At 74.4% G+C, this 56,874-nt stretch carries 51 protein-coding genes and 1 riboswitch (1 of these 52 only partly in view); of the genes, 33 read left to right on the forward strand and 18 right to left on the reverse strand.

Annotation, left to right across the window (positions count from 1 at the left end):
* Positions 1–60 precede the first annotated feature (60 nt).
* The 5 genes from IEZ07_RS24750 (at position 61) to IEZ07_RS24770 (ending at position 7,807) form a co-directional block, all read left to right on the forward strand.
* Positions 61–978: an oxamate carbamoyltransferase subunit AllH family protein gene (locus IEZ07_RS24750; RefSeq protein WP_191896947.1), complete on the forward strand. Its 918-nt coding sequence runs from the start codon at positions 61–63 to the stop codon at positions 976–978.
* Positions 968–2,497, forward strand: a complete 1,530-nt coding sequence (locus tag IEZ07_RS24755) for an AllF/FdrA family protein (protein ID WP_301549347.1) — start codon at positions 968–970, stop codon at positions 2,495–2,497. The genes IEZ07_RS24750 and IEZ07_RS24755 overlap by 11 nt, the downstream gene beginning before the upstream one ends.
* Complete coding sequence (locus tag IEZ07_RS24760) at positions 2,494–3,888, forward strand: YlbE family protein (RefSeq protein WP_191896948.1); 1,395 nt, start codon at positions 2,494–2,496, stop codon at positions 3,886–3,888. The genes IEZ07_RS24755 and IEZ07_RS24760 overlap by 4 nt, the downstream gene beginning before the upstream one ends.
* A gap of 292 nt (positions 3,889–4,180) precedes the next feature.
* Entirely contained in the window at positions 4,181–6,295 is a 2,115-nt protein-coding gene (locus IEZ07_RS35935; RefSeq protein ID WP_204054535.1) for a serine/threonine-protein kinase, read from the forward strand.
* 90 nt (positions 6,296–6,385) lie between these two features.
* Positions 6,386–7,807, forward strand: a complete 1,422-nt coding sequence (locus IEZ07_RS24770) for an MFS transporter (protein ID WP_239320399.1) — start codon at positions 6,386–6,388, stop codon at positions 7,805–7,807.
* 87 nt (positions 7,808–7,894) lie between these two features.
* Here IEZ07_RS24770 and IEZ07_RS24775 read toward each other — a convergent pair whose 3' ends face one another.
* Genes IEZ07_RS24775 through IEZ07_RS35940 form a run of 3 tightly spaced genes read right to left on the reverse strand, consistent with a single transcriptional unit; the run spans position 7,895 to position 12,878 of the window.
* Entirely contained in the window at positions 7,895–9,634 is a 1,740-nt protein-coding gene (locus IEZ07_RS24775) for a bifunctional 3'-5' exonuclease/DNA polymerase (RefSeq protein WP_239320401.1), read from the reverse strand.
* A 35-nt stretch (positions 9,635–9,669) separates the two neighbouring features.
* The gene (locus IEZ07_RS24780) at positions 9,670–11,181 is read right to left on the reverse strand and encodes a metallophosphoesterase family protein (RefSeq protein WP_191896949.1); all 1,512 of its coding nucleotides are present in this window, start codon (positions 11,179–11,181) and stop codon (positions 9,670–9,672) included.
* 56 nt (positions 11,182–11,237) lie between these two features.
* The gene (locus IEZ07_RS35940; RefSeq protein ID WP_239320403.1) at positions 11,238–12,878 is read right to left on the reverse strand and encodes a serine/threonine-protein kinase; all 1,641 of its coding nucleotides are present in this window, start codon (positions 12,876–12,878) and stop codon (positions 11,238–11,240) included.
* A gap of 157 nt (positions 12,879–13,035) precedes the next feature.
* On the opposite strand from IEZ07_RS35940, the gene IEZ07_RS24790 reads away from it, so the two are divergent.
* The 3 genes from IEZ07_RS24790 to IEZ07_RS24800 are packed head-to-tail and all read left to right on the forward strand — an operon-like array spanning position 13,036 to position 15,128.
* Positions 13,036–13,443 carry an acyl-CoA thioesterase gene (locus IEZ07_RS24790; protein ID WP_084008136.1) on the forward strand — a complete coding sequence of 136 codons (408 nt, stop codon included), beginning with the start codon at positions 13,036–13,038 and terminating at the stop codon, positions 13,441–13,443.
* Complete coding sequence (locus tag IEZ07_RS24795) at positions 13,444–14,571, forward strand: zinc-binding dehydrogenase (RefSeq protein WP_191896950.1); 1,128 nt, start codon at positions 13,444–13,446, stop codon at positions 14,569–14,571.
* On the forward strand, positions 14,568–15,128 hold the full coding sequence (locus tag IEZ07_RS24800) for an MSMEG_6728 family protein (protein ID WP_239320405.1): 561 nt from the start codon (positions 14,568–14,570) through the stop codon (positions 15,126–15,128). The genes IEZ07_RS24795 and IEZ07_RS24800 overlap by 4 nt, the downstream gene beginning before the upstream one ends.
* Before the next feature lie 125 nt (positions 15,129–15,253).
* Here the strand turns inward: IEZ07_RS24800 and IEZ07_RS24805 are convergent, their stop codons facing one another.
* Positions 15,254–16,822, reverse strand: a complete 1,569-nt coding sequence (locus IEZ07_RS24805) for an FAD-binding oxidoreductase (RefSeq protein ID WP_191897020.1) — start codon at positions 16,820–16,822, stop codon at positions 15,254–15,256.
* 46 nt (positions 16,823–16,868) lie between these two features.
* Between IEZ07_RS24805 and IEZ07_RS24810 the strand changes: the two genes are divergently transcribed.
* From IEZ07_RS24810 to IEZ07_RS24825, 4 genes are all read left to right on the forward strand, one after another.
* Positions 16,869–17,555 carry a TetR/AcrR family transcriptional regulator gene (locus IEZ07_RS24810; protein WP_191896951.1) on the forward strand — a complete coding sequence of 229 codons (687 nt, stop codon included), beginning with the start codon at positions 16,869–16,871 and terminating at the stop codon, positions 17,553–17,555.
* On the forward strand, positions 17,552–19,072 hold the full coding sequence (locus IEZ07_RS24815; protein WP_191896952.1) for a glycerol-3-phosphate dehydrogenase/oxidase: 1,521 nt from the start codon (positions 17,552–17,554) through the stop codon (positions 19,070–19,072). Before IEZ07_RS24810 ends, IEZ07_RS24815 begins: the two co-directional genes overlap by 4 nt.
* A 97-nt stretch (positions 19,073–19,169) precedes the next feature.
* Positions 19,170–20,087 carry a sucrase ferredoxin gene (locus IEZ07_RS24820; RefSeq protein ID WP_191896953.1) on the forward strand — a complete coding sequence of 306 codons (918 nt, stop codon included), beginning with the start codon at positions 19,170–19,172 and terminating at the stop codon, positions 20,085–20,087.
* Positions 20,088–20,189: 102 nt separating this feature from the next.
* Positions 20,190–20,504 carry a WhiB family transcriptional regulator gene (locus tag IEZ07_RS24825; RefSeq protein WP_012893126.1) on the forward strand — a complete coding sequence of 105 codons (315 nt, stop codon included), beginning with the start codon at positions 20,190–20,192 and terminating at the stop codon, positions 20,502–20,504.
* Positions 20,505–20,617: 113 nt separating this feature from the next.
* Here the strand turns inward: IEZ07_RS24825 and rsgA are convergent, their stop codons facing one another.
* The 3 genes from rsgA to IEZ07_RS24840 form a co-directional block, all read right to left on the reverse strand.
* Positions 20,618–21,736: a ribosome small subunit-dependent GTPase A gene (gene rsgA / locus IEZ07_RS24830; protein WP_191896954.1), complete on the reverse strand. Its 1,119-nt coding sequence runs from the start codon at positions 21,734–21,736 to the stop codon at positions 20,618–20,620.
* A 233-nt stretch (positions 21,737–21,969) separates the two neighbouring features.
* The gene (gene glyA, locus IEZ07_RS24835; RefSeq protein WP_191896955.1) at positions 21,970–23,229 is read right to left on the reverse strand and encodes a serine hydroxymethyltransferase; all 1,260 of its coding nucleotides are present in this window, start codon (positions 23,227–23,229) and stop codon (positions 21,970–21,972) included.
* A gap of 32 nt (positions 23,230–23,261) precedes the next feature.
* Positions 23,262–23,343, reverse strand: a riboswitch (ZMP/ZTP riboswitch).
* A complete protein-coding gene (locus tag IEZ07_RS24840; protein WP_239320408.1) occupies positions 23,336–24,334 on the reverse strand; it encodes a YihY/virulence factor BrkB family protein in 999 nt (332 codons plus the stop codon). It overlaps the preceding riboswitch by 8 nt.
* 178 nt (positions 24,335–24,512) lie before the next feature.
* Between IEZ07_RS24840 and IEZ07_RS35945 the strand changes: the two genes are divergently transcribed.
* From IEZ07_RS35945 to IEZ07_RS24860, 6 genes are all read left to right on the forward strand, one after another.
* Complete coding sequence (locus IEZ07_RS35945; RefSeq protein WP_268245601.1) at positions 24,513–24,638, forward strand: hypothetical protein; 126 nt, start codon at positions 24,513–24,515, stop codon at positions 24,636–24,638.
* A gap of 106 nt (positions 24,639–24,744) precedes the next feature.
* Entirely contained in the window at positions 24,745–24,834 is a 90-nt protein-coding gene (locus tag IEZ07_RS36370) for a putative leader peptide (protein ID WP_373868880.1), read from the forward strand.
* 165 nt (positions 24,835–24,999) lie between these two features.
* On the forward strand, positions 25,000–26,682 hold the full coding sequence (locus IEZ07_RS24845) for a nitrite/sulfite reductase (RefSeq protein WP_191896957.1): 1,683 nt from the start codon (positions 25,000–25,002) through the stop codon (positions 26,680–26,682).
* Entirely contained in the window at positions 26,679–26,822 is a 144-nt protein-coding gene (locus IEZ07_RS24850) for an Insertion element protein (RefSeq protein WP_068895933.1), read from the forward strand. The genes IEZ07_RS24845 and IEZ07_RS24850 overlap by 4 nt, the downstream gene beginning before the upstream one ends.
* Positions 26,819–27,547, forward strand: a complete 729-nt coding sequence (locus tag IEZ07_RS24855; RefSeq protein WP_068895935.1) for a phosphoadenylyl-sulfate reductase — start codon at positions 26,819–26,821, stop codon at positions 27,545–27,547. The genes IEZ07_RS24850 and IEZ07_RS24855 overlap by 4 nt, the downstream gene beginning before the upstream one ends.
* The gene (locus tag IEZ07_RS24860) at positions 27,544–28,302 is read left to right on the forward strand and encodes a sirohydrochlorin chelatase (protein WP_239320410.1); all 759 of its coding nucleotides are present in this window, start codon (positions 27,544–27,546) and stop codon (positions 28,300–28,302) included. The genes IEZ07_RS24855 and IEZ07_RS24860 overlap by 4 nt, the downstream gene beginning before the upstream one ends.
* A gap of 17 nt (positions 28,303–28,319) precedes the next feature.
* Here IEZ07_RS24860 and IEZ07_RS24865 read toward each other — a convergent pair whose 3' ends face one another.
* The 3 genes from IEZ07_RS24865 to IEZ07_RS24875 form a co-directional block, all read right to left on the reverse strand.
* Positions 28,320–29,153, reverse strand: a complete 834-nt coding sequence (locus tag IEZ07_RS24865; protein WP_191896958.1) for a hypothetical protein — start codon at positions 29,151–29,153, stop codon at positions 28,320–28,322.
* Complete coding sequence (locus IEZ07_RS24870) at positions 29,150–29,650, reverse strand: SigE family RNA polymerase sigma factor (protein ID WP_191896959.1); 501 nt, start codon at positions 29,648–29,650, stop codon at positions 29,150–29,152. Before IEZ07_RS24870 ends, IEZ07_RS24865 begins: the two co-directional genes overlap by 4 nt.
* Before the next feature lie 86 nt (positions 29,651–29,736).
* A complete protein-coding gene (locus tag IEZ07_RS24875; RefSeq protein ID WP_275413853.1) occupies positions 29,737–30,615 on the reverse strand; it encodes a DUF1707 SHOCT-like domain-containing protein in 879 nt (292 codons plus the stop codon).
* A gap of 269 nt (positions 30,616–30,884) precedes the next feature.
* Here IEZ07_RS24875 and IEZ07_RS24880 point away from each other — a divergent pair, with 269 nt between their 5' ends.
* From IEZ07_RS24880 to glgX, 4 genes are all read left to right on the forward strand, one after another.
* Positions 30,885–32,327 carry an ankyrin repeat domain-containing protein gene (locus tag IEZ07_RS24880; RefSeq protein WP_191896960.1) on the forward strand — a complete coding sequence of 481 codons (1,443 nt, stop codon included), beginning with the start codon at positions 30,885–30,887 and terminating at the stop codon, positions 32,325–32,327.
* 261 nt (positions 32,328–32,588) lie between these two features.
* Positions 32,589–34,226, forward strand: a complete 1,638-nt coding sequence (locus tag IEZ07_RS24885; RefSeq protein ID WP_239320412.1) for an isovaleryl-CoA dehydrogenase — start codon at positions 32,589–32,591, stop codon at positions 34,224–34,226.
* 48 nt (positions 34,227–34,274) lie between these two features.
* A complete protein-coding gene (locus tag IEZ07_RS24890) occupies positions 34,275–34,703 on the forward strand; it encodes an OsmC family protein (protein WP_068895948.1) in 429 nt (142 codons plus the stop codon).
* 159 nt (positions 34,704–34,862) lie between these two features.
* On the forward strand, positions 34,863–36,992 hold the full coding sequence (glgX, locus tag IEZ07_RS24895) for a glycogen debranching protein GlgX (protein WP_191896962.1): 2,130 nt from the start codon (positions 34,863–34,865) through the stop codon (positions 36,990–36,992).
* A gap of 135 nt (positions 36,993–37,127) precedes the next feature.
* On the opposite strand, the gene IEZ07_RS24900 is transcribed toward glgX, so the two are convergent.
* A complete protein-coding gene (locus IEZ07_RS24900) occupies positions 37,128–37,532 on the reverse strand; it encodes a hypothetical protein (protein WP_191896963.1) in 405 nt (134 codons plus the stop codon).
* Positions 37,533–37,635: 103 nt separating this feature from the next.
* Between IEZ07_RS24900 and IEZ07_RS24905 the strand changes: the two genes are divergently transcribed.
* The 3 genes from IEZ07_RS24905 (at position 37,636) to IEZ07_RS24915 (ending at position 41,175) form a co-directional block, all read left to right on the forward strand.
* Positions 37,636–38,364 (forward strand): pyrimidine reductase family protein, encoded by a 729-nt coding sequence (locus IEZ07_RS24905; protein WP_191896964.1) that lies wholly within the window; start codon positions 37,636–37,638, stop codon positions 38,362–38,364.
* Between the two features lie 41 nt (positions 38,365–38,405).
* Positions 38,406–38,762, forward strand: a complete 357-nt coding sequence (locus tag IEZ07_RS24910; protein WP_191896965.1) for a hypothetical protein — start codon at positions 38,406–38,408, stop codon at positions 38,760–38,762.
* A gap of 127 nt (positions 38,763–38,889) precedes the next feature.
* A complete protein-coding gene (locus tag IEZ07_RS24915; RefSeq protein WP_191896966.1) occupies positions 38,890–41,175 on the forward strand; it encodes an acyl-CoA dehydrogenase family protein in 2,286 nt (761 codons plus the stop codon).
* A gap of 32 nt (positions 41,176–41,207) precedes the next feature.
* Here IEZ07_RS24915 and IEZ07_RS24920 read toward each other — a convergent pair whose 3' ends face one another.
* Both IEZ07_RS24920 and IEZ07_RS24925 read right to left on the reverse strand, forming a co-directional pair.
* Complete coding sequence (locus tag IEZ07_RS24920) at positions 41,208–41,918, reverse strand: class F sortase (protein ID WP_239320414.1); 711 nt, start codon at positions 41,916–41,918, stop codon at positions 41,208–41,210.
* Positions 41,919–41,921: 3 nt separating this feature from the next.
* Positions 41,922–42,761, reverse strand: coding sequence for a hypothetical protein (locus IEZ07_RS24925; RefSeq protein ID WP_191896967.1), 840 nt, complete (start codon positions 42,759–42,761; stop codon positions 41,922–41,924).
* A 496-nt stretch (positions 42,762–43,257) separates the two neighbouring features.
* Between IEZ07_RS24925 and msrB the strand changes: the two genes are divergently transcribed.
* Positions 43,258–43,659, forward strand: a complete 402-nt coding sequence (gene msrB / locus IEZ07_RS24930) for a peptide-methionine (R)-S-oxide reductase MsrB (protein ID WP_191896968.1) — start codon at positions 43,258–43,260, stop codon at positions 43,657–43,659.
* A 384-nt stretch (positions 43,660–44,043) separates the two neighbouring features.
* Here the strand turns inward: msrB and IEZ07_RS24935 are convergent, their stop codons facing one another.
* The 3 genes from IEZ07_RS24935 to hemG form a co-directional block, all read right to left on the reverse strand.
* Positions 44,044–44,829, reverse strand: coding sequence for a hypothetical protein (locus IEZ07_RS24935; RefSeq protein ID WP_191896969.1), 786 nt, complete (start codon positions 44,827–44,829; stop codon positions 44,044–44,046).
* 221 nt (positions 44,830–45,050) lie between these two features.
* Complete coding sequence (hemQ, locus tag IEZ07_RS24940) at positions 45,051–45,758, reverse strand: hydrogen peroxide-dependent heme synthase (RefSeq protein ID WP_068895965.1); 708 nt, start codon at positions 45,756–45,758, stop codon at positions 45,051–45,053.
* Between the two features lie 135 nt (positions 45,759–45,893).
* Positions 45,894–47,318, reverse strand: a complete 1,425-nt coding sequence (gene hemG, locus IEZ07_RS24945) for a protoporphyrinogen oxidase (RefSeq protein ID WP_191896970.1) — start codon at positions 47,316–47,318, stop codon at positions 45,894–45,896.
* A 255-nt stretch (positions 47,319–47,573) separates the two neighbouring features.
* Between hemG and IEZ07_RS24950 the strand changes: the two genes are divergently transcribed.
* Positions 47,574–48,572 (forward strand): DUF4349 domain-containing protein, encoded by a 999-nt coding sequence (locus IEZ07_RS24950; RefSeq protein ID WP_191896971.1) that lies wholly within the window; start codon positions 47,574–47,576, stop codon positions 48,570–48,572.
* Here IEZ07_RS24950 and hemE read toward each other — a convergent pair.
* Positions 48,538–49,575 carry a uroporphyrinogen decarboxylase gene (gene hemE, locus IEZ07_RS24955; protein ID WP_191896972.1) on the reverse strand — a complete coding sequence of 346 codons (1,038 nt, stop codon included), beginning with the start codon at positions 49,573–49,575 and terminating at the stop codon, positions 48,538–48,540. The two genes, IEZ07_RS24950 and hemE, sit on opposite strands and share 35 nt — an antisense overlap.
* A 730-nt stretch (positions 49,576–50,305) precedes the next feature.
* On the opposite strand from hemE, the gene IEZ07_RS24960 reads away from it, so the two are divergent.
* From IEZ07_RS24960 to IEZ07_RS24980, 5 genes are all read left to right on the forward strand, one after another.
* Positions 50,306–50,902, forward strand: coding sequence for a DUF3000 domain-containing protein (locus IEZ07_RS24960; RefSeq protein WP_191896973.1), 597 nt, complete (start codon positions 50,306–50,308; stop codon positions 50,900–50,902).
* Positions 50,899–52,125, forward strand: a complete 1,227-nt coding sequence (locus IEZ07_RS24965) for a ribonuclease D (RefSeq protein WP_191896974.1) — start codon at positions 50,899–50,901, stop codon at positions 52,123–52,125. Before IEZ07_RS24960 ends, IEZ07_RS24965 begins: the two co-directional genes overlap by 4 nt.
* Positions 52,126–52,424: 299 nt before the next feature.
* Complete coding sequence (locus tag IEZ07_RS24970) at positions 52,425–53,567, forward strand: Gfo/Idh/MocA family protein (RefSeq protein WP_191896975.1); 1,143 nt, start codon at positions 52,425–52,427, stop codon at positions 53,565–53,567.
* Positions 53,564–54,697, forward strand: a complete 1,134-nt coding sequence (locus IEZ07_RS24975) for a dihydrodipicolinate synthase family protein (RefSeq protein ID WP_191896976.1) — start codon at positions 53,564–53,566, stop codon at positions 54,695–54,697. Before IEZ07_RS24970 ends, IEZ07_RS24975 begins: the two co-directional genes overlap by 4 nt.
* A gap of 44 nt (positions 54,698–54,741) precedes the next feature.
* Positions 54,742–55,590: a sugar phosphate isomerase/epimerase family protein gene (locus tag IEZ07_RS24980; protein WP_239320416.1), complete on the forward strand. Its 849-nt coding sequence runs from the start codon at positions 54,742–54,744 to the stop codon at positions 55,588–55,590.
* An 18-nt stretch (positions 55,591–55,608) separates the two neighbouring features.
* Here IEZ07_RS24980 and IEZ07_RS24985 read toward each other — a convergent pair whose 3' ends face one another.
* Positions 55,609–56,619 carry a LacI family DNA-binding transcriptional regulator gene (locus IEZ07_RS24985; protein WP_068895983.1) on the reverse strand — a complete coding sequence of 337 codons (1,011 nt, stop codon included), beginning with the start codon at positions 56,617–56,619 and terminating at the stop codon, positions 55,609–55,611.
* Between the two features lie 189 nt (positions 56,620–56,808).
* Here IEZ07_RS24985 and IEZ07_RS24990 point away from each other — a divergent pair, with 189 nt between their 5' ends.
* A protein-coding gene (locus IEZ07_RS24990; protein WP_068895985.1) for a thiolase family protein crosses the window boundary here: on the forward strand, positions 56,809–56,874 show its beginning. The gene runs 1,134 nt beyond the window's last position; 66 of the gene's 1,200 nt are visible here — the first part of the coding sequence; its start codon is at positions 56,809–56,811; its stop codon lies off the right edge, out of view.

Here is a 56,874-nt window from a genome sequence, read left to right on the forward strand (position 1 = left end):
TTCTCCGTACGGGGTGATCTGGCTCCGCTCTAGCGTCGGGCTCGTGGATGGGGAGGCCCGATGACCGTTGGAACGCGCCCGGGGGCGCGGCGGATCCCGGCGCGGACGTACGCGACCGGCGCGGCCAGCACGGCGCTGCGGCCGCTGCTGGAGTCGCCCCGCCGCCCGGCGCGGGTGCTGGCGGCGTTTCCCGCCGGGGTCTACCTGGAGGTGCGCGCGGAGCTCGAACCGCACGTGATCGCGGTGGTCAACGGGGACGCCGTCCGGCTGCCCAACGCGATGGTCGTCGCCGATCCCGTGCCGCGCGTCGCGGTGGGCGGCGAGGCCTGGGTGGGGGACGGCTCGATCGAGCTCGGGCGGCTCGGCCTGCGGGTCCGCCGCTGGTGGGACCCGGCTCCGCCGCTCGGCCCGGCCGACCCGGTACGGCTGGCGCGCGCGCTGCCCCTGCTGGCCGAGCTGTGCGACGCCTCCCCCCGGCGCCCGGGGCTGGAGGGCAGCGGAGCCGCGGAGCTGCTGGCCGACGGTTGCGCGGAGGCCTCGCTGCTGCGCAGCCTCACCGCCGCCGAGCAGCTCATCGGGCTGGGTCCCGGCCTCACCCCGAGCGGCGACGACATGCTCGCCGGGCTGCTGGTGGCGCTGCGCCACCTGGGAGCGGCCGCCGGGGTGGAGCGGGCGGTCTGGCTGGCCGACTGGCTGGCCGCCGCGGTCACTTTCGACGCCCGCGGCAGGACCACGCCCATCTCGGCGACGCTGCTGCACTGCGCGGCGCGGGGCGAGGCCAGCGGCGAGGTGCTGGCCGTCCTGCGCGCGTTGACCGGGCGCCAGCCTCTGCAGCCCACGCTGGGCCGGCTGCTCTGGCTCGGCCACACCTCCGGCGCCGACCTGGCCTGGGGACTGCGCATCGGGCTCGCCGCCGTCCTCTGCCTCGCGGACCGCGCGGGCCGGTCGATCTCGAAGGTGGGAGCGGGTGGGAGCTGAACGGCCGGGCACCGATCTGGTGCGGGTGCGTACCGGGATCTATCACGATTCGGTGAGCCTGATGCGGGTCAGCCGGGCCGCGGCCGCCCTGCCCGGGGTGGAGGTCGCGGTGGTGGCCATGGCCACCGGGCTCAACCTCGACATCGCCGCCGAGCTGGGCTTCGAACTCCCCGCCGCCGGGCCCACCGACCTGCTGGTGGCGCTGCGGGCCGCCGACGGGGACGCGGCCGAGCGGGCCGCCGCCGAGGTCGACGGGCTCCTGGCGGCACTCGCCGCCCGGGCCGGGGGCGCGACCGGGGGCGAGGAGCCGCCGCGCACCGTGCGCGCCGCCGTCCGGGCCGCGAGCGGGGCCGCGACGCTGGCGCTGGTCTCCGTCCCGGGGCCGTACGCGTTCGCCGAGGCGATGGACGCGGTGGAGGCCGGGCTGTCGGTGATGGTCTTCAGCGACAACGTCCCGGTGGAGCAGGAGGTGCTGCTCAAGCGGCGGGCCGCCGAGCGCGGCGTGCTGGTCATGGGGCCGGACTGCGGCACCGCCGTGGTCGGCGGGACCGGCCTCGGGTTCGCCAACGTGCTCCGGCCCGGGCCGGTCGGGATCGTGGCCGCCTCGGGGACCGGCGCGCAGCAGGTGGCGTGCCTGCTGGACCTGGCGGGCGTGGGGGTGAGCCACGTACTCGGCGTCGGCGGGCGCGACCTGTCGGCGCGGGTGGGCGGCCTGTCCACACTCCGCGCCCTGGAGTCGCTCGACGCCGACCCCGCGACCGAGCTGATCGTGCTGGTCTCCAAGCCCCCGGACGCGGAGGTGGCGGAGGCCGTCCGGCAGGCGGCCGGCGGGCTCGCCACCCCGGTGGTGACCGCTTTCCCCGGCCGGGCGTCCAGTCACGGGCCGGACGACCTGACCTCGGCCGCCGAGGACGTGCTGCGCGCGCTGGGGGTGAAGGTCCCCGAGTGGCCGTCCTGGCCCGCCGCCGGGCCGCACGCGCCCGCCGCGGGCGACGCCGCGCGCTCCGGGCCGGTCCCGGACGGCGGGGCGAACGGGGCCTCAGCCGGCGCGGTCTCGGACGGCGGCATGGCGGACGGCGCCGCGGCGACCGGGCGGGCGCGGGTGCTGCACGGGATCTACTCGGGCGGCACGCTCTGCACGGAGGCGGCCCTGGTCGCCGGGACCGGCGGCTTCACCGACTACGGCGACGACGCCTACACCCGGGGCCGCGCCCACCCGATGATCGATCCGGCGCTCCGCCTGGAGGCCCTGGCCGCGGTGCCCCCCGGCGACGCGGTCCTGCTCGACGTGGTGCTCGGCCACGGCGCCGACCCCGATCCCGCCGGGCGGCTCGCGCCCGCCGTCGCCGCCGCCGTCGCGCGCGGCGTGTCCGTGACCGTCGCGCTGGTCGGCTCCGGGGGCGACCCGCAGGGACTGGCCGCCCAGGCCGGGGCGCTGTGCGCGGCGGGAGCGGACGTGTTCGCCTCCAACGCCCTCGCCGCCCGGCACGCGGCCCGCCTGACCGGAGGTGCCCGATGAGCCTGCCGATGCTCTCCGGCGAGCCGCACGTGATCACGGCCGGGGCCGCGGTGCTCGGCGAGGCGCTGGACGCGCAGGCCGTACCGCGCACGGCCGTGGACTGGCGGCCGCCGCTGTCCGGCACCGAGGACGACCTGGCGCGGGTGCTGGCCGACCCGCGCAGGGCCGCCGCCAACGCCCGGGCGGTGGACAGGCTGACGTCCGCACGGCCCCTGCTGGCCGGGGTGCGGCCGGCCGGCGAGGTGCTGGACCTGCCGCCGGGCACGTTCCTGCACGCCGGTCCGCCGATCGGGTGGGAGCGCGCCTCGGGGCCGATGCGCGGCGCGCTGATCGGGGCGGTGCTGCTGGAGGGGCTGGCCGGCGACGCCGGGGAGGCGGAGGAACTGCTGGCCGCCGGGCGGGTACGGCTGGAGCCCTGCCACCACCACCGCGCGGTGGGTCCGATGGCCGGGGTGGTGAGCCCGTCCATGTGGATGTTCGAGGTGCGCGACGCCGAGCACGGCGGCACCGCCTACTGCTCGCTCAACGAGGGGCTCGGCAGAGTGCTGCGCTACGGCGCCTACGGTTCCGAGGTGATCGGGCGGCTGCGCTGGATGGGCGAGGTGCTCGGCCCGGCGCTGGCCGCGGCCCTGGAGCTGACCGGGCCGCTGGACCTGCGGTCGCTGATCGCGCAGGCCCTGCAGATGGGCGACGAACTGCACAACCGCAACCGGGCCGCGACCTCGCTGCTGGTCCGCGAGCTGGCGCCCGCGCTGGTGGAGGCCGCCGGCGGCCGCGCGGCCGAGGTGCTGCGCTTCGCGGGCGGCAACGACCACTTCTTCCTCAACGCGGGCATGGCCGCCTGCAAGGTGAGCGCCGACGCGGCCAGGGACGTGCCCGGCTCGACGCTGGTCGTCGCGATGGCCCGCAACGGCACCGACTTCGGCGTGCAGGTCTCCGGGCTCGGCGACCGCTGGTTCACCGGCCCGGCGGGCGTGCCGGACGGGCTCTACCTCGGCGCGTACGGCCCGGCGGACGCCAACCCCGACATCGGCGACTCCACGATCACCGAGACGGCCGGGCTGGGCGGCTTCGCGATGGCGGCGGCCCCGGCGATCGTCAGGTTCGTCGGCGGCGACGTGGCGGAGGCGGCGGCGGCCACCCGGTCGATGTACGAGATCACCCTCGCCGAGCACCCTGCCTACCAGATCCCCGGCCTGGGGTTCCGGGGCACGCCGGTCGGCGTGGACGTGACGCTGGTGGCGAGGACCGGCCTGCTGCCGACGGTCAACACCGGCATCGCGGGCCGGGTGGCGGGCACCGGCCAGGTCGGCGCGGGCCTGGTGAGCCCTCCCGCCTCGGCCTTCACCGCGGCGCTGACGGCCCTGGCGCGGGAGGCGCCGATCCGATAAGCCGCCGTTCCCGTTGGCCCGCCGGTTCCCCGGCGAGGGTCCAGCCGCGTCCGTCCGCCATCGCGCCCCCGCCATTCCGGAGCGGGTCCGGGATCGGTGCCGCCCCGGTTCACCGCGGATTCACCGCCGGTCCAAAGCCGGTCCAAAGCCGGTCGACGGGCCGGTCACACCGCGGACCGATCTTGCTCGACAAATGCCGCGAAGTCCTTTCTTCACCCCCAACTTCCATTACCGAATACAATCCGGATATCGTGTCCAACCTCACAAATGGGCTTGGACCTGGGGGCGGGGTATGTCGGCGGACCGTCTGATCGGCAAGGTACCCCCTGGACCGGAGGTCGCGAACATCACCGGAACCGCACCGACCGGCCAGGCGGGACAGGACAGACTGATCGGCAGGCGCTACCGTCTGCTGTCGCCGGTGGGCCGCGGCGGCATGGGCATGGTCTGGCACGCCCACGACGTGCTGCTCGACCGGGACGTAGCGGTCAAGGAGCTGATCCTCCCCTACGGGCTGGACCACGCGGGCAAGCAGGTGGCGCACCGGCGCATGATGCGCGAGGCCCGCTCGGCGGCCCGGCTCAGCCATCCGGGGATCGTGACCGTCCACGACGTCGTCGAGGAGGACGGGCGCCCCTGGATCGTGATGGAGCTCGTCCGCGCCTGGTCCCTGGAGCAGGCCGTGCGGGAGAGCGGGCCGCTGCCGGTGGCCCAGGCCGCCGAGATCGGCATCCGGGTGCTCGACGCGCTGCGCCACGCCCACGCCTCGGGGATCCTGCACCGCGACGTCAAGCCCGGCAACGTGCTGCTCACCTCCGACCGCGTGATCCTCACCGACTTCGGCATCGCCGCCCTGGAGGGCGATGTCACCATCACCCAGACCGGCCTGCTGATGGGTTCGCCGGCCTACATCCCGCCGGAGCGCCTCTCCGGCCAGCCGATCACGCAGGCCGGCGACCTGTGGGCCTTCGGCGCCACGCTGTACGCCGCGGTCGAGGGCCGCCCCCCGTACGAGGGGCCCGATGCGGTGGCCGTGCTCGGCGCGATCCTCACCCAGGACCCCGTGCGGCCGCAGCGGGCCGGGGCGTTGGCCGGCGTCATCGAGGGCCTGCTCCGCAAGAACCCCGCCGACCGCATGTCCGCCGCCCAGGTCTCGGACCTGCTGGAGCAGGTCCTGCGCAGCCACGGCTCCAACACCCCCGACCGGGGCCCCAGCGGCCAGGTGCCCGCCGCGATGCCGGTGCCGGGCAACTCCATGCCGATGCACCTCATGCCGCCGCTGGACCCGCCCTCGGGGCCGATGCCCTCGCGGATCATCGAGACCCCCTCGGGGCCGGTGCGCGTGCCGTACGACCCGCAGCAGGACGCCCCGGGCGGCGGGCCGGGGCGCGACCCGCTCTCCGGCCCGTCCGGGGCGTACTCCACCGGGCCGACGGGCGACCCCGGGCAGCCCGCCCCGCTGAACGTCACCATCGCGCCGTTCACCTCGCTGGACAGCATGTCCGGCGGGACCCGGCGCGGCTACGACGCGCTGCGCAGCACCTCCGCCGAGCTGAGCCGGCCGCCGGGGACCTCCCCCGGGGACGCCTTCTTCGACACCTCCTTCGACGCGCTGTCCAGCTTCTCCGGCGAGGTCCCGGTCCCCGGCGCCCCGGCCGGGGACCGGTCCGCCCGCGGGCGGACCGAGGCGGCCGTCCGGGAACGGCCGGGCCGGCCGGAGACCGCCGACCGGCGCGAGCGGGCCGAGGGGCGCAGGACCTCGCGCCGCAGGGCGTCCTCCGAGGGCGGCTGGATGCGCGACGGGCGGCCCACCCCGCGACTGCTGGCCGTGGGCGGGGCCGGCGTGCTCGCCGTGGTGGCGGCCGGGCTGTTCGTACTGACGTCCGGTGACGGCTCCGGCCCCGTGCGGGAGCGCACCTCGTCCGCCTCGGTCTCCGCCCCCGCCGACGGCGGGCAGAGCCGCAGGACCGGTGAGGTCCCCGAGGGGTTCAAGCGGCTGAGCGCGGGCGGGATCGCCGGCGCCGTACCGGAGAACTGGACGGTGAAGGAGCGCGACGACGGCGCCGTCGTCTTCTCCGGGCCGAAGAGCGGCGCACAGAGCATCGTCGTCACCCAGGTGCCCGTGGCCGACCCGGTGGCCGCGCTCGGCAAGCTCGACAGGTCCGGGCTGGACGAGTACATCGAGGTCGGCGTGACCCCGGTCTCCTACGACGGCTGGAAGGCCGCCGACTGGGAGTACACCTACGTCCTGCCGGACGGCATCGTGCCGATGCACGGGCGGACCCGGTACGTCGTGGTCGGCGCCGACAGCGCCTACCAGATCGCGATCGTCGTCAAGGACATCGACTGGGAGAAGAGCGCCGGGATGATGGACGCCTTCTTCGCCACCTTCGACCCGGGGGCCTGAGGCCGGGCCCCCGGAGCCCGCGGTCCCGGGACGCACGGGGCGCGGAATATCCGCTGGGGGGATCGTCACGAGTGATGACAGACTTCACTCGTGACGACAACCCCCTTGAGTCCTGACATCTCCCCTCCGGGCCCGGATCGGGTCGCCGCCGTCCAGCGGCGGACGCTGGGCGTCCTGACCGCGGCGCAGATCACCAGCGGCATGGGCGTCGCCGTGAGCTTCACCCTCAGCTCGGTGCTGGTCGCCAGGCTCTCCGGCTCCGAGGCGCTCGGCGGGCTGGCGGGCACCGCGGGCGTGCTCGGCGCCGCGCTGCTCGCCCTGCCGACCGCCAAGGCCTCGGGCCGGGGCGGACGGCGGACGGGACTGACCCTGGCCTACGGCTGCGCGGCGCTCGGCTGCCTGATCTCCGTCATCGCCGTCACCGCCGGGTCGTGGCCCCTGCTCCTGGCCGGGCTGGTGCTGTTCGGCGGCGGCAGCGCGGGCAACCTGGCCTCGCGCTACTCGGCCACGGACCTGTCGCCCGCCGGGCACTCCGCCCGGCACCTGTCCTGGGTGGTCTGGGCGGCCACCGTGGGCTCGGTCGCCGGCCCCAACCTCGCCGAACCGGCCGACCAGATCGGCCAGCGGCTCGGCCTGGCCCCGGGCGCCGGCCCGTTCGTGCTCGCCCTGCTGGGCTTCCTGCTCGCCCTGGGCATCCTGACCGCGGGCCTCCGCCCGGACCCGCTGGTCCTGGCGCGCTCGCTCGCCGCGTCCGCGCGGAGCACCGGAACCGCCCCGGGCGCCACGGCCTCCGCCAGCACCGGCCCGGTCCCCCCGTCCGCCGCGGCCACGCCGGCCGGCCCCGCCCACGGCGGCCCCACCGCACCCGTCACCTCGCCCGCCGCCGCGCCCTCCTCGCCCGCCGTGGAGACGGTGGCGGCGGTGAAGCCCGCGGGGACCCTGCGCACCGCCTGGCGGACGCTGCTCGACTCCCCGGTGGCACTGCGGGCGATGGCCGCGATCGCGGTCAGCCACACCGCCATGGTCTCGATCATGTCCATGACCCCGGTCCACCTCGACCACCACGGGGCCTCCGTCTCGGTCATCGGCCTGGTGATCAGCCTGCACATCGCGGGCATGTACCTGCTCTCCCCCGTGGTCGGCTGGCTCGCCGACCGGATCGGCCGGGTCCGGGTGCTCGTGCTCGGCATGGCCCTGCTGCTCGCCGCGTCCGTCCTGGCCGGTACGGCGGGCGAGCACGACGTCCCCCGGGTGACCGCCGGGCTGGTCCTGCTCGGAGTCGGCTGGTCCTGCGGCCTGGTCTCCGGCTCGGCGATGCTCACCGACGCCGTCCCGCTGGCCCGGCGCCCCGCCGTGCAGGGACTGTCCGACCTGGTGATGAACGTCTGCGGCGCGGCCGGCACGGTCGTCGCCGGAGTGATCGTGCAGGCTCTGTCCTACGGCGTGCTCGGCACGGCCGTGGCGGCCCTGGTCACCGCCACCGGCGCCTGGCTGGCCCTCGCCCGCCGCTGAACCGCCGCCCCGCGCCGCCGCATCCGGCTCCCGCGCCCCGGTCCTCGCCCGCCGCACCCGGCTCCCGCCTCCGCCCGCCGGATCCCGTCACTTGGCGTCGGCGTAGCAGCGCACGGCGACGGCCTCCATCGGGAAGCGCACGGGGGTCGGGCCGAACAGCAGGCGGGTCGCCTCCTCCGCGGCCCGGCCGACCGCCTCGGCCACCTCGCCGGCCAGCTCCTGCGGGCAGTGCACCATCACCTCGTCGTGCTGGAAGAAGACCAGCCGGGCCGGGTCGGGCAGCAGCCCGCGCAGCACGGCCATCAGGGCCAGCGCCCACTCGGCGGCCGTCGCCTGGACCACGAAGTTGCGGGTGAACCGGCCCCGGTCGCGGGCCGCCCGGCTCCCCTCCGGCCCGGAGACCAGTTCGCGCCAGCGGGCCGAGGGCGGCGGGCAGGTGCGGCCCAGCCAGGAGCGGACCAGCCGGCCCTCCTCCCCCGCGCGGGCGGCGTCCTCCACGAACCGGTAGGCCTCGGGGAAGCGCTGGCGCATCACGGCCAGCAGCTTGGGGGCGTCCCCGCTGGTCCCGCCGTACATCGCCGAGAGCATGGCGATCTTGGCGTGGTCGCGCTCGCCGCCGAACGCCCGGGCGAGCGCGTGGTACAGGTCCGCCTGCCCCGCCGCCCTGGCCAGGCCCCGGTCCCCGGCCATCGCGGCCAGCACCCTGGGCTCCAGCTGGGCGGCGTCGGCGACGACCAGCGTCCAGCCCTCGTCGGCCACCACGACCCTGCGCATGGCCTTGTGGATCTGCAGTGCGCCGCCTCCGCTGGTCGCCCACCGACCGGTCACCACGCCGCCCACGACGTACTCCGGGCGGAAGCGGTCGTCGCGGACCCACTGGTCGGCCCAGGCCCAGCCGTGGAAGCTGTGGAACCTGGCCAACTCCCGGTAGGCCAGCAGGGGCGCGACGCCGGGATGGTCGATCTTTTTGAGCTCGTGCGCCCTGGCCGAGGAGACCGGCGTGCCGGCGGCCTTGAACGCCTTGACGATCTGCTGGACGGAGTCGGGGTTGAACGACGTGCCGAACACGGCCGTCACCTCGTCGGCCAGGGCCTGGAGCCTGGGCGGGCGCATACCGTGCACCGGGCGCGGGCCGAGCATCTCGGCCAGCAGCGCGTCGTGCAGGTCCCGCCGCCAGGGCATGCCGTCGTGGGCCATCTCCGCGGCGATCAGCGCTCCCGCCGACTCGGCCGCGACCAGCAGCCGGAACCGGCGCGGGTCGGCCGTCGCCTCGATCCGCCGGAGCTGGTCGGCGTGGACCTCGGCGACCAGCCCGGCGTCCGGCGGGGGCGGCCGCTCCTCCTCGAACAGGACGGCCTGCCGCGCCCCGGGCCCGTGGTGGCCCGCGTGGTCCTGCTCGTGGTCGTCGGGCACCGGCAGGCCGTGCAGCCGGGCGTGCGCCGCCCGGACCGACCGGGGCTCGCCGTACCGGCCCTCGTGCGCCAGGAGCAGGCCCTCGGTCAGCACGAGGTCGTGGCAGCGCGCGAGCCGCACCCCGCGCTCCAGCAGCGCCGGGTAGACCTCCCGCGTGTCGGCCCAGACCCAGCGCCCGGCCCCGCCGCCCGCTCCGCCGCGCCCCGCGCCGCGACCGCCCGGCCCCGCGCCGTCCTCGCTCCGTCCCGCGCCGCGCCCGTCTCCCCCGGCGGCCGGGTCCCCGGCGGGCCCGTTCCCCGCCCGCGTCTCCAGCTCCCGCACGGCCGCCGCCAGGTCCGCGACGGCCTCGGTCTCCTCCCCCGCCCGGCGGAGCAGGCCGGACCCGTCGGCCCCCGGCACGACCACGACGTTCATGCCCCCAGCGTGTCACGCGCCACCGACGGTTTCGATCAGGCGAGCGGGATGAGGACCTCGTCTTCGAGCGGGGGTTCGATCTCCTGGGGCAGGCAGCCGGTGGCGGCGAAGCAGCGGATCCGCAGGGCCTGCGGAGTCACCGAGACGTGCAGGAAGCTCTTGAAGAACGGCGGGGTGTCCCAGTCGGACAGTTCCGACAGGTAGCGGTGGAAGACCTTGCCCACGGGCAGCCGGAGCGGCAGCGGCCAGGAGCCGAGCAGCCGCGCCGCCCACCGCATCCGCCGGGTGATCCGCACCCCGCCGATCGGCCGCGGCGGGGTGTTGCCGATCCGCTGGGACATCAGGCACACGGCCTCGTCCGGCGTGAGGTAGAGCCAGCGCATGCGCAGCCGCTCGCTGTAGAGCTTGCTGTAGAACGAGAGCGAGTCGCCGCGCAGCGGGTAGCACTTGTAGTCGTCCTCGTGCACGCCGCCGACCGTGACCCTGGGGATGGTGTGGGTGGCGTGCGTGAACGCCCCCGAGCCGCCCGCCACGACGTACTGGATCGTCCGGTCGCCGACCTCGACCGGGAAGCGCTGGTAGTTGTGCACGTCCCCGCCGATGGCGGCGACGTAGTTGTGCCGGGGGTCGGTCACGATGTCGTCGATCGTGCCGCCGCCCTCCAGCTTCGACGGCTTGTACTCGTTGCGGACGTAGATGGGCTTGCCGGTGACCAGCACCTTGGGGCGCGGGTCCAGCGAGACCTGCCGGAGCCAGTCGGCCTGCTCCCGGTCGATCGTGCCGGTGATCCCGGTGTCCACCCCCACGATGAGCAGGCCCGGGGCCTCCAGCACCCAGTACGGCCCCGGCTGCACGGCCCGCTGCTCGGGGGCGGAGCGGCGCTCGCGGGCGCGGGCCAGCCGCTCCTCGTCGATCGGCTCCGGCCTGCGCCAGAGCAGCCCGCGCAGCCCGGAGGGCGAGAGCCGGAACCCCTCCCGCCGCGCCTCCAGCGCCGGGGCGTCGCAGAAGACGCGCATGAAGCCGCCGAGCCCGTCGTACCAGTCGTGGTTGCCGGGGATCGCGTAGATCGGCGCCCGGTAGTCCTGGTAGGGGCGGAAGAACTTGTCGTCGTACTCGTCGCCGGCGCCGGTGGGGTAGACCACGTCGCTGGCGATGACCGCGAAGTCGGTGCTCTCGCCGATCCGGAGCATGCCGGGCACCACGGCGTACTGCGAGGCGTCGCCCTCGCCGGTGTCGCCGAGGAGCAGGAAGGAGAACTCCTCCCCCACCTCCAGCGGGATCCGGAGGGAGAGGTCGGCGCCCCGCGCCCGCTGCGCCGCCGTCCAGCGCGTCCGGACCTGCCCCGACGGGTCGCCGAACAGCGCGGCGAGGATCTCGTTGCGCGAGCGCCAGAGCGTGCGCGGGTTCAGCCAGGAGAACGACTCCGCGCCCGGCGGTCGCAGCCTGGCGAACTCTCCGATCTCCACGCAGTCCCAGCCCGCCCCTTCCTCCGAGATCCGCGAGGAGACCTCGCGCCCGCGCTCCGCCGCCCGCTTCACGTCGACCATGGTCATATTCTGGCCGCGATCTTGCGCGCGTGCGCCCGTTCGGGGAAGCGCGCCGGTCAGGACAGGCGGCCGATGCTGAAGTCGTCGAAGTACACGCGGGGTTGGGGGTCGCCGCCGGTCTTCCTGACGTGGATCCCGAACAGGGGCTTGCCGTTCGCCTTCGCCACGTCCGTGTCGACCACGCCGTCCACCAGGTGGTCGTCCACCCAGAACGCCACCCGGATCCGGCCGTCGCTCCGCTCGCACTCCAGCCGCAGCACCGACCCGTTCTTCTTGAACCCGGGGATCGGGACGTCGGCGGTCAGGTCCCAGGCGCTCTCGAAGGTGCTCCTGCGGATGCGCGCCCGCCCGCCGGGGCTGACCTCGGCGAAGTAGGAGAAGTAGGTCTCGTCGGGCGCGTACTGGCAGAAGACCCCGCTCCACGCGCCGTAGGGGTACCCGTCGGCGAGGTCGGCCTTGACGCTGACCAGCACGCGCTCCGGAGCCTCGGCGTTGACCGGCGCTTTGTTCTCCCGGTAGTCCTTCGAGGGGTCCGTGGCCATGGTGAAGCGCCCGTCCCCGGTGTAGCCGTGCAGGGTGTCGACGCGGGTGCCGTCGCCGTTGTACCAGCCGGACTTGTCGTCGCCGAAGTCGTCCCGGTACAGCACGTCGGTGCTCTCCGGCGGCCCCTGCGCGAGCATCCGGACGCCGAGCACCCCGGCCGCCCCCAGCAGCAGCGCCCCGGCCACCGCCCCGCCCACCAGGTACGGCCGGCGCGGGAGCCGGGTCCGCTTCGCGGGTTCCTGCCCGGCGACCGCCCGGGCGGTCGGCCCGGCCAGGCCGGACAGGTCGAGCCGGACCGTGCCCGCCACCCGGGCGGTGTCCCGGGCCTCCTCCCGCCCGACCAGTCCGGACAGCAGTTCCCGGGCCGTCGGCCGGGCCGCGGGGTCCTTGTCCAGGGCCGCCCCGACCAGGCCGCGCAGTCCCTCGTCGAGGGCGCTCAGGTCCGGTGTGTCGTGGACCACCCGGTAGAGCGCCTCCGGCACGGTCCTGGAGGCGAACGGCGAGGAGCCGGTCGCGGCGGCGGCCACCACGCAGCCCCAGGCGAAGACGTCGGCGGGCGGGCCCGCCTTGCTCTCGGAGACCAGCTCCGGCGCCATGTACTCCGGGGTGCCGAGGAGCGTGCCGGTGACGGTCTGCCCCCTGCCCGCGTCCAGGGCGCGGGCGATGCCGAAGTCGATCACCCGCGGGCCGAGCGGGGAGAGCAGCACGTTGGCGGGCTTGAGGTCGCGGTGCACCACGCCCGCGTCGTGGATCGCGCTGAGGGCGGTCGCCACCCCGACTGCCAGCGCCTCCAGGTTGGACCCGGTCAGCGGGCCCTGGTCGCGCAGCAGGCGGGCGAGGTCGGGCCCCGCGACGTACTCGGTGACCACCCAGAGCGGCTCGCCCTCCAGCCGGGCGTCCAGCACCGGGGCGGTGCAGAACCGGCTGACCCTGCGCGCGGCGGCCACCTCGCTCCGGAACCGCGCCGCGAACTCCGGGTTCGCGGCCAGGTGCCGGTTGATCACCTTGATCGCCACCGGTCCCGACGGGCCCTCGGCGAGGTAGACCGTGCCCATGCCGCCCCTGCCGAGTCGGCCGGCGATGCGGTAGGGGCCGAGCTCGACCGGGTCGGAGGGCTCCAGGGTCAGCGCGGGGGGAAGTCCGTAGGCCGTCACATCGGACGATCTTAGGTTGGATGGATCATCCAATGGGCGAGAAGAGATGACATGACGCACTCGCTCCGGTAACGCACCGGCCTCCCGGAACGGCGAGGGGCTCCCCATCCCGCCCCCGCGCCCTCCCGCCGATCCACTCTGGAATATAGTTCTGTCCGTGTACGCGTACTGGGAGACGGTCCCCACCCGGTGGAAGGACAACGACGTCTACGGCCACATGAACAACACGGTCCACTACTCGCTGATGGACACGGTGATCAACACCTGGCTGATCAGGACCGCAGGTCTCGACATCCACGAGGGGGACGCCATCGGCCTGTGCGTGGAGTCGCACTGCGTCTACAAGGCGCCGGTCTCCTTCCCCGAACCCGTCCGGGTCGGCCTCAGGATCGGGAGGCTGGGCCGCTCCAGCGTCCGCTACGAGCTCGGCCTGTTCCGCGAGGACGGCGAGACGGTCGTGGCCGAGGGGCACTTCGTCCACGTGTTCGTGGACCGGGAGACCCGGCGGCCCGGCGAGATCCCGGCGCCGCTGCGCGCCGCCATGGAGAAACTGGTGATCACCTAGATGAGCACGTCCACCCGCGCCGCCGTCCTCGTCGAGTCGGGCCGCCCGGCCCCGTACGCCTCGTCGCGGCCCCTGGAGATCATGCCGCTGACGCTGGAGGCGCCCGGCCCCGGGGAGCTGCTCGTCCGGGTCCGCGCGGCGGGCCTGTGCCACTCCGACCTGTCGGTGATCGACGGCTCCCGACTCCGGCCGCTCCCGATGGCCCTCGGCCACGAGGCCGCGGGCGAGGTCGTGGAGGCCGGCCAGGGCGCCGAGTTCGCCCCCGGCGACCACGTGGTGCTGTCCTTCGTGCCCGCCTGCGGGCACTGCCCGCGCTGCGTGGCGGGCCGTCCCGCGCTGTGCGAGCCGGGCGCCGCGGCCAACGGGAGCGGCACCCTGCTCGGCGGCGGCCTGCGCTTCGCCGCCGCCGACGGCGCCCGCCCCCGGCACCACCTCGGCGTCTCGGCCTTCTCGGAGTACACCGTGGTCTCGGCCCGCTCCGCGGTGAAGATCGACCCCGAGCTGCCCTTCGAGATCGCGGCCCTGTTCGGCTGCGCCGTGCTGACCGGGGCGGGAGCCGCGTTCTACAGCGCCGGCGTCTCCCCCGGCGACGGCGTCGCGGTGTTCGGCCTGGGCGGTGTGGGACTGGCCGCGCTGCTGGCCGCCAAGGCCGCCGGAGCCGCCACCCTGGTGGCGGTGGACGTGGTCGGCGCGAAGCTGGAGCTGGCGCGCAGGCTCGGCGCGACGCACACCGTCGCGGGCGGCCCGGACGCCGTCGAGGCGATCCGGGAGATCACCGGCGGCGGGGCGGAGAAGGTCGTCGACACCACCGGGGTCGTCCCGGTCCTGGAGCAGGCCTACCGGGCCACCGCGCGGGGCGGCACGACGGTCACCGTCGGCCTGCCCGACCCCTCCCGCGAGCTCACCCTGCCCGCGCTCAGCCTGGTCGCCGAGGAGCGCACGCTGCGCGGCAGCTACCTCGGCTCGTGCGTCCCGCGCCGGGACGTGCCGCGCTTCGTCGGCATGTACCGCGCCGGGGTGCTCCCGGTGGACGCCCTGCTGTCGCACCGGCTTACGCTGGATGAGGTGAACGAGGGCTTCGACCGCCTGCACACCGGCGAGGCGGTCCGCCAGGTGATCGTGATGTGACGGGGACCCCGGAAGGCGGGGCCTCCACGCCGGAGGCGATCGACGACAGGAGGGCGATGCAGACCTTCCTCCCCTACCCGGACTTCGACGCCACCGCGCGCGTCCTCGACCCGCTCCGCCTGGGCAAGCAGCGGGTCGAGACGCTGCAGATCCTGCGCGCGCTGACCGTCCACGGGTACGGCTGGCGCAACCACCCCGCGGTGAAGATGTGGACCGGCTACGAGGAGGCCCTGGTCCGGTACGGCCTGCAGATCTGCGGCCACTGGTGCGCCACGGGCCGGGCCGACACCTGCTCGGCCACCATGGCCGGAGAGCTGGCCGAGCGCTGCGGCGTCGCCTCCCCCCGCTCCCAGCCGGAGCTGGCGGCCGCCGGCGAACTGCCGCCCTGGCTGGGGGACCCGGCCTTCCACCGCAGCCACCGCTCGTCGCTGCTGCGCAAGGCCCCCGAGCTGTACCGCCCCGCCTTCGGCGACGAGCCGGACGACCTGCCGTACGTCTGGCCCGCCTCCGACCGGCCCCCGTCGTGCCCGCCGGATCCGGCGGGCCCGCCCGGCTGACGGGCCGGTCCCCATCGGACCCCTACCTGGGCGGGCCCGGCGGGAGCCCTCCGCAGGACCCGGCCCGGTCCCGCGACAGGCCGGGCCGGAGGACCGGCACAACGGGCCGGGCCGGGCCGGCGCGGTCAGGGGATCAGCACCCCGGGGTTGAGCACGCCGGCGGGGTCGAGCCGCTCCTTGATCCCGCGCAGGACCTCCACGCCCAGCTCGCCGATCTCGGCGGCGTAGGCCTCACGGTGGTCGCGGCCGACGCCGTGGTGGTGCGAGATCGTGCCGCCCGCCGCGACGATCGCCTCGTTGGCCGCCCGCTTGGCCGCCGCCCACTGGGCGAGCGGGTCGCCGCTCTGCGCGGTGACGACGGTGAAGTACAGCGAGGCACCGGTGGCGTACACGTGGGAGATGTGGCACATCACCAGCGGCGAGCCGAGCGCGCCGTGCAGCGCCAGCCGTACGGCGTCGTAGAGGCGGGGCAGGCCGGACCAGAAGACGGCCGTCTCCAGCGTCTCCACGGTGGCCCCGGCGGCGAGCAGCGAGTCCCGCAGGTAGGGGGCCGAGTAGCGGCCGTGCTCCCAGGCGTCGCCGGGCCCGGGTCCCAGGCAGGTCCCGCCGAGACCGGTCAGCGCCTCGGCGGCCCGGTCGCGGCGCTCAGCCGCCTCGGCCGCCTCCCCCTCGTAGCCGGCGATCACCAGACAGCCCCCCTCGGCCGCCGCACCGCCGATCTCGCCCGGCTTGGCCAGGCCGACCATCGTCTCGGTCTCGTCGGACAGGCGCAGCACGGTGGGGACGGGACCGTCCTGGGCCAGGCGCCGCAGCGCGGCCGCGCCCTCCGCGAAGGTGGGGAACCGCCAGCCCTCGTAGATCCGGGCGGCCGGGACCGGCCGCACCCGCAGCCGGAGCGAGGTGATCACCCCGAAGGCGCCCTCCGAGCCGAGCACCACCTGGCGCAGGTCCGGGCCCGCCGCGGACTTGGGCGCGCGGCCCAGTTCCAGGGTGCCGCGCGGGGTGGCCGCGGTCAGGCCGACGACCATGTCGTCGAAGCGGCCGTACCCGGCGGAGGCCTGGCCGCTGGAGCGGGCCGCGGCGAAACCGCCCAGCGTGGCGTACTCGAACGACTGCGGGAAGTGGCCCAGCGTGAGGCCGCGGGCGGCGAGCAGCTCCTCCGCCTGCGGCGCGCGCAGGCCGGGCTCCAGCTCCGCGACCATCGACTCGGTGTCCACCGCGACCAGCCGGTTCAGCCGGGCCAGGTCGAGGGCGACCACCCCGGCGAAGCCCTCGCGGACCGGGGTCAGGCCGCCGACGACGGAGGTGCCCCCGCCGAACGGGACCACCGCGACCCGGTGCGCGGCGCAGATGCGCAGCAGCTCCAGCACCTCGGCGTGCGAGCCGGGCAGCACCACCGCGTCGGGCGCGTCGGAGCCGTCCCCGGCGCGCAGGCGCAGCAGGTCGGGCGTGGACCTGCCCCGGGTGCGCCGGATCCTCGCCTCGTCGTCGCAGCGCACGTGGCCGGGGCCGACGACGCCGCGCAGCTCGTCGAGGACCTGCCCGGGCAGGGCCGGGGCGGGCAGCCGCACCTCGTCCAGGCGGACCGCGGTGGTCTCGGGCGGGCGCACGCCCAGCAGGTCCGCCAGCAGCCCGCGGATCGGCTCGGGCAGGTCGGCGGCCCGGGCGGGGTCGCCCCAGCCGGACCAGAGCATCGGTTCGGCGGCGGTCTTCGGAATCTCCACCCCTACACTGTGACATATGACGTCCAACCGTCACAACGAGACCGGCCCGGCGAAGGGCTCCACCGACGCGCTCCTCGACGCGGCACGCGAGGTCGTGCTCGCCGTCGGGGTGCGGCGCACCACGCTCACCGACGTGGCGCGCCGGGCGGGGCTGTCCCGGATGACCGTCTACCGCCACTGGCCCGACGTGCGGAGCCTGGTCGCCGACCTGATGACCCGGGAGTGGGTCGAGGTCGCGGGCCGCTTCGCCGATGACGACCCGGTCACCGCCGCCGTCGGGTCCGTCCGGGCGCTGCGCGGCCACCCGCTCTGGCGCAAGATCGTCGAAGTGGACCCCGAGCTGCTCCTGCCGTACCTGCTGGACCGCCGGGGCTCCAGCCACGACGCCATGCTCGTCCTGATCGAGTCGGCGATCGCCCGGGGCCGGGCGGCCGGCACCGTACGGCCCGGCGACGCGCGCGCCCAGGCCAGGGCCGTGCTGCTGACCGCGCAGTCGTTCCTGCTGTCCGGCGCCACCATGCTGGACCCGGCCGCCCCGGACGGGCCCGCCCCCGCCGCCCCGAACGAGCCGGACCCCGCCGCACCGGGGGCACCGGGCCCGGCCGCACCGGACGGACCCGGCCCCGCCGCGCCGGACCCGGTCACCGAAGACGTGCTGGACGCCGAACTCACCGCCCTCCTGGAGAGGTACCTGTCGCCGTGAACTCCTCCCTCAACGCCGCCCGCCGCGCCCGCGAGCTCGCCGAGCTGGCCGGCGGCCGGACCGTCGACGTGCTGGTGGTCGGGCTGGGCGCCACCGGCGCGGGCGCGGCCCTCGACGCCGCCTCGCGCGGCCTGTCGGTGGCCGCGGTCGATGCCTTCGACCTGGCCTTCGGCACCTCCCGGTGGAGCTCCAAGATGATCCACGGCGGCCTGCGCTACCTCGCCAGGGGGCAGCTCGGGGTGGCCCGCGAGAGCGCGGTGGAGCGCGGCGTCCTGCTCGCCCGCACCGCTCCGCACCTGGTGCGGGCCCAGCCGTACCTGCTCCCGCTGACCCCGGAGGTCTCCCGGCGCCGGGCGGCGGCGGTGATGGCCGGCTACCGGCTCGGCGACGGGCTGCGCGCCGCCGCCCGCACACCGCGGAGCCTGCTGCCCGGCCCGTCCCGGATCTCCGCCGGGCGGGCGCGCGAGCTGGCCGCCCCGCTGCGGCCCGGCGGCCTGCGCGGGGCGCTGCTGTCCTGGGACGGGCGGCTGGTCGACGACGCCCGGCTGGTGGTGGCGCTGGCCAGGACGGCCGCGGCGCACGGCGCGGCCGTCCTGACCCGGTGCCGGGCGCTGGAACTGGACGGCGCGGGAGCGCGGGTCCGCGACGAGCTCACCGGGGAGACCTTCGCGATCCGGGCGCGAGCGGTGATCAACGCCACCGGAGTCTGGGCCGCGGGGCTCGACCCGCGGATCCGGCTGCGCCCGTCGCGCGGCACCCATCTGGTGCTCCGCGCCGAGACCCTGCCGGGGCTGCGGGCCGGCCTGCACGTGCCGATCCCGGGGACGGGCAACCGCTTCGCGCTGGTCCTGCCCCAGGCCGACGGGCGGATCCACGTCGGGCTGACCGACGAGCCGGTGGAGGGGCCGGTCCCGGACGTGCCGGAGGCCCCCGAGGAGGACGTCGCGTTCCTGCTGGACGTGCTCAACTCCGTGCTGGGGACCCCGGTCCGGCGCGAGGACGTGGCCGGGGCCTTCGCCGGGCTGCGCCCGCTGCTGGCCGCCGGGGGGCACACCGCCGACCTGTCCCGGCGGCACGCGCTGCTCACCTCCGCGGACGGGGCGGTCACGGTCGTGGGCGGCAAGCTCACCACCTACCGGCGGATGGCCGAGGACGCGGTCGACCTGGCGGTGCGCTCGCGCGGCCTGGACGCGGGGCCGAGCCGTACGGCGCGGCTGCCCCTGGTCGGGGCCGTCCCTGCGGGGACCCGGCCCGCCGACCGGCTGGCCGGGCGGTACGGCGGCGAGGCCGGGGCCGTGCGCGCCCTCATGGAGCGCGACCCGGCGCTGGCCGAACCGCTGCCCACCGGGGTCACCGGGGCCGAGCTCGTCTGGGCGGTCCGGCACGAGGGGGCGCTGGACGCGGCCGACCTGCTGGACCGGCGGACCCGGATCGGCCTGGTGCCGCAGGACCGGGAGGCGGCCCTGCCCGCCGCGCGGGCGGCGCTCGCCTATCCGGAGGGGCCGGACCGGGGCTGAGCTTTTTCAAACCCGCCGCCATACCCGCGAAACCGTTAGGTTAGTCTTACCTAAGCCTGGATAGGGGGACCGAGAGGGCTCGGGGAAGGGGGCACGGATGACGGCGAAGGGATGTCCGCACTCCGCGTTCAGCCATACCGCGGAGATGCCGGTCCATGCCAGCGCGACGGTCGGCGCCCGCTTCTGGCTGCTCATCGAGCACCCCGGCCCCTGGGCGTCCCACCTGGAGGACTGCGACCTGCCCGAGGACGTGCGCACCCTCGTCAAGCGGGCGGCGCACCTCGGCATCCGCCCCCAGCTGATCCGCCGGCCGGGCCGCCGGACGGCGTCCCCGGGTCCCGGCGTCCACGTCATGGTGGGTGACGCGCGCGGCCCCGAGCCGTGGCTCGCCGAGGCCGTCATCGCAGACCCGGACGATCTTGACCTTGACGCGCTGGTGGCCGGAGTGCTCCCCAAGTCCTGCATACTGGTGAGTGAGCCGGTTTTTCTGGTCTGCACGCACGCGAAGCGCAACGTGTGCTGCGCCCGCATTGGACTTCCCCTAGCTCGTTCGCTGGCCGAGGTTTGGCCGGACAGAACATGGGAAACATCACATGTTGGCGGCGATCGCTACGCCGCCAATCTCGTGTGCTTGCCACACGGCCTCTACTACGGCAGCATGTCTCAGGCTGCTGCGATCGCAGCAGCGGACGCGTACCGGTCCGGCGAGGTTGTTCTCGACCGTTTCCGGGGGCGCGCGGGCATTCCTGAGCCACTGCAAGCTGCCGAGCATTTCGTCCGTGCCCACACGGGAGAGCTCTCGGTCGGCGGAGTGGCCGTGGAGTCCTCCAGGTCGGACGGCGAAGCCACCGAGGCCATCGTGCGCGGTAGCGACGCTCGTTTTCGGGTAGTGGTTGAACCCATGACGCTCACGGCGCCATGTGGTACGGCTTGCGCCGACACGATCACCACCTATCGGCTGGTCACGCTGGACAGGCTCACGTCTGTGCGGTACGCCACGCCCGTGCCGGCCTGATCGGGGAACATCGCGGCTGATCCACGCGTTGGCACCAAGGATGTCAAAAGCGTCCAATGCGGCAGTAACCCGAAATTCTTCTCACTAGAAGGTGGTTTTCTCATGTCTCAGGTACGTCGGCAGACCGCCCGTCCTCGGCCCAGCTGGGGCTGGCAGGATGACGCCGCGTGCCGGGGCGAGGACCTCGTGCTCTTCTTCGGTCCCGATGGTGAGCGTCAGCCCGAGCGTGACATCCGCGAGCGCAAGGCCAAGGCCATCTGCGCCCAGTGCCCCGTTCGCGCCGAGTGCCTGGACTACGCGCTGTCCCGTCCGGAGAAGTACGGCACCTGGGGCGGTCTGAACGAGGACGAGCGCGCCTCCGAGCGCCGTCGTCGCATGCGCCGCGCCGCCAGCGCCGGCATCAGCGCCGTCGCCTGAACACCTCCACCCGGCTTCCCCCCGTACGTGTGATCTCGCTGATCCCCTGAAACCGCAGCGAGATCACACGTCGTCGCATCCGGGCCCGTCCCCTCGGGCCCGGATCCCTTGCGTCAGGGCCGGTTACGTCCCGGCTTCCGCATCTCCTTGTGGATGACCTTCCACTTGCTCTGCAGCTCCTTGCGGAGCCGCGCGTCGGTCCGCGATGCCATCCAGGCGGCCTCCCGCTGCAGCTTCCGCCAGCTGGCCAGCCGCCGCTCGGGGAGCGTGCCGTCCTCGATCGCGGCGACGACCGCGCAGCCCGGCTCGCTGTCGTGGCCGCAGTCGGCGAACCTGCACTCCTCGGCGAGCTCCTCGATGTCGGCGAAGACCGCCTCCACGCCCTCGCCCATCTCGTACAGGCCGATGCGGCGGATGCCGGGCGTGTCGATGACGAGCCCGCCGCCGGGCAGCGGGATGAGCTCGCGGTGCACGGTGGTGTGCCGGCCCCGGCCGTCGCCCGCGCGGACCTGCTGGGTCTCCATCACCGCCTCCCCGGCCAGGGCGTTGACCAGCGTGGACTTGCCCGCGCCCGAAGCGCCCAGCACCACCGCGGTGCGGGAGCCCTCCAGGTAACCGCGGACGAGGTCCACGCCCTCGCCGGTGACGGAGCAGACGGCGTGCACGTCCACGCCGGGCGCGGCCGAGGCAACCTCGTCCATCAGGAAGGCGAGGCCGTCGCCGATCAGGTCGGCCTTGGTGACCAGGACCACCGGGTGCCCCCCGCTCTCCCAGGCCAGGGCGAGCAGCCGCTCGATCCGGCCCAGGTCGGCGGTGTCGGTGGCGTGCAGGGCGGGCTCGGCGACGAAGACGACGTCGACGTTGGCGGCCAGCACCTGGCCCCGGGAGTCACCGGACAGGCCGCCCTGCGAGGTCCGGCCCACCCCTCCCCGGACGAAGGCGGTACGGCGCGGCAGCAGCGCCTCCAGCTCGAAGCGCCCCTCGGGGAGCCGGCGGAGCGCGGCCCAGTCCCCCACGCAGGGCAGGTCGACCGGGTCGGTGGCGGCGGCCCGCCGTACGCGGGCGCTGTAGTGGGCGGTCAGCTGGCCTTCGGCGCAGAGCACCTCGGCGGCGCCGCGGTCGACGCGGGCCACCCGGGCGGGCAGCGTCCCGGCGGGGAGCCCGGCGGCGAGGGAGTCGTTCCAGCCGAGCGCGGAGAGATCGTAGAAGTCAGGAAGAACTGACGAGGACAACGTGGGTACACCCTTTGTGGAAGACCGGGTGCCCCGCGCTGTGAAGTCGGCTAGGCGGACACCCGGAGGTTGACGGACGGCGGGGTCGTCAGAAAGGCCCGCATAGTCCTCACCTCCCTCTCGTGTCGTCGCCACCCGGCGTCACCGGGCGGCACATGGCCGGGTCCACTATAACGCGGACCCGGCCGGTGTCCGCAAACGCTTTTCCGCCCGCGCGCCGCGCGGGCGTCAGGTCACAGGCCGGGGGCCGGGAAGCGCGAGGTCAGCTCGCGCACCTCGCCCTGCACGCGGGCGACGACGTGCTCGGCCTCGTCCTCGCCCTTGGCCAGGGCGGTGACGACCTGGTCGATCCAGACGCCGATCTGCCGCATCTCGTCCGTGCCCATGCCCCGGCTGGTCACGCCGGCGGTGCCCAGCCGGATGCCCGACGGGTCGAACGGCTTGCGCGTGTCGAACGGCACCGAGTTGTAGTTGGTCTCCAGCCCGGCCCGGTCCAGGGCCTGGGCGGCGGGCTTGCCGCCGACGCCCTTGGGGGTCAGGTCCATCAGGATGAGGTGGTTGTCGGTGCCGCCGGAGACCAGGTCGAAGCCGCGGGAGTTCAGCTCCTCGGCCAGCGCCCGGGCGTTGGCGACGACCTGGTGGGCGTAGGCCCTGAACTCCTCGGTGGCGGCCTCCCCGAGCGCCACCGCGATGGCGGCGGTGGTGTGGTTGTGCGGGCCGCCCTGCAGGCCGGGGAAGACGGCCTTGTTCAGCGCCGTGGCGTGCTCGTCGGAGGTGGCCATCAGCATGGCGCCGCGCGGGCCGCGCAGCGTCTTGTGCGTGGTGGTGGAGATGACGTCGGCGTGGCCGACCGGCGACGGGTGGGCGCCGCCCGCGACCAGGCCGGCGATGTGCGCGATGTCGGCGGCGAGGACGGCGCCGACCTCGCGGGCGATCTCGGCGAAGGCCGGGAAGTCGATCGTGCGCGGGATCGCGGTGCCGCCGCAGAAGATCAGCTTGGGGCGCTCACGGAGGGCGATCTCGCGGACCTCGTCCAGGTCCACGCGGCCGGTGTCCTTGCGCACGCCGTACCGGACCGGGTTGAACCACTTGCCGGTGGCCGAGACCGACCAGCCGTGGGTGAGGTGGCCGCCGAAGGGCAGGCCCATGCCCATCACGGTGTCGCCGGGCTGCAGGAAGGCCATGTAGATCGCGAGGTTGGCGGGCGAGCCGGAGTAGGGCTGGACGTTGGCGTGGTTCACGCCGAACAGCGACTTGGCCCGCTCGATCGCCAGGATCTCGATCTGGTCGATGACCTGCTGGCCCTCGTAGTAGCGCTTGCCCGGGTAGCCCTCGGAGTACTTGTTCGTGAGCACGGTGCCCGTGGCCTCGAGCACGGCCTTGGAGACGTAGTTCTCCGACGCGATCAGCTTGACCGTGTCGGTCTGGCGGCGCTCCTCCGCCTTGATCAGATCGGCGATCTGCGGATCGACGCTGGAAAGAGAACCACTCATGGCGCCTTCACTCCCTGCCTACGTTGACGACACGCGGAGACCCAGGCGCGCGGCCTCCGCCGTTTCCGCTCCCCGGTGGTTGTTCCACCAAATGCGCCAGTCGCGCTTAGACGATATCGGACCGTCCCCCGCGGCTGACCCGTCCCGTGCCGTCGGCGGGCCAGAGCCGGTCCACCTCGGCGTTGAGCGTGGCGCCGATGAGCACGGCCAGGGCCGTGATGTACAGCCACAGGAGCACCGCGATCGGGGAGGCCAGCGAGCCGTAGATGGACACCGGCGTGAACCAGTCGGCCAGCACCGCGCGCAGCACCGCGGCGCAGGCGATCCAGATGATGAGCGCCAGCACGGCACCGGGCATCTCCCGCCACCAGCGCGTGCGGACCGGCACGCTGACGTGGTAGAGCAGGGTGAGGAAGAAGACGGATCCGACGACCACCACCGGCCAGTAGAGCACGTCCACCAGCCCTCCGTAGTCGGGCGGCAGCGCGCCGCGCAGCGCCTCGGGCCCGAGCACCAGGACCGGCATGACCAGCAGGCCGCTCAGCAGGCCCGCGAGATAGAGCCCGAAGGACATCAGGCGGGTGCGGATGATGCCGCGCTCCTCGCCGAGGCCGTAGGCCACCGTGATCAGGTCCACGTAGACGTACAGCGCCCGCGAGCCCGACCAGAGCGCGAGCACGAAGCCCAGCGAGATCAGCGAGACCTGGTTCTCCGGTCTCAGCACGTCGTCGATGAGCGGGGTGACCACGGTGTCCACGGCGTTGTCGGTGAACAGCAGGTGGGCCTGCCGGTCGATCCAGAGGCTGACGTCCTGCACGGTCTCCGGCCCGAACACCTTGGTGAGCTGGCCGACCACGCCGATCAGGCCCAGCACGAACGGCGGGAGCGACAGCAGCGCGAAGAAGGCCGCCTCCCCCGCCAGGCCGGTGACCCGGTAGGTGACCCCCGCGTTCGTGGTGGCCACCGCCAGCGCCCACGTGCCGGTGCCGCGCACCCAGGAGAGCCCGGCCCGCAGCCTGGCGCTGTGGCGGCGCAGCCTGGAGTGGCCCCGCGGCCGTCGCCGCTTCGGTCCCGGCCGCCGCGCCGAGGCATCAGTGGACGTCATGGCATCCAACGGTATTCCCCCGCGGCTCCGTCCCACGAATCCGGCCGGTGACGATCTGCGCCCTTCCGCTGCCCGTGCGACCTGCGGAGAAACCATCCGGAGCGGGAGCGCCCCGCCGGCCGCGCCCGCACCGCCGGGCCTCCCGGAGCGGACGCGGGCCCGGCCGCACAATGGAGGCATGATCTGCGACTCCTGCAAGGACCGCCGCCACGAGGACTGCCGGGGCGGGTCGTGGTGCGACTGCCAGCACCAGCCCCCCGCCGAACCCCGGGAGTCCCCGCTGGACTGGCCCCGCCAGGGCTGAGGCCGTACCTCCGGGACCGGTCCCCGGCCCGGGACAAAGCCCGGACCAAGACCACGTCCAGAGTGTGGACCCGATATTGGACATCCCGGGCCGCCAAGGTATCGTCATGGACATGCCAGCGGACCCCATGCTCGTCGTGCGACGCCACGTCGACCTCCTGCGTGTCCGCAGCGCGATCTGTCGCAACGCCCGTTGACCGTCGCCCTTCGCTGATTCCATCCGGCTCGGCGCGCGACAGGCGTTCTTCCCCGGAGTAGCCGCTTCCCGCGGAGCAGAACCGGCCCCCGCACTCGACGATGAGGCGGGAGGAGCCTGTGCGTGTCCGTCACGTCTTCCCTTCCATCCGTAAGGACGCGCACACATGACGACCCCGGCCCGCCCGGCCAACCGCCACCACAAGCGCCCGAAGGGCGAAGGCCAGTGGGCTCTCGGCTACCGAGAGCCGCTGAACAAGAACGAGGAACTGAAGAAGAACGACGACGGGCTCAACGTCCGTCAGCGGATCATCGACGTCTACTCCAAGGGCGGGTTCGACTCCATCGACCCGGCCGACCTGCGGGGCCGGATGCGCTGGTACGGCCTCTACACCCAGCGCCGGCCCGGGATCGACGGCGGCAAAACCGCGGTCCTGGCGCCCGAGGAGCTCGACGACCGCTACTTCATGCTCCGCGTCCGCATCGACGGCGGCCGGCTCAGCCTGGAGCAGCTCCGCACCATCGCCGACATCTCCAACCTGTACGGCCGCGGCACCGCCGACGTCACCGACCGGCAGAACATCCAGATCCACTGGATCGAGATCGAGTCGGTCCCCGACATCTGGGCGCGGCTGGAGGCGGTGGGCCTGTCGACCACCGAGGCCTGCGGCGACGTCCCCCGCGTCATCATCGGCTGCCCGCTCGCCGGGATCGACAGCGACGAGGTCCTCGACGCCACCGACCAGGTCCGCCAGATCTACGACGACTACGTCGGCAACCCGGACTTCTCCAACCTGCCGCGCAAGTTCAAGACCGCGCTGAGCGGCTGCCCGGCGCACTGCACCGTGCACGAGATCAACGACGTGGCCTTCGTCGGCGTCGTCAACGAGCAGGGCCAGGCGGGCTACGACCTGTGGGTCGGCGGCGGCCTGTCGACCAACCCGATGCTCGCCAAGCGCCTGGGCGTCTTCGTCACCCCCGAGCAGGCCTCCGAGGTCTACGGCGGCGTGATCGGCATCTTCCGCGACTACGGCTACCGCCGCCTGCGCCACCGGGCGCGGCTGAAGTTCCTGGTCAGCGACTGGGGCGTGGAGAAATTCCGCGACGTCCTGGAGAAGGAGTACCTCGGGTACACGCTGCCCGACGGCCCCGCGCCCGCGGCGCCGCGCAGCGAGCGCCGCGACCACGTGGGCGTCTTCCCGCAGAAGGACGGCAACTTCTACGTCGGCTTCACGCCCCGGGTCGGCCGCCTCAGCGGTGACAAGCTGCACCTGATCGCCGACATCGCCGAGCGGCACGGCTCCGGCCGGGTGCACACCACGATCGAGCAGAAGATGGTCGTCCTCGACGTCGCCCCCGACCGGGTGGACAGCCTGGTGGCCGAACTGGAGGCCAACGACCTGCAGGTCAACCCCTCCACCTTCCGCCGCCAGACGATGGCCTGCACCGGCATCCAGTTCTGCAAGCTGGCGATCGTCGACACCAAGGACACCGCGTCCCACCTGATCGACGAGCTGGAGGCCCGGCTGCCGGACTTCACCGACCAGCTGACCATCAACGTCAACGGCTGCCCCAACTCCTGCGCGCGCGTCCAGACCGCCGACATCGGCCTGAAGGGCCAGCTGGTGGTCAACGACGCCGGCGAGCAGGTCGAGGGCTTCCAGATCCAGCTGGGCGGCTCGCTCGGCGCCGACTCCGGCTTCGGCCGGAAGGTCCGCGGCCTCAAGGCCACCGCCGCGGAGCTGCCCGACTACGTCGAGCGGGTGCTGCGCACCTTCGAGAAGCAGCGGAACGAGGGCGAGACCTTCGCCGCCTGGGCGCGGCGGGCCGACGACGCGGACCTCAAGTGAGCGGCAGAGCGGTCCCGTTCCACTGCCCGTACTGCGGCGAAGAGGACCTGGAGCCCTACGAGGGCGACGGCGGCTGGTACTGCCGCTCGTGCGCCCGCGCCTTCAAGCTGAAGTTTCTCGGAATCGGAGTGGTGAGATGACCCTGGTGGACGTGGAGATCGGATTACGTCAGCAGCGCGACGCGCTCGACCTGCAGGACATCGTCGAGTCCGCCGCGCGGTTCCTGGAGGACGCCTCCGCCATCGAGATCATCCGCTGGGCGGCGGCGACCTTCGGCGACCGGCTCTGCCTGACCGCGTCGATGAGCGACGCGCTGATGATCGACCTGGTCAGCAGGGTCAAGCCGGGCGTGGACGTGCTGTTCATCGACACCGGCTACCACTTCGCCGAGACGATCGGCACCCGGGACGCGGTCCGGCAGGTCTACGACGTCAACGTGATCGACGTGCGGCCGTCCCGGACGGTGGCCGAGCAGGAGCGCGACCTCGGCCCTCGGCTGTTCGGCCGCAACCCCGACCTCTGCTGCTTCCTGCGCAAGGTCGAGCCGCTCAACCGGGCGCTGGAGCCGTACCTCGCCTGGGTGTCCGGCATCCGCCGCGACGAGGCCAGCACCCGCGCCGGGATCAAGGTCGTGGAGTGGGACGCCAAGCGCCAGATGGTCAAGATCAACCCGATCGCCCGGTGGACGCAGGACGACGTCGACAACTACATGGCCGACAACGGGGTGCTGATCAACCCGCTGCACTACGATGACTACCCCTCGATCGGCTGCGCCCCCTGCACCCGCCAGGTGGCTCCCGGCGAGGACCCGCGCAGCGGCCGGTGGGCCGGGATGGGCAAGACCGAGTGCGGCATCCACACGTGAACCGCGCCCCGCTCCCGCGGGCCCGGCCGGTCCCGCTGATCGCCGTGGCGCACGGGTCCCGCGACCCGCGCGCCGCCGCGACGGTGGAGGACCTGCTGGATCTGGTGAGGGAGGCGCGGCCGGGGCTCCCGGTGCGGGCCGCCTACCTCGACCACGCCCCGCCGACGCTCGCCGGGGTGCTGGCCGGGCAGGCGGAGGCGGCCGTGCTGCCGCTGCTGCTCACCGAGGCCTACCACAGCCGGGTGGACATTCCCGGCGCGCTGGCCGAGGCGGCGGCCCGGCAGCCGCGGCTGCGGGTGCACCGGGGCGCGACGCTGGGCCCGCACCCGCTGCTGACCACCGCCCTGGAGCGGCGGCTGGCCGAGGCGGGCGTGGCCGCCGGCGACCCGGAGACCGCGGTGGTGCTGGTCTCCGCGGGCTCCAGCGACCACCGGGCCAACGCGACCGTCGCCCGCATCGCCCGCGACTGGGCCCGGCGCGGCTGGTGGGCGGCGACCGCCGCCTACGCCTCGGCTGCGGCGCCCGCCCCGGAGGCGGAGGTGCGGCGGCTGCTGGCCGCCGGGGCGCCCCGGGTGGTCGTGGCCCCCTACCTGCTGGCCCCCGGCCACTTCGCCGACCGGATCCGCGCGAACACCCTCGCCGCGGGCGCGGAGACCGTGGCGGACGTGCTCGGCGCGGCCCCGGAGGTCGCCTCCGTGCTGCTGGAGCGGTACGGCCAGGCCCTGGGGAGGACCGAGGTCTCCGCGACCGCCTGACCCGGCGGAGGCGCCCGTCAGGGGGTCCGCACCGGCGCTCCGGCCCGGTCCCCGCACCGGAGCACGACCATCTCACCGGTGTCCGGGTCGATCTGCCGGACGTCGTCCCGGCACTCGGGCTCGTCCAACCGCCGGACCTCGATCCGCCACGTGGCGTCGAAGCTCCCGCCCGCGGCCAGGAGGGCTTCGACGTCCTCCGTCCCGGTGAGCGCTTCGAGGGGGTCCCCGGCGCCCGCCTCCGCCGCGGGGCCGGAGGCGCCCGCGGCGGCCCGCAACACCGCGCCGGCCACGGTGTGCCCGGCGGGACGGCGATCCTGCGGCGGCGCCGTCCAGTGGACCGCGTGCACCGGGCTCTCGATGACGCCGATCCCCGTCTCCTCGCTTTCGCCGCTTCCCCGGCCGCAGGGGCCCGCCGTCACGAGCCTGCCGTCGACCCAGAGGGCGGCCTTGGTCACCGGCCCGCTGCACCACAGGGTCACCGCGATCCGTCCGCCTCCCGTCGGGACCGTGAGCTCCTTCCGCACTCCGCCGCCCGTGAATCCCTGCCGCGCGACCAGCTCCCCGACGAACGGCCCGCCCCTGGGCGTGCCGACGACGGCGGGTGAGCCCTCCGGCCTGGACATGACGCCGGTCCAGACGTCCTCGGGGAGCACGCCCGCGGTCCCGGCGGGCAGGGTGGCGGCCATCGCGACGGCGAGTCCCGCCGCCGCCACCCCGCCCGCCGCGCCGAGGCGGCGCCGCCTGATGCGGCGGGCCCGCCGGTCGACGTCGGCCACGGTCACGCCCCTGCAGGGACCGCCGCCGCTGTCGGTGTCGAAGAGATCGCGCAGATCGCTCTCAGTGATCGTCATCTCAGCTCCGAGGTGAGCGCGGCCCGGGCCGCGGGATCGACGCGCAGCTTGGCCAGCGCCCTGGCGGCCTGGCTGCGCACGGTGGCCACCGAACAGCCGAGGATCTCGGCGATCTCCGCGTCGGGCAGGTCGGCGAAGTAGCGCAGGACCAGCACCGCCCGCTGCCGGGCGGGCAGCGCCGCGAGCACCGAGCGCACCTCGTCGCGCGCCCCCAGGTCGGCGGCCGGATCCCGGCCCGCCTCCTCCGGGAGCGTCTCGGTCGGGACCTCACCCTTCCACCTCCGCCGCCACCAGGTGGCGTGGGTGTTGGCCAGGATCCGGTACACGTACGGGTCGGGATTCTCCCCGACCCTGCGCCAGGCGAACCACGCCTTGGCCAGCGCCGTCTGCAACAGGTCCTCCGCCGTGCCCCAGTCGCGGCAGAGGAGGTACGCGGTGCGCAGCAGACGGGCCGAGCGCTGCTCGACGTAGCGCTCGAAGTCGGCCCGGTCACGCATGCGGTAGTCCTCACTGATCGGTGGCAGTCACCGAATCACTACCGCCCGGCCCCCGCCGGGCGTTGCACGCCCCGGGGAATCCGTTCTCAGCGCTCCGGCGGGCGCGGCGGCTCGGGGTGCCGTGGCGGGTGGAGGGGAGGGAGCGGGGGAAGCGGGGGGAGGGGCTGGGACGCCCCGGGCGCCCGGGGCGGCTCGGCGGGCTGCGGAGGGTACGGCTGCCCGTACGGGTCCGGCTGCGGGTGAGCCTGCCCGTGCGGCGCGTGCCCCAGGTGCCCCTCCCAGTGCGGGGCGGGCGGCGGCAGCTGCCGGTACGGCTCTCCGGTCAGCTCCCCGCGCAGCTCGCGCCACTGCTCCCGCCAGGCCGCCCAGGCCTTCTTGGTCCTCCCGGCCCGGGCGTCGCCGATCACCTTGACGTCGCCCATGAGGGCGAACGCCTTGACCCGGATCAGCGGCACGTTCGTGCCGGGGGGCGCCTCGAGCACGTCGACCCGCTTGTCCCCCATGATCGCGATGCCCTCGAGTTCGACGTCCACTCCGTCCGGGACGATGACCTTCACGTCGCCCATGACCGCCGTGGCGGCGATGTCCACCACACCGGTGCGGACCTCGGCGTCCCGCAGGTCGAGCACGACGTCGCCCATCACCGCCACCGCGCCGAGCTCCCCGTCGATGCGCCACTTGCCGCGCCGCTTGGAGTCGCCCATCACCGCCACGAACCAGCGCCGCGCCCGGCCGCCCTTCCCCGCGGGCGCGGGCGCGTGGGCGGGCGCCGGGGCCTGGCCGGCCGGCGGCAGGTCGGAGGTGATGACGGCGAGTTCGGCCTGGGTGACGGCACTGTAGGCCGCCTCCGTGCGCTCGGTCAGCTCGCCGAGGGTCAGCCGCCCCTCGACCGAGGCGACCCGCAGCCGCTCGACGACGGCTTCCCGCTCGTCGTCCGACGCTCGAATTCCACCCGGATCACTCACAAGTCACAACATATCGCGAGTACCCCGGGCCGGTCTCCTCCCCGAGGAGGAGACCGGCCGTCCACCGGACGGTGCAGACGCCCGCGGACGCCGTGTCGCGCGGGGCCCTGGCGCCCGCGGCGTCGCGCAGGACCCGTGCAGGACCCGGCACCCCTGGGGCGTTGCGGAGGTCCCGCACAGGACCCGCGCGGGTACCCGCGCCTTCCGGACCGCGTGCCGTACGGCCCGCTCCACCGGAGGAGGCCCGGGTCCGCCTATGATCCGGAGGCATGTACCGAGAGCTTCTGGACGCCGTGACCGCCGGCGACGCCGAGCGGGCCGAGACCCTGCTGCGCAAGGGTGCGCCCGCCGATCCGGCGGACGGCGCGGAATCCACCGCGCTCTACCGGGCGGCGGCGGCCGGCCGCGCCGGCCTCGTACGGGCCCTGCTGGCGGCCGGGGCCGATCCGGGCCGGGTCAGCGGCGGCGAGGAGGAGGGGCTGCCGCTGTGCGCGGCGGCGGCCGGCGGGCACGTCGAGGCGGTCGAGGCGCTGCTGGCGGCCGGGGCCGACCCCGCCGGTCGGGAGGCCGGTGGATGGACGCCCGTGCTCTGGGCGGCGGCCGGCGGGCGCGACGGGGCGCTGCACGCGCTCCTGGAAGCCGGAGCCGGGGCCGAGGACGCCAACGACGACGGCGACACGCCGCTCACCCTGGCGGCCCGGCGCGGGGCGCTGGGCGCGGTGCGGGCGCTGCTGGAGGCCGGGGCGGACCCGGCCCGGCCGGACGGGGAGGGCGACACGCCGCTGTCCATCGCCTACGACTGGCTCGGCACGCAGCTGGAGAGCGCCCTGCTGGACCAGGTCACCGACCAGGCCCCCGAGGACGCGGAGTTCGTCGTGGGGCGCTCCCGCGCCGAGGACGGAACCGACCTGGTGACCGTCACGGCGGTGGACGGCGAGGGCAGGCCCGCCGTCCAGCTGGAGTGCCAGCGCGGCCACGCGGCCGTCGCCACCCTCCTGGAGGACGCGACCGGCGAGTGGCTGCCCTTCGACGAGCTGGTCGAGCGGGCGCTGCCGTACCGGGACGTCGACGAGGAGGCCGAGACCTGGTGGACGGTGGCGGCCTCGCTGCAGCGGCGCGGCGACCGCGGGACCTTCGACGACGCCGTGCGCCTGTGCGTCAGCGAGGACCCGCGCCGGCGCGAGCTCGCCGTCGACGTGCTCTCCCAGTACGGCTTCACCGAGGACGCCAAGCCCTTCCTGGAGGAGAGCCTGCCCGTCCTGCGGCGGATGGCCGCCACCGAGGGCGACGAGCGGGTGCTGCGCTCGGTGCTCGGCGCGCTCGGCCATCACGCCGACCCGCGCGCGCTGCCCGAGGTCCTGGAGATCGTCACCGCCGAGGGCTGGACCCGTACCGAGGCCGATCCGGCGGCGCTGGCCGCGGTCCTGCCGCCCGGCCACGCCGAGGGACTGGCGCTGCTCGTCTCGATGACCTCCGACCCCGACCCGGACGTGCGCGACTGGGCGACCACGGGCCTGGCCGGCCTGGAGGAGGACACCCCGCAGATCCGCGGCGCGCTGGCCGCGCGGCTCGACGACGAGGACCTGGGCACGGTGGCCGAGGCCGCGCGGGGGCTGGCCCGGCGGGGCGATCCCCGGGCCCGGGCGGGGATCGAGCGGGTCCTGGCCGAGAGCGACGACGACTACGCCAGGGACATCGTCACCGGCCTCTGACGACTCCTGACGACGACCGCAGGCGCCCGCCCGGCGATCGCCGCAGCCGCCGACGGCCGGTGACGGCCGGCGGGGAACCGCGAGCGGCCGCCGGGAGCCGGGCTGCGGACCCCGGCTCCCGCAGCCGTGGGGTTACCCATCAGTATCCGGACGAATAGCCTCTATCTCGACATGCGACCGTTCGCATGTCGCGACAGAGGCAGACGGAACCCCCGGCGACCGGCGAGGACGGGGCCGGGCGATCTCACGCGGAGGCCGCACGTGACCCACGACGTCTTCAACCAGGTCCCCCCGCTCACCGGTCACGACGTGTCCGCCGACGCGGCCCTCACCGAGGGCCTGGCCCGCGAGGGCGCCGGCTGGGCCCTGGAGGAGCTGCGGCGGCTCGGCGCGCTCGCCGGGACGGAGCGGGCCGCCGAGTGGGGGCGGCTGGCCAACGAGCACCCGCCGGTGCTGCGCACCCACGACCGCTACGGCCACCGGATCGACGAGGTCGAGTTCCACCCCGCCTGGCACGAGCTGATGACCGTGGCGGTGTCCGGCGGCCTGCACGCGGCCCCGTGGACCGACCCGCGGCCGGGCGCGCACGTGGCCCGGGCCGCCGGGTTCTACGTCTGGAGCCAGGTCGAGGCCGGGCACGGCTGCCCGGTCTCCATGACCTACGCGGCCGTCCCGGCGCTGCGCCACGCCCCGGAGCTGGCCGCCGAGTGGGAGCCCCGGCTGGCCTCCCGCGAGTACGACTTCGGGCTCCGGCCGGCGGCCGCCAAGCGCGGCGTGCTGGCCGGGATGGCGATGACCGAGAAGCAGGGCGGCTCCGACGTGCGCGCCAACACCACCCGGGCCGAGCCGCTGAGCGACGGGACCTACGCCCTCACCGGCCACAAGTGGTTCAACTCCGCCCCGATGTGCGACGTGTTCCTCGTCCTGGCCCAGGCGCCGGGCGGCCTGACCTGCTTCCTGCTCCCCCGCGTGCTGCCCGACGGCACCCGCAACGCCATGCGCCTGATGCGGCTGAAGGACAAGCTGGGCAACAGGTCCAACGCCAGCTCCGAGGTGGAGTACCACGGGGCCGTCGCCTGGCGGGTGGGCGAGGAGGGCCGGGGCGTGCGGACCATCCTGGAGATGGTCAACATGACCCGGCTGGACTGCGTGATCGGCTCGGCCGCCGGCATGCGGTACGGCCTGCGCCAGGCGGTCCACCACGCCGCGCACCGCGGCGCGTTCGGCCGCCGCCTGGTCGAGCAGCCGCTGATGCGCAACGTCCTGGCCGACCTGGCCGTGGAGTCGGAGGCCGCGACCGCGCTGATGACACGCCTGGCCGGGGCGACCGACCGGGCCGCCGGGAACGCCGCCGGGGACGCCACGGAGGCCGCGCTGCGCCGTACCGCGCTGGCCGTCGGCAAGTACTGGGTGTGCAAGCGGGCTCCGGTCCACGCGGCCGAGGCGATGGAGTGCCTGGGCGGCAACGGCTACGTGGAGGAGTCGCAGCTGCCGCGGCTGTTCCGCGAGTCGCCGCTGAACGGCATCTGGGAGGGGTCGGGGAACGTGGCGGCGCTGGACGTGCTGCGCGCCCTGGGCCGTGAGCCGGAGGCCCTGGAGGCGTTCCTCGGCGAGGTCGCGCTCGCCGCCGGGGCCGACCGCCGGTTGGACGACGCCGCCGACCGGTTGCGCAGGTCGCTGTCGGACCCGGCCGACATCGAGTCCCGCGCCCGCCGGCTCGCCGAGGACATGGCGCTGGTCCTGCAGGGCTCCCTGCTGGTACGGCACGCGCCCGCGGCCGTCGCCGACGCCTTCTGCGCCTCCCGGCTGTCCGGTGAGGGCGGCCGGGCGTTCGGTACGCTGCCCTCCGGGCTGGATCTTGACGCCGTCATCGACCGGGTCGCACACCCCGGCGCCTGAACGGCGTATGTTCGCTCATGAACATTGATCGATCGAAAGGACATCGCCATGGCGACGACCCGTACCGCGACGACCCAGTGGAAGGGCTCCCTGATGGAGGGCTCCGGCACGGTCGCGCTGGACTCCTCCGGCGTGGGCACGTTCGACGTGTCCTGGCCCTCGCGGGCCGAGCAGCCGGGCGGCAAGACCTCCCCGGAGGAGCTGATCGCGGCCGCCCACTCGTCCTGCTTCTCGATGGCCCTGTCGCACGGGCTGGCCCAGGCGGGCACGCCGCCGCAGTCGGTGGAGACGAAGGCCGACGTGACCTTCCAGCCGGGTGAGGGCATCACCGGGATCGTCATCTCGGTCCGCGCCCACGTCCCGGGCATCAGCGCCGAGCAGTTCCAGACCGCGGCCGAGACGGCCAAGGCCAACTGCCCGGTGAGCAAGGCCCTGGCCGGCACCACGATCAGCCTCAACGCCGAACTGCTGAGCTGACCGCCGCGCTCCCGCGCTCCCGCGGTCGCGTGCGCCCCGGTGCGGGCGCGCGCGGCCGCGTTCCGCGCCCCGCCCGCACCGCGCCGTACCTGCGGGCCGGGGCGGAAAAAGGCGGGCGCACCCCGCGCGGGAGACCCGACTGGAGGAGAATCTGGTTACATGCGCGAAGTCTGGCCGGGAGAGCCGTACCCGCTCGGTGCCACGTGGGATGGCGTGGGCACCGGTTTCGCCCTGTTCTCCGAGGTGGCCGAGCGGGTGGAGCTGTGCCTGTTCGGTGAGGACGGGCGTGAGGAGCGCGTCGACCTGCCCGAGGTCGACGGGTTCGTCTGGCACGGCTACCTGCCGGGCGTGATGCCCGGGCAGCGGTACGGCTACCGCGTCCACGGGCCCTACGAGCCCTCCCAGGGGCACCGGTGCAACCCCGCCAAGCTCCTCCTCGACCCCTACGCCAAGGCGATCGACGGCGAGCTGTCGTGGGACGAGGCGCTGTTCTCCTACCGGTTCACCGATCCGGCCGCGCGCAACGACTACGACAGCGCCCCCTTCATGCCGAAGAACGTGGTGGTCAACCCGTTCTTCGACTGGGGCGCCGACCGGCCGCCCCGCACGCCGTACCACCAGACCGTGATCTACGAGGCGCACGTGCGCGGGCTCACCATGCGCCATCCCGCGGTCCCCGAGGAGCAGCGCGGCACCTACGCCGGGCTGGCCCACCCGGCGGTCCTCGACCACCTGCTGAGCCTGGGCGTGACGGCGGTGGAGCTGATGCCGGTGCACCAGTTCGTTCCGGAGCACGCGATGGTGGCCCGGGGGCTGACGAACTACTGGGGCTACAACACCATCTCCTACCTCGCCCCGCACAACGGCTACGCCTCCGGCGGCCGGCGCGGCGAGCAGGTGCTGGAGTTCAAGGCCATGGTCAAGGCGCTGCACGAGGCGGGCATCGAGGTCGTCCTCGACGTGGTCTACAACCACACCGCCGAGGGCGACCACATGGGGCCCACGCTCTCCTTCCGGGGCATCGACAACACCGCCTACTACCGGCTGCACGACGGCGACCGGCGCTACTACCTCGACTACACCGGCTGCGGCAACTCCCTCAACGTCCGCTCCCCGCACGCGCTCCAGCTCATCATGGACTCCCTGCGCTACTGGGTCCTGGAGATGCACGTGGACGGCTTCCGCTTCGACCTGGCCTCCGCGCTCGCCCGCGAGCTGCACGACGTCGACCGGCTGAGCGCGTTCTTCGACCTGATCCAGCAGGACCCGGTGATCTCGCAGGTGAAGCTGATCGCCGAGCCCTGGGACGTGGGGCCGGGCGGCTACCAGGTGGGCAACTTCCCGCCGCTGTGGACCGAGTGGAACGGCAAGTACCGCGACACGGTCCGCGACTTCTGGCGGGGCAACGGCTCGGCGCTGCCGGAGTTCGCCTCCCGGCTGACTGGCTCGGCGGACCTGTACGCCACCTCCGGCCGCCGCCCGGTGGCCTCGATCAACTTCGTCACCGCGCACGACGGGTTCACCCTGAACGACCTGGTCTCCTACGACCGCAAGCACAACGAGGCCAACGGGGAGAACAACCGCGACGGCACCGACGACAACCGGTCCTGGAACTGCGGCGCCGAGGGTCCGGTCGAGGACCCGGCGATCGTACGGCTCCGCCGCCGGCAGCGGCGCAACTTCCTGGCCACCCTGTTCATCTCCCAGGGCGTGCCCATGCTGGTCGCCGGCGACGAGCTCGGCCGGACCCAGCACGGCAACAACAACGCCTACTGCCAGGACAACGAGGTCTCCTGGATCGACTGGTCGCTGGCCGGGACCGAGGCCGACCTGCTCGGTTTCGTCCGGGCCCTGTCGGAGCTCCGGCGCGGGCACCCGGTCCTGCAGCGCCGCCGGTTCTTCCACGGCCGCATGTCCCCGGAAGGCGTCCGCGACATCGTCTGGCTCACCCCGGCGGGGACGGAGATGTCGGCGGCCGACTGGCACACCGGCTACGCCAAGTCGCTGGCGGTCTTCCTCAACGGCGACGCCATCACCGAGCCGGGCCCGCGCGGCGAGCGGATCGTGGACGACTCGTTCCTGCTGCTGATCAACGCCCACCACGGGGACATGACCTTCACCCTCCCGGACGCCCGCTACGGCTCCGCGTGGCGGACGGTGCTGGACACCGCCGACGAGGTCGCCAGGGACGAGCCGTTCCCCGACGAGTTCTGGCCGCCGGAGTCCGTGATCGCGGTGACCGCGCGCTCGATGCAGATCCTCCGCTGCGCCAGGTCCGCCCGGGGGTGACCGCGCGCACCGGGCGGACCTCCCGGACGCGCGGGACGGCCGGCCGTACGCACCGGTGCGTACGGCCCGCCCGGTGCGTACGGCCGGCCGTACGCACCGGGCGGGCCCCCGGGACCGGCGGGACGGCTCCTGGAGCTAGTGGCCGGTCGCGATCGTGGCGGTGAGCAGGACCAGCACGAACGTGGTCACTCCCGCCAGGCCGTGCAGCAGCACCGCGAGCACCGGGAAGCGCTGCTCGGCGCCGCGCGCGTGGCGGCCGCCGCCCAGCCAGCGGGTGAACATGACGAAGCCCAGCAGCGCGGCGGCCGAGAGCACGCCGAAGGAGAGCCAGGCGAGGAACCGCTGCAGGGTGAGCACGTACGCGATCCAGCAGCCCAGCGCGGAGACCGCCAGGACCGGGTGGGCGAAGACCAGCGCCGCGGGGAACCGGGTGACCTTCGTCGCCTGCTGCCGCAGGCCTCCGCCGGACAGCCACAGGTACAGCAGGTAGATCCCGACCATCGCGGTGATCGACCATGTCACGATCGCGACCAGCCCCACGCAACCCTCCCTGATCTTCAGAGAAATCATGTGACGGCGAGCCCCCGAAGTCACCAGGGCCGCCGAATCCGTTATCGACCGGTGGCTGTGCCAGGGTGGGGGGATGCGCCTCCTGCACCCCGCTCCCCCCGCCGGGACCGACGTCGATCTCGCCCTCGCCTACGCCTATCCCGGCCCGCGGTGCGTGCGGGTCAACATGGTGGCCAGCGCCGACGGCGGGATCTGGCTCAAGGGCCTGTCCGGCGGGCTGTCCGGCACGGGCGACCGGCGGGTCTTCGGGGTGCTGCGCGGGCTGGCCGACGTGATCCTGGCCGGGGCCGAGACCGTCCGCAGCGAGGGGTACGGCCCGGCCCGGCCGCGGGAGTCCTGGCGGGCGCTGCGCGAGGGCCGTCCCGCCGCCCCGGCGGTCGCCGTGGTCACCCGGAGCCTGGAGCTGGACCTGGACTCCCCGCTGTTCACCGAGGCGGAGCCGGGCGCGCGCACGATCGTCGTCACCTGCGGGGCGGCTCCGGCGGACCGGCGCGCGCGGGCGGCCGGGCGCGCCGACGTGATCGTGGCCGGGGACGACCGGGTGGACCTGGCCGCGGCGGTCCGGGAGCTCGGCGAGCGGGGGCTGGGCCGGGTGCTGTGCGAGGGCGGGGCGCGGATCAACGGCCAGCTCGCCGCGGCGGACCTGGTGGACGAGCTCTGCCTGACGGTCAGCCCGATGCTGGTCGGCGGATCCGCCGCCCGGGTCCTGGACGGCCCGGACGTGCTCGCCCGCCTCCGCCTGGCTCACGTCCTGGAGGAGGACGGCTTCCTGTTCACCAGATATATCCGGTCTTCTTCCTGAATCCCATAGACATTGCCGACTACAAACGATATATCTCGACTATGGATCGATCATCCTCATCCGGCGACGAGCTGCGCGCAGCGGTCGAGGCCCGTCGCGAGCTCGGCCCCGAATTCGAGGACTCCCTGGTCGAGGGCTTCCTGGAGAAGATGGACAGCGAGATCGACCGGCGGGTGGACGAGCGGCTCGCGGCCCGCGCCCCGGCGATCCGCCCCTCCGTGGCCGCCGGGCAGCGGCTCGCGCTCTCGATCGTCTCCCTCACCCTGGGCGTGCCGTCGACGGTGGCCCTGGCCCTCATCCTGGACAACCCCGGCTTCGTGCTCGCGGTCATCTGGGTCGGCATCATCGCGGTGAACTTCGCCTTCGCCGGGGGCGGGCAGCACGACCGGCGGCGATGACACCGGGCGGCCCCCACCGGGCCGGCCGCCTCCTCCGGCGGATCCCGGGCACCGGACCGACCGGCGGGCGGTGACGGCCGGGACACGCCCTCTTACATAAAACCGAATGCCGTTCTAGAGTCTGCGCATGAGCATCGGGATCACGGGGGAGCACTGGGCGCTCGCGGCCTCCGTCCACGGTTTCGCCGGGCGGAACATCGCGGTCCGTGGCGCGGAGCACGAGCCTTTCCGTGCCGCGCTGGCCGCGCAGGGACTGCTGGGGCTGCACCTTCCGGAGGAGTACGGCGGGCAGGGCGGCGGGCTGACGGAGCTCTCCGTCGCGCTGGAGGCCCTGGGCGAGCACTGCACCCCCGGATCCCATCTGCCCACCGCCCTCGCCTCGGCGATCATCTCCCGCGGCGGATCCGCACACGGGCTCCTGCCCGCCCTGGCCGACGGGACCCTGACCGCCGCCGTCGCCCTGCCCGGAGGCTTCCGCGCCGCGTCCCCGGACGCCCCGGCCGCGCGCCCCGCTCCGGACACCGCTCCGGGTACCGCCGGGCCGGGCGCCTCCGCCCCGGGCCCGCCCGCCGGGGACGCGGCCCGGCCCGAACGCCTCCTGACCGCGCTGGGCCCGCCCGACGCCGGCCTCGTCGTCCTGCCGCTCGCCGACGGCCGGTGGGCCGCCCTCGACCGTGCCGACTGCGTGACGGAGCCGCTGGAGGGCGTCGATCCGACCCGGCCGCTGACGGCGGTGGCGGCGCGGTCCGTGCCGGTCGGCCGGGTGCTGGACGGGGTGACCGCGGAGCTGGTGAGCGCCCTGGCGGTCGTCCTGCTCGGCGCCGAGGCCTGCGGCGTGGCCGCCTGGGCGGTGACCACCGCCGCGGAGTACGCCAAGGTCCGCGTGCAGTTCGGCCGCCCCATCGGCCAGTTCCAGGGCGTCAAGCACCGGTGCGCCGCCATGCTCGTCGCCCTGGAGCAGGCCCGCGCCGCGGTGTGGGACGCCGCCCGGGCCCTCGACGCCGCCGCTCCCCACGTCTCCGGCCCTCTCACCGCCGGCCCCCACGTCTCCGGTCCAGGCGGAGCGCGCGGGGAGAACACGGCGGCCCCTGCCGGGACGTCCGCCGGAGAGGCCGCCCTCGCGGTGGCCGCGGCCGGGGTGCTCGCCGCCGACGCGGCCGTGCGGTGCGCCGCCGACGCGATCCAGGTGCTGGGCGGGATCGGCTACACCTACGAGCACGACGCCCACCTGTACTACCGCCGCGCCCTGTCCCTGCGGGCGCTGAGCGGCGATCCGGGAGAGTGGGCCGAGCGCGCGGCCGTCCTGGCCGCCGCCGGGGTGCGCAGGGCGATGGAGCCGGACCTCCCCGCCGAGGCCGAGCCCTTCCGCCGGGAGATCCGGGCCGCCGTCGCCTCCCTGGCCGCGGAGGAGCCGCTGACCCGGCTGGCCCGGTTCGCCTCCGAGGGCTGGCTCATGCCGCACCTGCCGGAGCCGTGGGGCCGCGCGGCCTCTCCGCTGGAGCAGGTCGTCATCCACCAGGAGTTCCGCGCCGCCGGGGTCCGGCGCCCCAACCTGGCCATCGCCGCCTGGGCCGTGCCGTCCATCGTCCGGTACGGCACGCCGGAGCAGCGGGAGCGCTTCCTGCCCAAGACCTTCACCACCGAGATCACGTGGTGCCAGCTCTTCAGCGAGCCCGGCGCCGGGTCCGACCTCGCCTCGCTGTCCACCCGGGCCGTGCGGGTCGAGGGCGGCTGGTCCCTGAGCGGCCAGAAGACCTGGAACTCCCTGGCCCAGTACGCGCACTGGGGCATCTGCCTGGCCAGGACCGACCCGGACGCCCCCAAGCACGAGGGCATCACCTACTTCCTGGTCGACATGTCCTCCCCCGGCGTCACCGTCCGCCCGCTGAAGGAGATCAACGGAGACGAGATCTTCAACGAGGTCTTCCTCGACGACGTCTTCGTCCCCGACGACCTGGTGGTCGGGGAGGTCGGGCAGGGCTGGAAGGTCGCCCGCGACACCCTGTCCCATGAGCGCGTCGCCCTCGGCGACTCCTGGGGACCCGGCTCGCAGCACACCGACATGGTCAAGCTGATCGGCAGGCTCGGCGGCCCGCAGGCGCTCCGCCCCGCCGCGCTGGAGCAGGCCGGACAGCTGTGGGCCGAGGGCCAGGCGATCTCCGCGCTCGGGCTGCGCGTCACCCTCTCCCAGCTGTCCGGCGGCGACCCGGGCACGGCCTCCAGCGTCCGCAAGCTCCTCGGCATGCGCCACTCCCAGGCGGTCTCAGAGTTCTGCTGGTCGATCGACCCCGCCTCGCCGTACTGGAACCGGATGGTCCTCGCCACCCGGGCCTTCACGATCGGCGGCGGCACCACCGAGATCCAGCTGAACATCATCGCCGAGCGAGCCCTCGGCCTCCCCCGCGACCCGTGACCGCCCGCGCCGCCGTACGGCGGCGCGGGGACTCAGGCCCGGCGGTAGACGCGCGCGAGGTGGGCGTAGACGATCGTGTTGCCCGTGTAGCTGCGGGTCCCGTGGTCGAAGGCGCCGCCGCAGGTGACGAGGCGCAGGGCGGCGTAGTCCACGTCGCCGTAGACGCGGGCCGTGGGGAAGGCGTCCTTGGCGGCGAGCTCGCTCGCGTCGACCGCGAAGACCGCCACGGAGCCGTCCCGGCGCAGCACCTGGATCTGGTCGCCGCGCCTGAGCCTGTGCAGGCGGGCGAAGACGGCGGGCCCGGTGCGGGTGTCGAGATGCCCCGTGATGACGGCGGGACCGCGTTCGCCGGGAGCCGGGCCTCCGGCGTACCAGCCGGCGAGGTCCGGAGGGTGCAGGGGCGGGTTCTCGATGGCGCCCCCGGCGCCGAGGCCGAGCCGCATCAACCGGGCCGACACCCCGATCCTGGGGATGTGCACGGTCAGCGGCACGGACCTCTTCAGCGGCCGGGCGAACGTGTACGCCAGCGACCCGCCGGAGGCCACCGGCACGAGCGGGCGGCGCGACACGCCCGCCGACGGCGCGGACGGCGACGCCTCCGCAGGCGGCGGCTGCCCGGCCGACGCGGAGAAGGCGCCCTCCTCGGAGAGGATGCGGCCGACGCCGAGCCCGCACAGCAGCACCCCGGCCGCGGTGGCCAGCGCCGCCGCCCCGAGCGTCGGCCGCCGCCCGGTGGACGGCACCGGTTACGCTTCGGCCGACCGGCGGCCCCGTACGGCGAGGCCCGCCAGCCCGGCTCCCAGCAGCAACGCCGCACCGCCCGCGGCGAGGGGCCAGTCACCGGACCGGGCCTTCGCCGCGAGGCCCCCGCCGCCCGTCTGCGGGGCGCCCTCCGGGATCCTGCGCCGCTCGTCCGCCCTGGGGTCCCACGAGGCGGGCAGGGAGGCCGGGGCCCTGGAGACCGTCTCACCGGGCACGGCGGTCCAGCTCTGGCCGGACCCGCCCGAACCGCCCCCGCCCGGAGCGGTCGGCCAGGATCCGGTGGAGGGCGCCGTCGGCTTCCCCGGCCACCCCTTCGACCCCTTGTCCGTGAAGTCCTTCCCGGAGTCCTTGTCCGTGAAGTCCGTGCCCGTGCCCTTGTCCGTGCCCTTGTCCGTGCCCTTGTCCGTGCCCTTGTCCCGGACCGGCTTCCCGCCGGTGGTCTTCTCCGGCCGGGACACGCCCGAGGCCTCCTTCGCCCCGCCCCCGGTCCCGCCGGACGCGCCTTCGGACCGGTCCCCGTCCCCACCGGAGGCGTGCGCCTCCGACGAGGTGGAACCCGAGCCCAGCGCTCCCGCCCACACGTCGTCCTGGCGGCTCGACACCCCCCCGCCGGGACCGCGCGTCTCCCGGCCGCCGTCCCCCCGGGCCCGCCCTCCGGCCTGTCCCACCGCCTGTCCCGCCGCCCCGCCCGGCTGCGACGCGCACGGCGGCAGGATCGTCTCGCATGTGCCCGGCACGGCCCGCCCGTCCACCGGTGACGCCTGGGCGGCGGCCGTACCGATCCCGACCGCCAGGGCGGCGCCTCCGAATGAGAAGGCCGTCACCGCACCCACCGCCGCGAGACGTCGTGCTCCTGCGATAGCCGCCACAGTTCTGCCCCCGGTGCCGATGTGTTCCGCGTGTCTTCGATGCACGGCCGAGCTTCGCGAACCGGCGGAGCGGGAGGCAAGCGCCGCCCTCTGGAGGCGGCCCATCGTTTACCCGAATCAGACGCAGACTTTGCCGCCCGGCCCGGTTAGCCGTACGGTGGCGCCGGACGGACGGGTCCGTCCCGGAGTCGCCGCGGCGGCGGGACCGGGCTCTCGACGGGACGGACCGCGATCATCCGTCCCGCTCTCCGGTCCCGGGCGCTGGCGCGCCACCCGGCCGGCGGCATTCGCACCGTCCCGTTGATCCTCGGGACGGCCGGACGGATGATCTCATCCCTCATCTGGAAGGTGAAAACCCCCCACACTGACAAGGACGCCGGATCGGGCGCCCCAGGATGCTCCGCCCTCCAAGATTTTTCTCCCGGCCGCGGCGTTCGCGTAGAGTCATGACATGGACAAGGTGGTCAAGAGCGATGCCGAGTGGCGCGCCCAGCTCTCTCCCCAGGAGTTCCAGGTGCTCCGCCAGGCGGGCACGGAGCGTCCCTTCACCGGCGAGTACGTCGACACCAAGACCGTGGGCGTCTACAGCTGCCGCGCCTGCGGCGCCGAGCTGTTCCGGTCGGACACCAAGTTCGACAGCCACTGCGGCTGGCCCAGCTTCTACGAGCCCTCCGCGTCCGAGGCCGTCACCCTGATCGAGGACCGCTCCCTCGGGATGGTCCGCACCGAGGTCCGCTGCGCCCGCTGCGACTCCCACCTCGGCCACGTGTTCCACGGCGAGGGCTACGCCACGCCCACCGACGACCGCTACTGCATCAACTCCGTCTCGCTCAGGCTGGAGCCCGCCGAGTAGCCCGGCCCCGGCCGGTTCTCCGGAGTGCACCCGGGACTTTCCGCATTCACCCGCGCGGGCGGGTGAATGCCCGCCCTGGCACGGGTAAAGACTACTACGCACAGTGCGCAAGCATCTCCAAAGAGTGATCTTTCTCCCGAGGAGCCCCCGTGCATCTCCGCCACAGGTGGGAGATCATCGAAACCATCGGCAGGGTGGTCACCCAGCGCTGCACGATGTGCGGAAAGACCCGGGTCAGGATCCTCTGACGCCCTTCACCCCGTGGACGAGGGGGCTTCCGAGGGAGCCGGGATCGGCTCTCCCGATCGGGCGGCACGGTGCCCGCAGACGTCGCGGGTCCGCGACGCGTGACGCGGGGCCGCCCTGACGGCGCGGTCGGGGGCCTTACCGGCCCGGCCTGGGATAGGTGACCCGGCAGGTGGAGTCGTCGGGGCCCAGCACGTTGGCCAGGACCGGGTTGCCGTTCTCGCCGAACTCCGCCTGGACGAAGACCACGGGGTCGTCCTCCCCGATCTCCTCGGCGAGGTAGTCGAGGCCCGTCTCGCACAGTTCGATCGCCTGCTTGGAGTTGTCCGCCGACTCCGGCAGGTCGGTGTATATCCGCAGGTACCCCCCGACCATGCGGATGTCCTTCACCCGCTTGGCCGCCTTGCTCCGCTGGAAGTACGCGACGGCCCCGGCATCGGTGTGCTTGGACCGGCCCGCCGCCTCGGCCTCCCCGCCCTTCGCGGCCTTCTTGGATTTCTTCTCGGGCTTCCCGTTCCCGTCGCCCCCGGGTTCACGGGACCCGGGCTTCCCGGCGTCCGCCTCGCCGGCCACGGCGGGGTCCTTCCGTTCCGGGGCCTCGCCGGTCCCGGGCTTCTCCGTGCCGGGCTCCTCGGCCGCGGGCTCCCGCGCCGCGCCGCCCGGATCACCGGCGGGCGCGCCCGAGCCCGCGCCGTCGAGCCCCGCGGCCACCATCGGGGTCCGCCGTCCGTCCGCCCCCACCGGACCGGGGGGCGCCGTCCGCGGCACCCCCGCCTGCGGGAGCGCCACAGCCGTCTCCGGCGCCGCTCCCCCGTCCGCGGGGCCCCGCTGCGAGGTCTTCCCGCCTGCGGCGGGAGCCTCGCCGGACGACGAGCTCACGACCACGATCCCGGCGACCGCGACCGCCAGGGCCGCGGCCCCCACGGACGCCTCCCGGCTCCACCGCCGGGACCTCTTCCTGCGGTGGCCGCCCCTGTGCCGCCCGGAACGCACCAGACCTTCGCCCTTGGTCACTTTGACCTCGCACTCGGGAGATTTTCCCTGAGTATGACAAAATTTTGGAACGAGGCCGCCCGTTTCCGGCAGGGCTTTGCCTTTCACCCCGGAGTCACCGCCGGGTCATCGCGGGGTCACCGCGGGGCGCTTCACGGCAGGGCGTTGACCAGCTCGCTCACCGGCTTGCGGATACCGGTGTAGAAGGGGATCTCCTCCCGGGTGTGCCGCCGGGCCTCGGCCCCGCGCAGGGTGCGCATCAGGTCGACGATGCGGTGCAGCTCGTCGGCCTCGAAGGCGAGCATCCACTCGTAGTCGTTCAGAGCGAAGCACGCGACGGTGTTGGCCCGCACGTCGGGGTAGTCACGGGCCATCCGGCCGTGCTCGGCGAGCATCCGGCGGCGGTCGGCGTCGTCCAGGAGGTACCACTCCAGGGAGCGGACGAACGGGTAGACGCAGACATTGGCCCGCGGCTCCTCCTCGGCGAGGAACGCCGGGATGTGCGACTTGTTGAACTCCGCCGGGCGGTGCAGCGCCATCGCCGACCAGACCGGCTCGGTCAGCCGGCCCAGATCGGTGCGGCGGAACCGCGAGTAGGTCTCCTGCAGGTCCTCGGCGGTCGGCGCGTGCCACCAGAACATGAAGTCGGCGTCGGCGCGGAAACCGCCCACGTCGTATACGCCGCGGGTCACGACGTCCTTCTCGGCCATCTGCGCCAGGAGGTCCTCGACCTCGCCGGCCAGGCCCTCCCGGTTGCCCGGGCAGCCGTCGCGCAGCCTGAAGACCGACCACATCGTGTAGCGGATCACCTGGTTCAGGTCACGCGCCTTGGGCCGCTGCTTCTCGTCCGTCGTCCTCACCCTCTCATCAGGAACTCTGCTTCCCCCGCCCTCCAAATCTAGCGAGGGGGGCGTCCGGTCCGTCCGGCGGGGAACGGCCTCCCGGACCTCCCGGACCTCCGCGCCCTTCCCCGGTCCGCCCCTCCCGGCCGCCTCTCAGGCGACGGAGGAGCCGCTCTGCCGGGAGGCCAGGTGGTCCAGGATCCGGGCCGCCGCCGTACGCGCGGTGGCGATGCAGGCGGGGATGCCGACGCCGTCGTAGGCCGCGCCGCACAGGGCCAGGCCGGGCTGGGCCGCGACCGCCGCGCGGATGCGCGCGACCCGGTCCAGGTGGCCCACGTTGTACTGCGGGAGCGAACCGCCCCAGCGGGTGACCCTGGAGTCCAGGGGCAGGCCCCGCACGCCCAGGATCTCGGCCGCCTCCGCCATCGCCAGGGCGACCAGCTCGGCGTCGTCGCGCTGCAGGAGCGCCTCCTCCCCGAGCCGGCCGATCGAGCAGCGCAGCACGACCAGGTTGGGGTCGGCCTCGGCCAGGTGCGGCCACTTGACCGAGCTGAACGTCGCGGCCTTGACCGGGCGGCCCTCGACCGGCGGCACCAGGTAGCCGCTGCCGGCCGGAGCCTGCGGGAAGGCCACCCGCGGATAGGCCAGGGTGACGATGGCCATGCTGGCGTACTCGATCCTGGCCAGCTCGGCCGCGGCCTTGGGCACCTCGGCCGCGAGCAGGCGGCCGGCCGCGGGGGCGGGGGCGGCGACGACCACCGCGTCGGCCTCGACGACCTCGGGATCGGGCACCGGCCCGGCCACCAGCCGCCAGCCGCTCCCCGCGCGGCGCAGCTCCCGGACCATCACCCCGGTCCTGATCTCCGCGCCGGAGGCGGCGGCGACGGCCTCGGGCAGACTGCCCATGCCGCGGCGCAGGGTGGCGAAGACGGGACCGGCGTCCTTGGGCGCCTCTGCGGTGATCTTCCGGGCGGCGGCGAGCAGGGAGCGCTCGGAACGGGCGACCGCGGCGATCCTGGGCATCGTCGCGTCCAGGGAGAGGGCCTCCGCCCGGCCGGCGTAGACGCCGCCGAGGATCGGCTCGATCAGCCGGTCCACCACCTCCCCGCCCATCCGGGCGCGGACGTAGGCGGCCACCGAGACGTCGGTGGTGACGAGCGTGGCCGGCATGACCTGGTCCAGCGGCACCCTCGCCAGCCCCGCGGGGCTCAGCACGCCCGACCGGGCCAGGGCCAGCAGGTCGGACGGGACGCCCATGACCTGTCCCCTCGGCATCGGCCGCAGCGCCCCGCCGACCAGCAGGGCCGCCTGGGCGTCCCCGGGGTGGCGCAGCTCCTCGCCGAGCCCGACCGACCTGGCCAGGTCCCTGCCCTCGGGCCGCCGCAGGAGCATCGCCTCGGCCCCGGCGTCGACCGCGACCCCGGCCACCTCGCTCGCGTGGAGCTTGCCGCCGATCCGCCCGGCGCCGTCGAGCACGGTCACCCGGACGTCCCCGCCGCCCTGCCGCAGATGCCACGCCGCGGCCAGACCGGCGATCCCGCCGCCGACGACCACCACATGGCTCCGGTTCCCTTCCATGACTCCTGACCGTACCGCTCCCCTGCGGCCGTCCGCGTCCTGCCCCGGGCGCGCCGTCCGACGCCGCTCACCGCCCCCTGCGGCCCGCCGCCGGGAAGAACGTGACGGCATCGTGACCCCTTTCCGCCGAACCCGCGCTCCCGGACGCCCGTCTCCAGGTGCATGACCAGATTCCGGTACGGCCCGCGCCTGGTGGTTCCTCTCGTGGGCCTGGCATTGTTCGCGTCGGCCTGCGGCGCGTCGGAGACGCACTCCGTGAGTGACGCCGGCGCTCCGGCGCCGGCCTCCGCCCAGAGCGGCGGTTCCGGCGAGGGCGGCGGCTCCGGCGAAGCGGGGTTCGACCGCGCGGAGAGCGCCGAGGCCCCCTCGTCCGCCGAGGGTGGGGGCGAGCGGCGGCAGACGGAGCAGGTGCAGGCGGTCCCGACCGAGCGGGCCATCGTCTACACCGCGCAGATGACCGTCCGCGCCGAGGACGTGGCCGCCTCGGCGGAGACGGCCAAGCGCATCGTCACCGCGGCCGGCGGCTATCTCTCCCAGGAGAAGTCGGACGCCTTCGGCGGCGGCGAGGCCTCCTCCACGCTGGTCTTCAAGATCCCGCCCGCCGGTTACCCCGGCGTCGTCGACCGGTTCGGCAAGGAGCTGGGGAAGCGGGAGTCGGTCCAGCAGAACACCGAGGACGTCACCGAGGAGGTCGCCGACGTCGAGAGCCGCCTGAAGTCGGCGCGGTCCGCGCTGGACTCGCTGCGCGCGCTGCTCAAGCGGGCGGACACGATCGGCCAGGTGCTCGAGGTCGAGCGGGAGATCTCCAACCGGGAGGCGGAGCTGGAGTCGCTCCAGGCCCGGCAGAAGAAGCTCGCCTCGCTCACCGGCATGGCGACGCTGACCCTGAACCTGATCGGCCCGGTGGCCGAGGCGCCCGAGCCTCCGGAGGAGGAGCCCGGCGGCTTCCTCAGCGGTCTGGAGGCGGGCTGGGACGCCTTCGTCACCACCGTCAAGGTCGGGCTGACGGTCCTCGGTGCGCTGCTCCCCTGGCTGCTCGTGATCGTCCCGGTGTGGCTGGCGATCGCCCTGGGACTGCGCCGCAGCCGCAGGAGGCGCCCGGAACCGCCCGCGCCCTCCGGACCGTTGGCTCCCGGACCGGTTCCTCCCGGACCGGTGACCCCGGACACGCCTCGGACGCCCCCCGGGCCGGCGCCCTCCGACTCGCCGCCGGGCGACGTCAGCGGGCCGACGCCCGGTGCACGAAGTCGGTGAGGCGCGCCAGCTGGTCGGGGTCCGTGCCCGGCAGCACGCCGTGACCGAGGTTGAAGACGTGGCCCTCCGCCTCGGCTCCGCGGGCGAGGATGTCGCCCGCCCTGCGCTCGACGACCTCCCAGGGGGCGAGCAGGGTTGCCGGGTCCAGGTTTCCCTGGAGCGCCTTGCCGGGGCCGACGCGGCGGGCCGCCTCGTCGAGCGGGACCCGCCAGTCCACGCCGACCACGTCGGCCCCGGCCTCGCCGAGCAGGCCGAGCAGCTCTCCGGTGCCGACGCCGAAGTGGATGCGCGGGACGCCCAGGTCGGCCAGGCCGGCGAAGATGCGGGCGGTGTAGGGGAGGACGAACTCGCGGTAGTCGTCGGGGGCGACGGCGCCGACCCAGGAGTCGAAGAGCTGCAGGGCCGAGGCTCCGGCGGCGGCCTGGATGCGCAGGAAGCCGAGAGTGATCTCGGTCAGCCGGTCCATCAGGGCGTGCCACAGGTGCGGCTCGCCGTACATCATCGCCTTGGTGTGGTCGTGGTTCTTGGAGGGGCCGCCCTCGATGAGGTAGGAGGCGAGAGTGAACGGCGCGCCGGCGAAACCGATGAGCGGCGTCGGCCCGAGTTCGCCGGTGAGCGCCCGGACGGCCTCGGTGACGTAGGAGACGTCGTCGGGCTCGATCGGGCGCAGGGTCCGGACCGCGGCGGCGTCCCTGATCGGGTCGGCGATCACCGGTCCGACGCCGGGCTTGATGTCGAGGTCGATCCCGATCGCCTTGAGCGGGACCACGATGTCGCTGAAGAAGATGGCCGCGTCCACCCCGTAGCGGCGGACCGGCTGCATCGTGATCTCCACGATCAGGTCGGGGGTGGCGCAGGCCGTGAGCATGGGCACCCCGCCGCGCACGGCCCGGTACTCGGGCAGCGAGCGGCCCGCCTGGCGCATGAACCACACCGGCGTGCGGGAGACGGGCTGGCGGCGACAGGCGCGCAGGAACGGGGAGTCGGCAAGCTCGGGATTCACCCTCCCAGGGTGCCATGCCCCCCGGCCGGTCCGCGCACCAAGTCCCAGGTGGCGCGGCCCGCCCGAAATACCGGTCAACGGGTGACATCACATCCGGAAAGGCCCCGGACGGTCATCCGCGACCATGCCGGGGCGGTCCTTCAGGTCCAGGCGTCCCGTCCGCCGGAGTTCGGCCGGAGACCCGAGGAAAGTCGGCGACCGGAGGCCTCCGATCTCGCGAGACGGCGCGGAGCGATCATGTTTGCGGGTACAGTTCCTCCCATCGGCGAACCAGGGTCGGCCCCCGGCCGGTCCAAATGTTCGTCAATCACCGCGCGGCATCGATTCCGGCACCACTTTGGGGACACGCCGAGCACGTTGCGCGGAATTGTCGGCGCGACGTGCCAACGTCGGACCACGACCCGACGAAAGGCCGTGTGCGATGACCACGATGTGGAATTCACCCGAACGCCGCGGTGAGCACTGTGCTTCCTGTGCCGCCGAGCGGGTTTTCGAGCAGCCGCCCTGCCCGGACGGCCACGGGGCGGGCGAGTGCCCCGAGTGGGCCTGCTCCGAGTGCGGGCACGCGCTGCTGCTCGGCTCCGGCTCCGGCCTCCCCGGGACGCCGGGAGTTCCCGCTGGCGCCGCGCGCGCTCCGCACCGCCCGATGGCTTCGGTTTGATCGGCTCCGATGGCTCCCACGAACACCCCGATGGTCCCCATGCGCTCAGTTTCGACCTACGCTTCCGATATGACCCTCGGTGACGCGCCGCCCGCTCCCGCCGCCTTCCGGCGTGCGGTGGCGAGCCTGCGCCCGGCCGAGATCAGGCCGGAGATCGAGCTGGAGGACATCCCCGCACCCCAGCGCCTGGCCCCCTATTCGGCCGCCATCGGCGCCTCGGTCTACCGCGACGACGACGAGCTCGCGGTCGGGCGCCTCATCGTGCTCTTCGACCCGGACGGCCAGCGGGGCTGGGACGGCCAGTTCCGGCTGGTCGCCTACGTCCGGGCGGACATGGAGCCGGAGATCACCGAGGACCCGCTGCTCGGTCCCGTCGCGTGGAGCTGGCTCACCGAGTCGCTCGACGCGCACGCCGCCGGCTACGCCGCCGCCGGAGGCACCGTCACCCGGGCCGTCTCCGAGGGCTTCGGCAACAAGTCCGAGGACCCGGTGACCACGGAGCTCGAGCTGCGCGCCTCCTGGTCCCCCCTGGAGGAGGACCTCTCCGGCCATGTCGCCGCCTGGTGCGACCTGATGTGCCTGGCGGCGGGCATCCCCCCCCTGCCCTCCGACGTGGCGACCCTGCCGCCGCGCCGTCGCGAAGATCCGGAGTCCTTCAGAACGTGACCGACGAGACGACGATCGTTCCACTGCTGGAACCTCGAGAAGGCATCCCCCCCGTCATCGAGGACCCGACCGGCCTCGCGCGCGTCGTGCGCGCCTTCGCCGAGGGCACCGGGCCGGTCGCCGTGGACGCCGAGCGGGCCTCGGGTTACCGCTACAGCGGCCGCGCCTATCTGGTGCAGCTGCGCCGGGCGGGTGCGGGCAGCGCGCTGATCGACCCGATCCGCTGCCCCGACCTGTCGGAGCTGGACGCGGCGCTGGCCGACGCCGAGGTGGTGCTGCACGCCGCCTCCCAGGACCTGCCCTGCCTGGCGGAGCTCGGTTTCCGCCCGCGCGCGCTGTTCGACACCGAGCTCGCCGGGCGGCTGCTCGGCTACGAGCGGGTGGGCCTCGGCATGATGGTGGAGAACGTCCTCGGCCTCCGGTTGGAGAAGGGCCATTCCGCCGCCGACTGGTCCACCCGCCCGCTGCCGGAGGACTGGCTGCGCTACGCCGCGCTCGACGTCGAGGTCCTGATCGAGCTCCGGGACGTCCTGCACGAGGAGCTGAAGGCGGGCGGGAAGCTCGCCTGGGCCGAGGAGGAGTTCGCCGCGGTGCTGGCCCACCGGTCACCGGGGCCCCGCACCGACCCGTGGCGGCGCACCTCCGGGATCCACAAGGTGCGCGCCCTGCGCGGGCTGGCCGTGGTCCGGGAGCTGTGGACGCTCCGCGACTCCCTCGCCCGCGAGGCCGACCTGGCGCCGGGCCGGGTCCTGCCCGACTCGGCGATCGTCGCCGCCGCACTGGAGCTGCCCCGCACCACCAAGGCCCTCACCGACATCCCCGCCTTCACCGGTCGCAGCGCCCGCAAGCACCTGCGCGACTGGCTCGCCGCGATCACCAGGGCACGCGCCCTGCCGGAGTCCGAGCTGCCCCAGCCCAGTGCCCCCGGAGACGGGCCGCCGCCCGCCAACCGCTGGATGGACCGCGACCCGGTCGCCGCCCGGCGGCTTGCCGCGGCGCGGACCGCGATCGCCGCCCTCGCCGACGAGCACCGCATGCCGACGGAGAACCTGCTGCAGCCGGAGGCCGTGCGCCGCCTGACCTGGGAGCCGCCCGCGGTCGTCGACGCGGAGACCGTCGCGGCCCGGCTGCGCGGGCTGGGCGCCCGCGAGTGGCAGATCGGGCTGGCCGCCCGCCCGGTCGCCGAGGCGCTGGCCCGCATGGAGGCGCAGGAGAAGGCCTGACTCTCCCGGAGCCGCGGAAGGGCCGGGCCCCTCCAGGGGTGCAGGAGAAAGGCCGCCCCTCCCGGAGCCGCGGAAGGGCCGCACTCCTCCGGAGGCATGGCAGCGGGGCCTCCTCCGGAGAGCGGGGCAGAGTGCCGCCCGCCCACCCGCCCTCCCTCGGCTGGCACCGGCCACCGGGCAGCCCTTTCCCGCCGCGTCCTCCCCAAGATGCGGGACCGTCACCTCCAGGCGCTTGCCCGATGGGCCTGACCTGCCGTACGGTGGTCAGGAAAGCGCTTTCCATAGGAGGCTCAGAGAGAATGTCCCCCCGAAGCATCGGTGTCGTGATGAACGGTGTCACCGGCCGCATGGGTTACCGCCAGCATCTGGTCAGGTCGGTCCTGGCGATCAACGAGCAGGGCGGCGTGACACTGTCCGACGGCAGCCGCGTCCTGCTCAGGCCGGTGCTGGTGGGCCGGAACGCCGAGAAGCTCGAGAAGCTCGCCGCCGACCACGGCATCGCCGAATGGACCACCGACCTCGACGCGGCCCTGGCCTCCGACGAGAACCTGATCTACTTCGACGCCCAGGTCACCCAGGCCCGCGTCAAGGCCGTGCTCAAGGCCATCGAGGCCGGCAAGCACATCTACGCCGAGAAGCCGACCGCCGAGACCGTCGATGAGGCCGTCGCGCTGGCCGAGGCCGCCGAGGCCCGGGGCGTCAAGAACGGCGTCGTGCAGGACAAGCTCTTCCTGCCGGGCCTGCTCAAGCTCAAGCGCCTGATCGACGGCGGTTTCTTCGGCCGGATCCTCTCGGTGCGCGGCGAGTTCGGCTACTGGGTCTTCGAGGGCGACTGGCAGACCGCCCAGCGCCCCTCGTGGAACTACCGCACCGAAGACGGCGGCGGCATCGTGCTCGACATGTTCCCGCACTGGGCCTACGTGCTGGAGAACCTGTTCGGCCGCGTCCGCTCGGTCTACGCCCAGGCCGTCACCCACATCCCCGAGCGCGTGGACGAGCGGGGCGTGACCTACCCCGCCACCGCCGACGACGCCGCCTACGGCGTCTTCGAGCTGGAGGGCGGGGTCATCGCGCAGATCAACTCCTCCTGGAGCGTCCGGGTCAACCGCGACGAGCTGGTGGAGTTCCAGGTGGACGGCACGCACGGCAGCGCCGTCGCCGGCCTGCGCAACTGCCGCATCCAGCACCGGGCCACCACCCCCAAACCGGTCTGGAACCCCGACCTGCCCGTCACCGCGCGGTTCCGCGACGACTGGCAGGAGGTCCCGGACAACACCGAGTTCGACAACGGCTTCAAGATCCAGTGGGAGATGTTCGTCCGCCACGTGCTGGAGGACGCGCCGTTCCCCTACGATTTCGCCTCCGGGGCGCGCGGCGTCCGCCTCGCCGAGCTGGGCCTGCGCTCCTCCGCCGAGGGCCGCCGCCTGCCGGTGGAGCCGTGACGCGCATCGCGCTCCCCGGCGGGGAGCACACCCTGCGCGAGCCGGTGGTCTGGGAGCGGCCCGCCGGGCCGCCGCAGAGCCGGATCGTCTACGCCGCCGCCCACGTGGTGGCCGACCCGCTCGGCGACAACACCCCCGGCTCCCCCGCCGCCGTCGACTGGGACGCCACGCTGCGCTTCCGCCGCCACCTGTGGTCGTACGGCCTGCGCGTCGCCGACGCCATGGACACCGCGCAGCGCAACATGGGCCTGGACTGGGCCGCCACGAGCGAGCTCATCCGGCGCAGCGCGGCCGAGGCGGCGGACTTCGGCGACCCGGCCGCGCTGGTGGCCTGCGGGGCGGGCACCGACCACGCCCCGGACGCCGGGACGCTGGACGAGGTGGTGGCCGCCTACACCGAGCAGATCGAGACCGTCCGCGGTGCCGGGGCCGGGGTCATCGTGATGGCCAGCCGGCAGCTCGCCCGGATCGCCCGGGGTCCGGAGGACTACCACGCGGTCTACGGCAAGCTGCTCTCGCAGACCGACCGGCCGGTGATCCTGCACTGGCTGGGCGAGATGTTCGACCCGAACCTGGCCGGCTACTGGGGTTCGCGGGACGTGGCCGAGGCCACCGCCTCGTTCCTGGAGCTGATCCGCGGGCACGCGGCGGCGGTGGACGGGGTCAAGGTCTCGCTGCTGGACGCCGAGCACGAGATCGGGCTGCGGGCGGCGCTGCCGGAGGGTGTGAAGCTCTACACCGGCGACGACTTCAACTACCCGTCGCTGATCGCCTCCGGCAGCCACGCGCTGCTGGGCATCTTCGACGCGATCGCCCCGGCGGCCTCCGCGGCCCTGGCGGCGCTCGACGCCGGGGACCTCGCCCGCTACGAGGAGATCATGGCCCCGACGGTCCCGCTCTCCCGGAAGATCTTCGAGGCGCCGACCTACAACTACAAGACCGGCATCGTCTTCCTGGCCTGGCTCAACGGCCACCAGGACGCGTTCGCCATGGTCAACGGCGCCCAGGCGGCCCGGTCGCTGCCGCACCTGGCCGAGGTGTTCCGGCTCGCCGACGCCGCGGGCCTGCTGAGCGACCCCGAGCTGGCCGTGCGCCGCATGCGCTCGCTGCTGGAGGTGCACGGGCTGTGACAGGCACCGCGACAGAGGCTGTGGCACCGGCTGCGGCACCGGCTGTGACGCCGAGGGGGAGCCGCCTGTCCCTCAACCAGTGGACGACCAGGCGCTGGTCGGTGGCCGAGGCCGTCGACGGGTGCGTACGGCACGGCGTCGAGGCCATCGGCCTGTGGCGGCAGGACGTCGCCGTGCAGGGCCTCGACGAGACCGTGAAGCTGGTGGCCGACGCCGGACTGCGCGTGTCGTCGCTCTGCCGGGGCGGTTTCCTCACCTCCGGGGACACCGCCGCGCTGGACGACAACCGCCGGGCGATCGACGAGGCGGCCGCGCTGGGCGCCCCGTGCCTGGTCATGGTGGTCGGCGGGCTGCCCGGGGTGGTCCCCGCGGAGCCGCTCGGGGCGGTCGACCGCGATCTCGCGGGGGCCCGGGAGCGGGTCGCCGAGGCGCTGGCCGTACTGGCGCCGTACGCCGGTGAGCGCGGGGTGCGGCTGGCCCTGGAGCCGCTCCACCCGATGTACTGCGCCGACCGGGCCGTGCTGTCCACCCTCGGGCAGGCGCTGGACCTGGCCGAGCGGCACCCGGTGGAGCAGGTCGGCGTCGTCGTCGACACCTTCCACGTGTGGTGGGACCCGCAGGTGCTGGAGCAGATCACCCGCGCCGGGGAGCGGATCGCCTCCTACCAGGTGTGCGACTTCCTGCACCCGCTCCCGCAGGACGTGCTGCTCGGCCGGGGGGTGATGGGCGACGGCGTGATCGACTTCGCGCCGCTGACCGCGGCCGTGGCCGCGGCGGGCTACACCGGCGACATCGAGGTGGAGATCTTCAACGCCGACGTCTGGGCCGCCGACCCCGACGAGGTCCTGGCCCGGGTGAAGGCCAGGTTCGGCGAGCTGGTCGAGTCCGCCTGACCGCGAGGGCCCGGGGCCTCACCCTTCCGGGGTGAGGCCCCGGGTGCTCCCGCGCAGGACGACCTCGCCGGAGACCCGCTCGACCCGGGGCTCCCGCGCCTCCTCCGACGGGTCGAGGGCGAGCTCCAGCGCGCGGGCGCCCATGTCGGACAGCGGGAGCCGTACCGTCGTCAGGGAGGGGACGAGGTCGCGCAGGGTGGCGATGTCGTCGAACCCGGCGACCGAGACGTCCTCCGGCACCCGGATCCCGCGGTCCCGGAACGACGCCAGCGCCCCCACCGCCATCACGTCGTTGACCGCGAACACGCAGGTGGCGTCGGTGACCTCGGCCGCCGCCCCGTAGCCGCCGTCGCGGTCGAAGGTGCCGTGCACGAGCTGCGGCGCGGGCAGGCCCAGCTCGGCGAGCGCCCCGGTGAACCCGGAGACCCGGTCCTGGGCGGTGATCAGCCAGGGCGGCCCGGCCAGCACGGCGAAGCGCCGGTGCCCCAGACCGGCGAGAGCCCGGGCGAGCTCGGCGGCGCCCTCGGCGTTGCCGGGCGCCACCGTGTCGGCGCCGAGCAGGTCCTGGCCGACGCAGGCGATCCGGCCGCCGGTCGCCCGGTAGCGGTCGAGCTCCTCGCGCAGCCGCCGGGTCACCCCGGGGTTCGCGATCCGGGACCCGGCCAGCAGCACGGCGCGCACGCGCTGCGCGTTCAGAGTCGCGACGTAGGCGATCTCCCGCTCCGGATCGCGGTGCGTGGTGGCGACCATGACCATCAGCCCCTGGTCCTCGGCCACCCGCATCGCCCCGTCGGCCAGCGCCGCGAAGTAGGGGTCGGTCAGGTCGTGGACCACGAGCCCGACCACGTTGCTGGCGCCGCGGGCGAGCGTCTGCGCCGCCACGTTCGTCCGGTAGCCCAGCTGCTGGGCGGCCTGCTCCACCCTGGCCCGCAGCGACGCACCCACCTGCCGGGTGCTCCCGTTGAGCACCCGCGAGGCCGTGGCGAGCGAGACCCCCGCGTGCCTGGCGACATCTTCGAGCGTGACCACAGGCGACCTCCTGGAAAACGATTGCCAATCTTGCCAGAGAGGATCCCCGCCGCGCACCTCCGAGGGGTAGACCTCGCTGTGGGGGAGCTCACCGCGACGCGCCCGGATCCGGCCGCGCCACCCGCGCCAAACGTTGTTACCGACCAGTAGCATGGTCTGCGTAGCCACCCATCAACGAGGAGCGAACCCGTGCCTTCGTCTCGTGACGTCGTATTCGTCGACGGAGTGCGCACGCCCTTCGGCAAGTCGGGTCCC

The organism is Planomonospora parontospora, assembly GCA_014647935.1.
Lineage (GTDB): Bacteria > Actinomycetota > Actinomycetes > Streptosporangiales > Streptosporangiaceae > Planomonospora > Planomonospora parontospora.

Excerpts from the sequence above, each read along its gene's own strand:
- IEZ07_RS24750 (WP_191896947.1), top strand. The coding sequence starts at position 61 with ATGACCGTTGGAACGCGCCCGGGGGCGCGGCGGATCCCGGCGCGGACG.
- IEZ07_RS24760 (WP_191896948.1), top strand. The coding sequence starts at position 2,494 with ATGAGCCTGCCGATGCTCTCCGGCGAGCCGCACGTGATCACGGCCGGG.
- IEZ07_RS35935 (WP_204054535.1), top strand. The coding sequence starts at position 4,181 with ATGTCGGCGGACCGTCTGATCGGCAAGGTACCCCCTGGACCGGAGGTC.
- IEZ07_RS24775 (WP_239320401.1), bottom strand. The coding sequence starts at position 9,634 with ATGAACGTCGTGGTCGTGCCGGGGGCCGACGGGTCCGGCCTGCTCCGC.
- IEZ07_RS24780 (WP_191896949.1), bottom strand. The coding sequence starts at position 11,181 with ATGGTCGACGTGAAGCGGGCGGCGGAGCGCGGGCGCGAGGTCTCCTCG.
- IEZ07_RS24795 (WP_191896950.1), top strand. The coding sequence starts at position 13,444 with ATGAGCACGTCCACCCGCGCCGCCGTCCTCGTCGAGTCGGGCCGCCCG.
- IEZ07_RS24805 (WP_191897020.1), bottom strand. The coding sequence starts at position 16,822 with ATGCTCTGGTCCGGCTGGGGCGACCCCGCCCGGGCCGCCGACCTGCCC.
- IEZ07_RS24810 (WP_191896951.1), top strand. The coding sequence starts at position 16,869 with ATGACGTCCAACCGTCACAACGAGACCGGCCCGGCGAAGGGCTCCACC.
- IEZ07_RS24820 (WP_191896953.1), top strand. The coding sequence starts at position 19,170 with ATGACGGCGAAGGGATGTCCGCACTCCGCGTTCAGCCATACCGCGGAG.
- IEZ07_RS24825 (WP_012893126.1), top strand. The coding sequence starts at position 20,190 with ATGTCTCAGGTACGTCGGCAGACCGCCCGTCCTCGGCCCAGCTGGGGC.
- glyA (WP_191896955.1), bottom strand. The coding sequence starts at position 23,229 with ATGAGTGGTTCTCTTTCCAGCGTCGATCCGCAGATCGCCGATCTGATC.
- IEZ07_RS24840 (WP_239320408.1), bottom strand. The coding sequence starts at position 24,334 with ATGACGTCCACTGATGCCTCGGCGCGGCGGCCGGGACCGAAGCGGCGA.
- IEZ07_RS35945 (WP_268245601.1), top strand. The coding sequence starts at position 24,513 with ATGATCTGCGACTCCTGCAAGGACCGCCGCCACGAGGACTGCCGGGGC.
- IEZ07_RS36370 (WP_373868880.1), top strand. The coding sequence starts at position 24,745 with ATGGACATGCCAGCGGACCCCATGCTCGTCGTGCGACGCCACGTCGAC.
- IEZ07_RS24845 (WP_191896957.1), top strand. The coding sequence starts at position 25,000 with ATGACGACCCCGGCCCGCCCGGCCAACCGCCACCACAAGCGCCCGAAG.
- IEZ07_RS24855 (WP_068895935.1), top strand. The coding sequence starts at position 26,819 with ATGACCCTGGTGGACGTGGAGATCGGATTACGTCAGCAGCGCGACGCG.
- IEZ07_RS24865 (WP_191896958.1), bottom strand. The coding sequence starts at position 29,153 with ATGACGATCACTGAGAGCGATCTGCGCGATCTCTTCGACACCGACAGC.
- IEZ07_RS24870 (WP_191896959.1), bottom strand. The coding sequence starts at position 29,650 with ATGCGTGACCGGGCCGACTTCGAGCGCTACGTCGAGCAGCGCTCGGCC.
- IEZ07_RS24880 (WP_191896960.1), top strand. The coding sequence starts at position 30,885 with ATGTACCGAGAGCTTCTGGACGCCGTGACCGCCGGCGACGCCGAGCGG.
- IEZ07_RS24890 (WP_068895948.1), top strand. The coding sequence starts at position 34,275 with ATGGCGACGACCCGTACCGCGACGACCCAGTGGAAGGGCTCCCTGATG.
- glgX (WP_191896962.1), top strand. The coding sequence starts at position 34,863 with ATGCGCGAAGTCTGGCCGGGAGAGCCGTACCCGCTCGGTGCCACGTGG.
- IEZ07_RS24905 (WP_191896964.1), top strand. The coding sequence starts at position 37,636 with ATGCGCCTCCTGCACCCCGCTCCCCCCGCCGGGACCGACGTCGATCTC.
- IEZ07_RS24910 (WP_191896965.1), top strand. The coding sequence starts at position 38,406 with ATGGATCGATCATCCTCATCCGGCGACGAGCTGCGCGCAGCGGTCGAG.
- IEZ07_RS24915 (WP_191896966.1), top strand. The coding sequence starts at position 38,890 with ATGAGCATCGGGATCACGGGGGAGCACTGGGCGCTCGCGGCCTCCGTC.
- msrB (WP_191896968.1), top strand. The coding sequence starts at position 43,258 with ATGGACAAGGTGGTCAAGAGCGATGCCGAGTGGCGCGCCCAGCTCTCT.
- hemG (WP_191896970.1), bottom strand. The coding sequence starts at position 47,318 with ATGGAAGGGAACCGGAGCCATGTGGTGGTCGTCGGCGGCGGGATCGCC.
- IEZ07_RS24960 (WP_191896973.1), top strand. The coding sequence starts at position 50,306 with ATGACCCTCGGTGACGCGCCGCCCGCTCCCGCCGCCTTCCGGCGTGCG.
- IEZ07_RS24970 (WP_191896975.1), top strand. The coding sequence starts at position 52,425 with ATGTCCCCCCGAAGCATCGGTGTCGTGATGAACGGTGTCACCGGCCGC.